This window comes from Micromonospora sp. A202, from assembly GCF_006715105.1.
In the GTDB taxonomy this organism is placed as follows: domain Bacteria; phylum Actinomycetota; class Actinomycetes; order Mycobacteriales; family Micromonosporaceae; genus Micromonospora; species Micromonospora zamorensis.
On the sequence record NZ_VFMP01000001.1, the window covers coordinates 2,382,553 to 2,438,991 of the forward strand.

Genomic DNA, 56,439 nt, shown 5'->3' on the forward strand with positions numbered 1-56,439 from the left:
GGCCTTGCCCTGGGCGACCGCCGCGTTCACCTCGTCGATGAACCAGTTGCCGGAGCCCTTGGCGGTCAGCGGCTTCATCTTGTTGACCAGGACGTCCATCGCCTCCTGGCCCGCAGCGTCGTTGAGGACGCCCTCGATCTTGCGGTTCTTGGGGTCCCAGAGGTTGCCGCCGTAGACGCCGTTGACCGTGTTGTAGGTGACGGCCGCGGCGTCGGAGCCGTTGGCCTGGTGGAAAGCCAGCCCGCTGACGCCAGGGTTGTCCGCCTGGCACTTCTCGGCGGCTGCGATCATCTGGTCCCAGGTCTGCGGTGGCTTGTCGCCGATCAGGTCCTTGCGGTAGATCATCGTCCAGGTGTCGCCGAGCAGCGGCAGTCCGTAGAGGCTGGCGTTCTCGTCGCGCTTGCCGGTCTCCGCCTGGGGGAACTGGCCGTACGCCGCCAGGAGGTACGGGTTGTAGGCCGTGACGTCGATGTTGTTCTTGACGAAGTCGGTGAGGTCGAGGATGTTGCCGTTCGTCACGGCCTCGCCGATGTGTTGCGAGTCCAGGATCGCGATGTCGAAGTCGGTCTTGCGCGCGGCGAACTGGGTGAACATCGCGTCGTGCCAGTTGGCGTTCGGCACGGTGTTGACCTTGATGGTCGCGTTCGGCCGCTCTTTCTTGTACTCCGCGTTCGCGAAGGCTTCCAGTGCCTGGGCGGGCGGCCAGTCGAACCAGATGAAGCTGAGGTTCAGCGGGTCCTTGGTGAGCTCCGGTATGGTCGCCGGCGCCTTCGGGGCGCTCGTCTTCCCGCCGTCGTCCTTGTCATCGCCGCAAGCCGTCACGGTCGTGGCCACCAGCAGCATGGCCGCCGTCGCCAGCCGCACCTTTCGACCGGGAGCGGACATTCTTCCTATTCGCTTGGGATAGCGCATTTTTATGCCTGCTTTCTGGGTGGGGACTTCTAGAACCTCGCTATGTGCTTCGCCGAGCAGTTGCTGGGTTGTGCAGGCGTGTTGCCGGGCTGTCGCGGGGGCCGACCCGCGGACCGGCGTCACGAGTGCGCCGCGATGTACTGGGTCGTCATGCTGTCGAACAGTCCTTCGGCCCACCTACGGCCCGGTGACGAACCGAGCAGGACGTCGAACATGCCTGGGGAGCTTCAGGTGATCGAAGTAGAGCAATGGCTGGCGGCCCCGCCATGGGTGCGGGATGGCGGGCATCCGACACCTTTCCTATACGATCCGAGTGGGGGCGTCAGCATCCCGCAGCGCTGCGATCGATGTCAACAGCTTCCCGAAGACGCAAGGAAGGACCTCACGTCACGATGGACGACGAAGCGATGACCGCGCGGGGCCGTAGGGCCGTGACGGGCGGAATGCCGCCGGGAAGATCTGGTGGCCGGCTCGCCGACGAGGTGTACGACACGCTGCTCGGACAGCTGATGTCGCTACGGATCGAGCCTGGCTCCCGCGTCACGATCGACGTCCTCGCGCGAGAGCTGGGAGTCTCGCAGACGCCGATCCGAGACGCTCTGAACCGCATGGAGGCCGAGGGCCTGGTCGTACGTGTTCCTCATGCCGGCTACCGCATTCCTCCCCAGATCACCCGTCACCGATTCGAGGACATGCTCGAGGTCCGCCTGCTCCTCGAACCGGCGGCGGCGCGCAGGTCCGCGGAACGCGCGTCCTCGGAGCAGGTGGCCGGTCTGCGACGAATGCTGGAGGAGATGGCGGAGCTGGAGGGGGGCAACGAGCCGATGGCCTATGGCGCCTTCGGGTTACGCGACGCCGCTTTTCACGATCTCGTCGCCCTGAGCGCGGAGAACCAGGTCATCCGTGAAGCGCTCGCTCGCCTGCACAGCCATGTGCACCTCTTCCGGCTTCACCACGACACCCAGGTCACTCATCTGGCCATGGCCGAGCATGAGGACATTGTGGCCGCGATCGCCGCGCGTGACCCGGACGCCGCCGCCTACGCGATGCGTCGGCACATCCTGCGGTCCGGCGAGCGTTTCCGACGATTGTTCGACGAGGTCGAGGGCGCGGAAGGAGTGGCGGTAGAGGCTTGACGGGCACGCTGGGCCGAGGAATGCTAACTCAATCCTGATCGGATCGGATTGGATCCACCTCACCCGCCCCCAGATGCGAGGAGAAGCAGGTGCCCAGAGCGCTGCTCCTGACCGGCGACGCCGCCGAGGAGCTCGACACCATGTACCCCTACTATCGCGTGCAGGAGGGCGGCTGGGACGTTGACGTCTCGTCCCGGACGATGCGTGACGTGCAACTGGTCATCCACGAGTTCGACCCCAACTCCGACGCCTACGTGGAGAAGAACGGCCGGAAGCTGCCGGTCGACCTGCCCTGGGCCGAGGTCGACGTCGAGCGCTATGACGCCCTGATCATCCCCGGGGGGCGTGCCCCCGAGTGGATCCGGGTCGACGCCGACGTCAGGCGCATCACCGAGCACTTCTTCGCGCGCAACCTCCCCATCGCGCTGGTGTGCCACGGCGCGCAGGTGCCAGCGGTGTACGGGCTGCTGAAGGGTCGAAAGACGGCGTGCTTCCCCCCGATCACCGGTGACATGGAAAACGCGGGCGCGACGGTCATCGACGCTCCTGACGTCGTGGACGGCAATCTCGTCTCCTGCCGGGGATGGCCCGACATGCCGCAATTCGGCAGGGCGATGATGGAGGTCTTCTCGAAGTCCGTCAGCCCCGCATCGGCATGAGCGCACCCGCCCTGCCTCGGTGACGGCACTTCGGACCGTCACAGTCGACGGCTCACCCGTCCACGTCCTGCAGAGCGGCACCGGGCCCGCGGTGCTGATGCTGCACGGCTCCGGACCCGGCACGACCGGGTCCGGCGCCTGGGCAACGACGGCGCAGACGCTGGGCACGTCCTGGCACCTGGTGGCTCCTGACCAGGCGGGCTTCGGCCGCACGCCTGTCCCGGCGGGCTCCAGGGGTGGGCTCCGGCTGTGGACGGAGCAGGCCGCGGGCCTGATGGATGCTCTCGGTTTCGAGCACTACTCGGTGGTGGGTCACTCCATGGGCGGCGCTGTGGCGCTGGCGTTGGCGGCCGCGCGCCCCCAGCAGGTCACCCGTGTCGTGGCGGTCTCGACGATGGGCGCCCCCGGGGCGCCGCTGTCCGCCGAGCTCGACGCGATCTGGGCCGCCCCCGCCGGCCCGGTCGGGGCACGAGACATGCTGAGTCGCCTCGTTTTCGACCAAGCGCTCGTGACCGATTCGGCCGTCGATGCCCGTGCAGCTGCGATGCGAGCGGGGGCGGCCGCATTCGCGTCGTTGTTCCCTCCACCCAGGGCGCGATGGGTAGACGAGCTCACCCTCTCGGCGCAAACGCTGGCAGCGGTGCGCGCACCCGTGCTGCTCGTCCACGGCGCCGAGGACCGAGTCACCCCGCTCGGGACGGCAGCCCAGCCCCTGCTCGAACACCTGGCCGATGTCCGCCTGCACGTGCTCGGCCGATGCGGGCACGTGCCGGCGATCGAGCACCCGCACGAGTTCAGGCAACTGCTGTCATGCTTCCTCGGCTAGGACCGAGATCACTAGTTGCTGCGGTAGGTCCGCGGCCGGGCTCAAGAGCATCAGGCGCACCGATCCGACGCCCAGGCCCGTCCCTGGCTTGCCGCCCGTCGTCGGCCCTCCGCTCAGACCACCATCACTGGGGTGGCAGTGGTGCGGCTGGGCGTACCGCCGTGAAGTCGGCGTGTTCGTACCGGGTGGCGGAGAGCAGCAACAACCACTCGTCACAGCCCTGCCATGGGTATAGGTCGGCGGCTCCACCGCGTACGGTCCGGGGCCCGTCACCGGTCCGTGGCAGCGCGTCTGCCGGCGCGCCGTCGAACCCGGGAGTCCACACGTCGGCGCAGAGCTCGTTCGCCGAGCCCAGCGCCGCCAGCCCGAACGCGCTCTCGCCGGCGGCCGTCCGCGCTTCGTCTCCGAAGTCGTCGAGGAGTTGGTCCTCGTCGGGTTTCCCGTCACCGCGGAAGGTGAGCGTGGTGGTGCCGGCCCGCGCCGCGTATTCCCACTGCGCCTCGCTGGGCAGTTGGAAGGGCAACAGCTTGAGCAGGTCCTCCAGATCGCCTTCGAGCCGGGCGGTGCCGGTGTCCGCCTCGGCGTAGTCGTCTTCGTACTCGGGCAGCCAGTGCCGGACCTGCGCCACGGTCAGTGGGTGCCGTGCGAGCAGGAACGGCTCGACCCGCACCTCGCGTACCGGCTGTGCGTCCTTAGCGTTGGCGAGGAACGGCTCGATCGTGTCCTCGACGCCGCCACTGCGCTCGATGGCGCGTACCGCGTCGAGCTCCGCCTCGGACAGGCCCATCCGGAAGGTGCCTCCCGGAACCTCCCGAAACACGACCCCCGACGGGACATCCCGCCATGCCGGTCGTCCGGCCACAATCTCCTCGGTCCACATGGCGGCGAAGGCTAGCAGGCAATCCGCCCAGCGGTCTGTCCCGACGAGCCCGCCGCTCGCGCACGCACCAACCGCCTGATCATGCCTCTGACCGATGGCTACCGACATCCCGAAAAGGCATGGCAGCGCTGGTCGACGACCAACTGACTGGGCAACTTGCGTCTTCGTTAGGAGCGAGCTGTTCTTCGCCGCGCCGGCCGCGGCCTCCCGTGCGTCACGGCCCGTGGTCGAAGCCGCGCCAGATACCACATTCGGTTCTGTCGATGAGGGTGTCGGCGCGACCTTCGCTGCCGGTTCGAGTTGCGCAGTGGACTCATGCTGATGCGGTTCTGTAGGTCGAAGCCTGAGTACCGATCTTTGCCAGGATGCCGGCGCCATTGGAGGGGGTCGTGCGGCTGCCCGGGAGACCAGGCCGTGCCGCCGCTGTGAGCAGGCTTACCGCTAGGTCCCGTCCGGGCTGTCGGCCGTTCTAGCACACGTGCGTCCTACAATCGTCGAATGTCATTGCCTGCTCGTCCGCCGTTGCCGCCCGACGTCGACCCCAATTTGTGGTTCGACACCGAGCGATGCGGACGGCACTACCTCCTCGACGGCAATCCGCACACGTTCGCCGGACGCATGTTCGCCTATTGCGCAGAGCGCGGCATCCGTACCCGGGTGTCAAAGGGGGAAATTGGCGACTGCTCCGAGCAGACCCGGTACTTCGTACGGGGGTTCCTGTCCGGCAATGAGCTGCCCCCGCCGGTGTCCGGCGGCGCCACCGAACCGGCCCATCTCGCCTGGCGCGAGGCGGCCTCTCATTTCCGCAACACCGGATACTGGCTCGACGTCGACGCCGCCGGTGACATCGATACCGCCCCGCCGGAGGACACCGAAGCGAATACCGATGGCGGCGTTGTGACCGAGGCCGAGGCTGAGGAGCTCCCCACCGAACTGCAGGCATTGATACGAGAACAAGCAACGGTACGCGTGGCGCTTGTGGTCGACGTGTCCGCCAGCGATGCGGACCGTGCCGTTGAGGTGGCCACAACACTCGCCCAACGGGTCGGCAGGCGGACCTGTGACGGCCCCGGACCTGTCGAGGTCGGTCCGCCGGTGTCGTTCACCCGGGTGTATGCGCTGGTCGGCGTCACCGGACACCGCCCATGGGTGGCGATGCAGACAGCGATTACAGCGCTGGGCCGCAGCGGCTGGGCTCCCCCGACCGCGGTCGAGGGCGAGCAGTACGTGACGGCGGAGTTCAGGGCGTACCGCGGGCTCAACCGAGGTCTCGACGCGCTAGGAGTGAGCGCGGTGGAGATTCATGCCGGCTATGGACTGGGCCACGACCCGTCGCGTACGCCGGGCAGTCGGTAGCAGGGCGAGTGACGACGGCAGCCAGCCCGGCTACCGCCCCGCCCTCGATCGGTCAAGGTCACCGTGCTTCGGATCGGTGCTGCGCTCACTCTTCTGCCGCCAACCGCGCGTCACCGACGGTTGCCGCCTGCCGCTGGTGCGGCCGGACGTGCCGAAGAGTGGATCCCGTGGGTCATGAAGCCAACCTCCCTGACGGCATAGCCCGTTGTTCGCGGTCAGCGTGACGAGTGGGGTGGCGGCCCCATGGCCGAATCATGAAGGGTTTGGTCATGAACGCCGCCTACGTTCTCGTGCACAGTCCATCGGTCGGGCCCCTCACCTGGGCATCGACAGCGCAGACACTCGAAGACTCGGGCGCGGTGGCCATCGTGCCGTCACTCCTGGGCGTCGCGGATGCGCGTCCGCCGTTCTGGCGGTCCGTCGCCGAAAAGGTCAGAGCCGCGATCGACCGGCTACCGCCGGGCCAACCCGTCGTCATCGTGGCGCACAGCAACGCTGGCCTCTTCGTGCCGGTCATCGTGGAAGCAACCTCCCGACGAATCGTCGGCTGCCTGTTCGTCGATGCGGCGCTGCCGTCACCCGCAGGACCGACGCCTGTCGCGCCACCTGAGCTGGTGGACTTTCTACGCCCGAAGGTGACCGACGGTCGGCTTCCGCAATGGACGGCGTGGTGGGACGAGTCCGACGTCGCGCCGATGTTCCTGAACGCGCAGACGCGCAGAGCTGTGTCGGCCGAACAGCCCCGGCTGCCGCTGAGCTACTACGAGGAACTCGTGCCCACCCCGGCCGGCTGGGACGACCGGCCGTGCGGCTACCTGCTGTTCGGTCCACCGTACGAGCCGGTCGCCACCGATGCGAGGCAGCGCGGCTGGGCCGTCGACCACGTTCCAGGCAGGCATCTGCACCAGTTGGTGGACCCGCGCGCTGTAACGGACCGCATCATGGCGATGACCCTTGACTGGCGATCCTCGACCTCCTGAGCCCCGACCTGATCCGACGCACTGATCTGCCGCTGACAGCGGGCCTCGACTGACGACGCCGCCGGGCCTACCCGAGCAGCGTCGCCGCCGCGGCCAGGGTGGCCAGCGACAGCGTCGTGGTCACCACCACCGCCCGGTTGGTCACGGTCTCGCCGACGCCGTACTCCTGGCTGTAGATGAATGTGTTCTGCGCTGTCGGCAGGCCCGCGCACACCACCACGGCGAGCAACTGCGGGGCGGACAGGTGCAGGGCCAGTCCGGCCGCGTACGCGATGACCGGCTGTGCGACGAGCTTCAGCGCGGTGATCATGGCCAGCTCGCCCGGCTTGGCCGGCTCGGCTCGGCTCGGTGACGTGCGGTGCAGCGACGCGCCGAGCGCGACCAGGGCGGTTGGAACCGCGGCGCCCGACAGTAGGGTGAGCGGCGCGCTGGCCGTCGACGGCAGGTGCAGGCCGGTGGCCGAGCACGCGACACCGAGCAGCGACGCCAGGATCACGGGGTTGCGTACCGGCAGGGAGGCGAGGCGGCGGGCCCGTACCCGCCCGGCCGGGTCGCTGTGCCGGTCCAGGGCGATCAGGATCACGGGCGTCACCACCAGCAGCTGCAGCAGCACCACCTGCGCCAGGAACGACACGTTGCCGAGAACCTGTGTTGCGATGGGGATGCCGAGGTTCGCCGAGTTTACGTACCCGGCGGCCATGCCCCAGATCGGCCGTTCGCCGGGCTTGCGACCGAACAGCCAGCTCGCGCCGACCCAGCCGAACCCGACGACCGCGGCCGTGCTCACCCCGAAGGCGAGCAGCGGGCGGCCGGCGAACCCGGAGAGTGGCATGTGGGACAGGGCTAGGAACAGGGCGGACGGCATCGCGAGTTGGAACACGAATCGGCCGAGCACCGCCGCCGCCGCCTCGCCCAGCAGGCCCCAACGACAGGCCGCGTAGCCGACCGCGGTAAGGATCCAGATCGGTACGAACGCCGACACCAAGCTCATCCGGGCGTCACCCGGCGGCGGGCGTCGCGCCGGCTCAGGGACTGGCGCCGCCGGGTTGTCTCCCTGTACGTCGATCGGGAAGCCACACGTTCAGCCTCGCATCCCGCCCGGATCGAACAAACATCCCGCTCATCCGCAACTTCACGGGATCATTCCAGGAGATGGTCGGACGGCTTGCGGCCGCCCGACCTCGTCCTGCGGTCAGGCAGTCAACTGCCGGCTCACATCGGCTGAGTCGTGCAGGTTGGTCATCTGCACGAAACGGCCATCGTTGACCTTGTAGATCGCGTACTCGATGATCTCGAACGACTTTCCGGTCGGAGCGACGCCGAGCCACTCCTTCACCGGGGTGCCGGTGTTGACCACACGCGCGGCGATGCGGTCGCGGTCGAACAGCAGTTCCTGAACCTCCCAGTGCATGTCCGGAACGGCGTTGACGATGGACCGCATGTCGGCGAGGACATCGTCCCTCGTCCCCGGCTCGCCGTTCAGCATGACCTCGTCGGCGATGAACTCGTCCATCCGGTCGAGCTCATGGGCGTTGAGTGTCGCGATGTACCGCAGATACCAGTCACGACTATCGCTGTCGGCCACTGCAGTCATTCCTTTCGTTCAGTAGGTGATCCGTCCCTGGCGGTTGTGGTATTCACCGGTGGGACCGTCGGGGCCGATCAGGGCCAGGGCGACAGTGGCGTCGGTGCCTTCGGTGACGGTCTGGTGCCCCTTGTGACTGTTGAGGTCGGTGGCGGTGTAGCCGGGGTCGGAGGCGTTGATCCGCATTCCGGGCAGGTTCTTGGCGTACTGAATGGTGAGCGCGAGCACCGCGGCCTTCGAGCTGGCGTACGGAATCATGTAGCCGTTGAAGGAGTCGTCCTCGGGGTCCAGCAGGGCGCGGGGGAAGCCGAGTCCGGAGGCGACGTTGACGATCACCGGCGCGGACGACTGCCGCAACAGGGGCAGGGCGGCCTGTGTGACCCGTACGACGCCGTAGACGTTGGTCTCGAAGGCCACGCGCATCGCGTCGACGTCCAGGTCGTCGAGGCCCCACGACGGTCCCACGACGGCCGCGTTGTTGATCAATACGTCGAGTGTTCGCAGCGACCCGATCGCCTTGTCGACGCTGTCCTGGTCGGTGACGTCGAGCTGAACCGCGACGGCTCCGAGGTCGCGGGCGGCATCGCCGGAGGCCAGGTCACGCATGCCGGCGTAGACGGTGTGGCCGGCGGCGATCAGGCGGCGGGTGGTCTCCAGACCGAGGCCCTTGTTGGCTCCGGTCACCAAAGTTGTGGTCATGCCACCCAATGTGCGCCGCCGCGGGACCGACCGGCAGGCCCTGTTCGACGGTGGGACCAGCAGTACCACCCACTGCGCAGGATGCCGGGCATCATGGATGACGTGGATGAGTTCGCGCAGGTCCTTCGAGCATGGCGGGACCGGGTACGCCCGGCGGATGTGGGCCTGCCCCCGGGCTTGGGCCGTCGCGCTCCCGGGCTGCGTCGTGAGGAGTTGGCTCTGCTCGCCGGGGTGAGCGTGGACTACATCGTCCGCCTGGAGCAGGGCCGGGCCCGTCACCCCTCGCCGCAGCTGCTGGCCTCGCTGGCCCGGGCGCTGCGCTTGAACGACCTGGAACGCGACCACCTGTTCCGGGTCGCGGGCGCGGCCGTACCGCCGGCGGGATTTGTGCCCCGACAGGTGACTCCGAGCGCGCAGCGGATGGTGGACCGGTTCCGCAACGCCCCGGTGGCTGTGGCGGTGCATACCGCGATCGGTGAACTGGTGCTGTGGAATCCACTCTGGGCGGCCCTGTTCGGTGACCCGTCCAGCCTGACCCGGCTGGAGCGCAATGTCACCTGGATGTACTTCGCGGGTTCCATCCCGGTGACGCACACCCCCGAGGACGACGAGGCGTACGCGCGAGACCTCGTCGGTCACCTGCGTACCGCGGCCGGCCGCTACCCAGACGATCCGGACATCCCCCAGCTGATCGATCGTCTGCTCAAGGCTTCCCCTGATTTCGCCCGGCGCTGGAAGGCCGGGACGGTCGGGGAACTACGCACCAGCCGCAAAACCCTGCACACGGAGCTGGTGGGGGACATCATCGTGGACTGCGACACGTTCACCGGCGGCCCCGGCGACCAGACGATAGTGATGATGACGGCGGTGCCGGACTCCGAGGACGAGCAGAAGCTCGACCTTCTTCGCGTCATCGGGCTCCAGCAGCTTCAGCGGCGGCCGGGTTAGGACCCACGTCGTGCCCGAGCCGATCTCGTGCGCAGATCGTCCCGGTGGTGCCGGCGTTCGCGTCGCGTCGCGACCGTTGGCGGCCTGCTGCTACAACGTCCTGTATGGGTGCGGAGCCGGACGTCACGGGGGCCCGGGACGGCCAGTCGATCCCCGGGCGGCGCGTCCTGGGGCAGCTCGGCGCGGTCTGGACGCTCGGGTCGGCGCTGCTGACCACTGCGATTCCCGCGTTGGCCCCGCTGCTCTTCGTCGGCTGGGGCGCGGTGCTGGTCGGGCTGCTGGTCGTGGTCGTCCTCGGCGTCGGGCTACTGCGCCTGATCGCCCGGTCCACGGCGTCCGTCACGGTCCTCGGCACCCGTCCCGGCCTCTGGGCGTTGCTGGTGCTCGTCGGTGGGCTGGCCCTGGCCCGGCTCGCCTGGCGCTGGACCGACGAGGTGGGGCTCGGCCTCAGCTCCGACGGGACGCTCACCCTGCTTCTGGGCGGCGTGCCGTACGTCCTCGTCGCCGGGCTGCTGCTGCGCGGGTGGCGACCGCGGCTCGCCGCCGGGCTCGCGCTGGTCGGCCTTCTGGGCCTTGGCCTGGTCGCGCTCGCCCGTTCCGGCCCGGACGAGGTCACCGAGCGGCTGCGGTACGCGACCCAGGACCACCGGACCGCGTACGTGGTCGAGGTTCCCGGATATCGCCCGGTCGATCCCGCCTACGGCGGCGCACTGGGTGGTGGGGAGTTCACGCCCGCCGATCTCGCCGCGGTGCCGCCGGCGCGCCACGTCAACGTGATCGCTGGCCCGATCGTCGGCGACGGGCTGGGGGAGTGTGGCCAGCCGCACCTCGACTCCGCCCCGACGGTCGAGAGTTGCGCCACCGAACCGGGTGGGGCGGTCTATCTTCGCGGGGTCGTCGAGCACGGATACCAGGTGACCCACGGCGACCGTGGCGTCGTCGTCCTCGGCTCGCTGGCCGTCGACCGCGACCTGCTGCGCCGCGCCACCCGCGCGCTACGCCCGGCGACCGCCGTCGATCTGCCCACCGAGGAACGGCCAGCCGACCTGTTCGTGGTCGACCTGCCGGGTTACCGGGCCCAGCCACTCGGCATCCCCCCGGGCGTGGGCTACGCCCCCGCCGACCACACCGGCGGTGCCGCCAGCGTGCGAGTGGCGCTGCACGTCACGTTCGCCGGGCAGGACCTGTGCTTCCAGGCCACCTGCACACCCGAGGGCCCCGGGCTCACGTACGTTCGGCGCGAGGACAGCCACGCGTACGTGCTCCGCCGGGGTGATGTGGACGTCGGTGTCACCGGCGGCGTCTCCGTCGACCGGTCGCTGCTGCGAGACGCGGCGCTGGCGGCCCGTCCCGCGAGTGAGGACGAACTGCTCCGAGCCCTGCCCCCGCCGCCCGACCGGGACCTGCTGGACCGGCTCCGGGCCTGGCTGCAGACCCGTACCTGACAACTGCGACCGCCCTGCGCCGATACCTGGCCGCGTACGCCGGCCCGTGCGCCAACCGGGTCCGTCGGCGGGGCGCGCCCTCGCCGACGGACCTCAGCGGACGACGGAGCCTACGGTTTGCGGGCGAGGAGCCCGACAAAGGTGTGATAGGTGTCGGTCTGCGCCGCAGCCGGTGCATCCGGCTCTGGGCGCCACTCGGCCAGCGGCACCAGCCCCGGCTCCAGCACGGTCAGCCCATCGGCGAACGAGAGGATCTCCTCGTCGGTGCGCCAGCGGCCGGTGCCCAGCGACTCGTTGAAGATCCGCTCGACCTCGCGGGCCTTGCGGGAGCCCTCCGGGTCTCGCTCGCCCGGGTCGCGGAAGTGCGAAATCGCCACGTAGCTGCCGGAGGGCAGTGCGTCGATCAACGCGGCGGCCACCGCTCGCGGGTCCTCGTCGTCACCGAGGTGGTGCAGGATCGCGAAGAGCAACAAACCGATCGGCCGGTCGAAGTCGAGGAACCGACGTACGTCCGGATGGTTGAGGATCGCCTCCGGCTCCCGGATGTCCGCCTGGATCACCGTCGCGGTGCCCTCCGCGGCGAGCAGGGCCCGTCCGTGTGTCAGGACGATCGGGTCATTGTCCACATACACCACCTGAGCCTTCGGGTTCTGCTCGGTGGCGACCTCGTGCACGTTGCCCTGGGTGGGCAGCCCCGATCCGATGTCGAGGAACTGGTCGATGCCCGCCTCGGCGACAAGGAAGCGGATCACCCGACGCAGGAAGGCCCTGTTCGCCTGGCCGGCTGCCGGCCCGTCCGGTGTGATCCGCAGGGCGTGCTCGGCGACCTTTCGGTCGACCTCGAAGTTGTCCTTGCCCCCCAGGAAGAAGTCATAGACCCGCGCCACGCTGGGAATGTTCGGGTCGATGCCGGGGGGTGACGCCTTGTCGCGGGTCACAGGAATCTCCATTCGATGGGGATGGCGCAGGCTGAGGTCTGCGGGCGGTGCCGGCGTTGCGGCGAGTGTAGCGATCGGGAGGGTTGAATTCCGCCCCGCCTGGTATCGCTCCCAGCGATCGTCCCCTCACCGGCGCACTCATCGAGCGACGCCGGGCAACCGCCTTCACAGCGGTACTCCGAGCAGATGGAACGCATGGCCAATCTGTGACCCCACGGCGAGCGGGAGGCCGACCTCCGGTCGGGCATCGCGAGTGCCTCCGGTATGGCCGAGGGTGTGCCGCTGACCATCGAACTGACGATCCGGGACCTCGCCAACGGCGGGAAGGCGTTCGCCGGCACCGCTGTCTACGTCTGGCACTGCGACCGCGCCGGCACTGCGTCTGGACGGTGAAGCCCTGCACGCCCGCCGGGTACGAGTCAACCGCGCAGCCGTACATGCTGGCGTTGTAGTACTGCATGTTCAGCCACCACAGCATCGTGGTGGCTGGGAAAGAAGCCAGGGATGTTCACCCTCTTTCCGGCCGCATGACGCTGGGCCTACCGGATCTTCCAAGATCTCTAGACTTGCCGCATGCCGGACACCACTGCGACCTGGCGCACCGTCGAAAATGATGTTGTGCGAGGGCGGCAACGCCTGATCTTCGTCCGTGAACGAGACCATTACGTTCTGACCACACTCTGCGTCTACGCGGACGGCGTCGTTGTCTGGCGGTGGAATCCGACCGACTTCGACGGCCTTCGTGCCGCATTTGAAGACGGCACCCTAACCTTGGCGCCGCCGGAGGACGCGAAGATCATCGTCACCGGCACCGCCGCCGGTCCGGCACAGCTGGCGTCCTGGCTGACACCGGAACTGGTTATCGGTGACCTCGTCGACGAGGTGGATCGGCTCAATGACCGGCCAGACTCTTCCGGACGCTGTTGGGACGCTCTGATCTCGTACGCTGCCGAGCCGAGCCCCGGCAACCTGGAAATCGTCCGTGAGCGGTACTTTGCGGTGCCCGAACACCGGCGGATCTACATGCTCGGCGACATGGACCAGAACGACGTGCCGGTGCGGATCCTGCTCGCCGCGTCGGGCGAGACGATCCCGGCCAGGCACCCGGACCATACGCTCTCCGTGACTCCTGAGATGCAGGAGCGGGCGCTGGAATACTTCCGCCGGAGCGAGCGTGCTGTCGCCGAGTCGCAGGAGCAGAACGCGGCGGATGGGCCGGAGACCGCGACCACGATTCCGCTGCGGCCTGGCGGCCACGTCTATCCGGACGGCTGGCCGGAACCGCCGGGTCTAGAGGTCCTGCAGATCGACTATCCGGCGCCAGTCGTGCACGGCGGCCAGGAGTATCCGACGGTCATGCACGCCTACTGGGCACTCTCGACCCACGATGCCGCTTGGCACGACCGTATCGCCTCCATTGAGCGCGGCCTTGACGCCCGGATCCTGGCCACCAACGCACCACGGCGGGACGACTGGCCTACGATCCGGCTCGGTGTGATGGCCGCGCTGCTTCGGGACAAGTTCGGCCGGCATCCGGCGATGGCGCAACAACTGGAGAAGACCGGCGATGCTCGGCTGCTCTACAACGATTGGGGATCGGGGTACTGGCACTCGGGCGGCGCCAACTGGTTGGGGCGGCTGCTGGAGCTGGTGCGATCAGAGCTGGCGGGCCGATAAGCGGATCAAGCCCGAATAGGGCCGAGGGCCTGTGAAGGTCCCGGGACGGCCGATAAACGAAATCACCGGCCCGGAAAGGTCTGGGCCGGCGATTCGGAGCGGAGTCGGTCAGCGGCCCTGCAGGCGCTTCACGTTGTCGCCGAAGGTCCACCCCTTCGACCCGTCCCAGTTCGCCGACCAGGTCATCAGGCCCTTGAGGCCGGGTACGGAGTTCCAGGCCTGCGTGACCAGCGACGTCGACATGTGGCCGCCGCCGGCCCCGATCTGTGCGGGCAGGCCAGGGACCTGCTTGTCGTACGGGACGCGGATGGTGGTGCCCTGGATGGTGAGGCCGTTGTTGAGGCACTGCGTCTGCACGGTGAAGCCCTGCACGGTGCCCGCCGGGTACGAGTCGCCGGCACAGCCGTACATGCTGCCGTTGTAGTACTGCATGTTCAGCCACCAGAGCCGGCCGTTGTCCACGTACTTTTTGATGATCGGCAGGTACGAGCCCCAGATCGAGCCGTAGACCACGCTGCCGCCGGTGACGTAGGCGGTCTCCGGTGCCATGGTCAGGCCGAAGTTCGACGGCATCCGTGCCAGCACGCCGTCGATGATCCGGATCAGGTTGGCCTGCGACGTCGACAGGGTGTTGATGTTGCCGCTGCCGGTCAGGCCGGTCTCGATGTCGATGTCGATGCCGTCGAAGTGGTAGGCGGTCAGGATCGGCACGATCGTCGCGATGAACCGGTCGGCGACCGCGCTGGAGCTCAGGTCGATGCCCGCGGCGGCACCGCCGATCGACATCAGGATGGTGGCGCCGGCCGCTTTGGCCTGGCACATCTCGGCCGGGGTGGCCACCTTGACGCCGGCGTCCATGCCGTTCTCCCAGAGGACCGTGCCGTCCGAGCGGATCACCGGGAAGGCCGCGTTGATCACGTTGTAGCCGTGCTGGTTGAGCCGGCTGTCGGTGATCGGGATCCAGCCGAGGCCAGGGTGTACGCCGTTGGAGGCGCCGTCCCAGTTCTCCCAGTAGCCCTGCAACACCTTGCCGGTGGGCCGCGACTTCACCGCGCAGGTCCCCCCGGTTGGCGGCGGCGTGGTGGGGGGAGGGGTGGTCGGTGGTGGGGTGGTGGGGGGAGGGGTCGTCGGTGGTGGCGTGGTGGGCGGCGGAGTGCTTCCCGAGCACGCGCCCAGGTCACGCCACAGCGAGGGGGTCGCGGCGGGGTTCCAGCCGGCGCCGGGGTGCGCGGTGTGGGTGACCAGCGCCTGGTAGAGCCGGCCGCCGTAGGTGACCTGGGCGCCCGCCTGGTAGGTGGTGCCCTCGGCCCAGGCCGGGGCGGTGCAGGCGACCATCGGGACGGCGGTGGCCGAGGACACGGCCGCCATGCTGCTGGGTACGAAGGCGACTGCGGCCGTGAGGGTCATCGCCGCCCCGGCTACCACTGCGAAAATCCGACGGCTTCTCATGGCTCACTCCCCAGGCTTCGTTGACCCGCGACCTCCACATATTGACGTTCGTGAAGTTTAATATCAAGGGTTGTTTACAGATCCCGGGAAGTTGGGGGAGTGCCGATCTGCTACGAAGAGGACGTGTCCGACCCGACGAGTTCTGCTGGTGCCACGTCCCTGGAGACTCCGCGACTGCTTCTGCGCCGCTGGCGAGGCGATGATCTGGACGCGCTCGCCGCGGTCAACGCGCAGCCCGAGGTGATGCGCTACATCCATGATGGGCACACGCTGGACCGGGCCGCGACCGCAAAGCGTCTGGCCAACTATCAGCGGCACTGGGACGAGCACGGCTTCGGCCTGTATGCGGTGGAGATCAAGGAGACCGGCGAGGTGGCCGGTTTCACCGGACTGGCGGTGCCGACCTTCCTACCCGAGATCATGCCGGCCGTGGAGATCGGCTGGCGGCTCGGCCGCGCGTACTGGGGCCGGGGTCTGGCCACCGAGGCGGCCCAGGCCGTTGTCGCCCACACTCGGGCCGAGCTGGACCTGCGGCGGCTGGTCAGCATCCACATCGTCGGCAACGAGTCGTCCGCCCGGGTGATGGTCAAGCTGGGCATGTCGCTGGAGCGCGAGACCGTGCAGCCGGACACCGGCCGCCAGGTCCGGGTGTACGCCATGGACCTGTAGGACGGAACGCGTCGGTGGTGTCGGGCCTGCCGACGCGGCGGTGCACCCCGGGTCGCCGGGCGGTGGAGCCGGTCGACCGTCGCCGAACCATGCTCGTCGACGGCCGACCAGTCCTTGCGAAACAGGGCCTAGCTTCGACCGCGGCTGGCGACTCGACGGAGGGCCAGATAGCCGATCCCTGCGGCCAGCACCCAGGGTGCGGCGACGAGGACCGGGTCGAGCAGTTGGTGTACGCGGTCGACCCGCTTGCCGCGCAGCCGTGACGGGAGACCGTGGTGGGTGAATTCACTCAGGACGCCGGTCTCGGTGACGGGGTTGTCGGGATGGCGGCTCAGGAACGAAGCGAAGGTGCTCTCGACCGCGTCCACCCGGTCGGCGGCGAGCAGGAGCAGCCAGTGGGCGGCGCGTCCCTCGCTGTAGGTGCGGTAGGAGTATCGGCGGATCAGCCCGGAGAGCCCCTTGGGTGGGCACGAGGTGCCGAAGACCGGGGTGAGGAACTTGTGTTCGATCGACCTCTCCCTCGGCCACTTCTCAGGCTGCCGTTCGGGGAACTCCCAGTGCGCACCGTTGAGAGTCGGGTCGAACCGCTCCTTCGGCACCGAAGGCCGGTCCTTCGGGTCGAGGTCGACGCCCCACCCGGGGATACGCGCACGCAGCTCGTCGCTGGATTCGGCCAGTTTCGGCTTGTCGGCTGTGTAGGGCATGGTCGGTCTCCCGGTCCGGTCAGGCGGCGTTCGGAACGATCAGCGGCTTGATGCAGCCGTCGAGCTTGGCGGAGAAGATGTGGTACGCCTCGGCGATGTGTTCCAGCGGGATCCGGTGGGTAACGATGTCACTGGGCTTGAGGTGGCCGTTGCGGATGTGCTCGAACAGGCGCGGCCACTGACGCTTCACCGGGCACTGGTTCATCCGCAGAGTCAGACCCTTGTTCAGCGCGTCGCCGAACTTCACGGCGCTGAACATCGGCCCGTACGCGCCCATCACCGAGATGTTGCCGCCCTTGCGGACCGAGTCGATCGCCCAGTTGAGGGCGACCGGGGAGCCACCCTGCAGCTTCAGCTTCGCGGCAGTGACGTGCTGCAGGAGGTTGCCGTCCGCCTCGGCTCCGACGGCGTCGATGGCCACGTCGGCGCCCAGGTGGCCGGTGATCTTCTTCAGGTGCACGACGATGTCGTCGTACTCGCCGAAGTTGTAGGTCTCGGCGTGGGCGAACGCCGCCGCCTTCTCCAGCCGATAGTCGAGGTGATCGATGACGATGACCCGGCCGGCACCCATCAGCCAGGCCGACTTCGCGGCGTACAGACCCACGGGTCCGGCACCGAAGACCACGACCACGTCACCCTCGACGATGTCGCCGAGCTGGGCCCCGAAGTAGCCGGTGGCGAGCGCGTCGGTGAGCAGGACGGCGTCGTCGTCGTCCATCCACTCGGGGATCACACTCGGGCCGACGTCGGCGAACGGCACCCGGACGTACTCCGCCTGACCGCCGTCGTAGCCGCCGCAGGTGTGCGAGTAACCGTAGATGCCGCCGACGGCGGTGGCGTTGGGGTTGACGTTGTGGCAGTTGCTGAACAGACCTCGGGCGCAGAAGAAGCACGACCCGCAGTAGACGTTGAAGGGCACCATGACCCTGTCACCCGGCCGGACGTTACGCACCGACGGACCGACCTCGTCGACCACGCCGACGAACTCGTGACCGAAGGTCATCCCGACCCGGGTGTCGGGCATCATTCCGTGGTAGAGGTGCAGGTCAGACCCACAGATAGCCGCACGCGTCACCTTGATGATCGCGTCGTTGGGATGCTCGATGGCGGGGCGGTCCTTCTCCTCCACGCGCAGGCGGTAGGGACCGCGGTAGACCATTGCTCGCATTGGCTGCCTCCTGGACCGAAGGGGTGGCGGATGTGTCGGCCCGGGTTCCGTCCGGAGCACTGCGAAATCGGTACCCCCGTCCTCTGCCCACAAACCGGCGCCGCGATGAGCTCAACGCCGCCGGCTCAGGCCGGGGCGACGACGACCGGTGGCAGAACTCCGCCAACCGTTCTAGGCTCTCCTGTGGGTCAAGCCACGTGCCCGACACGATCCCGGATTCCGGGAGGTCCGCACGTGACCGACGACCCAGCAACCGCAGCGGCCGCGAAGGCCCACCTGATGTCCATTGATGCAGGTGTGCGAGGGCTGACGCCCGTCCTGGTCCAGGCACTGTGCGGTCCCCACGCGGGGGGTCGCGACAACGCCCACCTCGGACAGCGGAGGAAGCCCATGATCACCACCTCGACGAGTCGGCCCGCGCCGACGTACAGCCTGGCTGACCGCTGCACCGCGCCTGAATCGCCAGCCAGTCACCTCCTCACCGTGATGATCGCGCTGCCGGCTGACCACCCGTCCAGGCCCGCCGCCCGGGCCCGCGCCATCGAGGCCTGGCTCCCGCTGGCCAATCACCTCGCCCGGCGTTACTGCGGCCGGGGCGAGCCGAGCGACGACCTGACCCAGACGGCGGCACTGGGGCTGATCAACGCGATCGACAGGTTCGACCCGTCGCGTGAGATCGAATTCGCCAACTACGCGATCCCCACGATCGTGGGGGAGATCAAGCGCCATTTCCGTGACCGCACCTGGGACGTCCGTGTTCCCCGGCGCCTGCAGGAGCGGCGCATGGCCATCGCCGAGGCCAACAACACCCTCTCCCAGTTGCTGGGCCGCTCGCCGACCGTCACCGACGTCGCGCGACATCTGGACCTCACGGAGGAGGAGATCCTCGAAGGGCTGGAAGGCGCCCGCGCCTACAACGCGGTCTCACTGTCCACTCCGATCGGCGATGGCACCACACACAGGGAGCTGGGCGACACCCTCGGTGGCGACGACAACGAGCTCGCCCTCGCCGAGCTGAGGGTGGCTCTCGGGTCGGCCCTCGCGCGCCTTGACGACCGGGAGCAGAAGGTCATCGCACTGCGCTTTCACGGCAACCTGACGCAGCAGGAGATCGCCGAGCAGGTCGGGGTGTCACAGATGCACGTCTCCCGGCTGCTGACCCGCGCGCTGACCAAGCTGAGGGTGCAGCTCGCTGCCACGCGTTAGGAGCGCCACTGCTCTGCGGCGGTCGGTGGAACTGGCCGCCGCAGGGCCGACGGCGCCCAGCCGGCACGGGACTAACAGGGCTGTTCGCCGCGTCAGTCGTCCCATCCGAGGCGTCGGGCAGCCGCCCGCCACGCCGCGGTGTCGCCGCGTGGCTCGTACCGCACGATCTGTTGGGTCTCGCGCAGCACGGACCGCAGTGACGCCAGGTCACCGCCGATCACGCCGAGGGCGCGGGCCTGCACCAGCGCGTTGCCCAGGGCGGTGGCCTCGACCGGCCCGGCGAGCACCGGCAGGCCGCAGGCGTCGGCGGTGAGCTGGCACAGCAGGTCGTTGCGGGCGCCACCGCCGACGACGTGTACGGCGTCGACGTGCCGACCCGAGAGCCGTTGCGCCTGCCAGACGGCGCGCCGGTGCGCCAGCGCGAGGCTGTCCAGGATGCACCGGACCGTGGCCGCCGGGCTGTCCGGCACGGGCTCACCGGTACGCGAACAGGCTCGGTTGATGCGTGCGGGCATGTCGCCGGGCGACAGGAAGGTGGGGTCGTCCGGGTCCACCACGGAGCGGAAGGCCGGCTCCTCGGCCGCCTGCCGGAGCAGGGCGGGCAGGTCCGTGGTGCCCCAGGTACGCAGCGACTCCTGCAACAGCCAGAGGCCCATCACGTTACGCAGGTAGCGGATCGTGCCGTCGACGCCGGATTCGTTGGTGAAGTTGGCCCGTCGGCTGGGCTCGCTGAGCACCGGGGCGTCCAGCTCGACCCCGACCAGGGACCAGGTGCCGCAGGAGATGTAGGCGAAGTGCCCATCGACCGCCGGCACGCCCACCACCGCGGAGGCCGTGTCGTGCGATCCCACCGCCATGACGTCGGGCGATCCGGGTAGGTCGAGCGCGGGCAGGACCGGGCCGATCCGGGTGCCCGGCTCGCGCAGCGGCGGGAACAGCTCGCTGCGGATCCCGGCGTCGGTCATCAGGTCGGTCGCCCAGGCGCGGCGACGCAGGTCGTACAGCTGGGTGGTGGAGGCGTTGGTGACTTCGGCGCCGACCTCACCGGTGAGCCAGTACGCGACGAGGTCCGGGATCAGCAGCAGGGTTTGCGCGGCCTCCAGCTGGGGTGTGCCGGCGGCGGCGGCGAGCTGGTAGAGGGTGTTGAAGGGCAGGTGTTGCAGCCCGGTCGTGGCATAGAGCCGCTCCGGTCCGAGCTGCTGCGCCACCCGGTCGTCGACGCCGTCGGTTCGTTCGTCGCGGTAGTGCACCGGGTTGCCGAGCAGAGCGCCGGTGGCGTCGAGCAGCCCGTAGTCGACCGCCCAGGTGTCGATGCCGATGCCGGCGACCGGGCCGGCAGCCCTGAGCCCTTCCAGCACACCCCGGTAGAGCGCCAGGATGTCCCAGTGCAGGGTGCCCGCGACCCGCACCGGTTCGTTGCGGAACCGGTGCGCCTCCACGAGCTCCAACCTCCCCGGCCCGACACGCGCGAGCATGACCCGACCGCTGGACGCGCCCACGTCCACGGCGGCCAGCCGCACGGCGGTCATCAGCGGAGGAAGGCCGCTGCGACACCGGCGTCCACCGGGACGTGCATGCCCGTGGTGTGCGACAGCTCGCCGCCGGTGAGCACGAAGACCGCGTTGGCGACGTGCTCGGGCAGCACCTCGCGCTTGAGCAGGGTGCGCTGGGCGTAGAACTCGCCCAGCTTCTCCTCCGGCACGCCGTAGACGGCCGCCCGCTGTGCACCCCATCCTCCGGCGAAGATCCCGGAGCCGCGGACCACCCCGTCCGGGTTGACACCGTTGACCCGGATGCCGTGGCCGCCCAGTTCGGCGGCGAGCAGCCGGACCTGGTGGGCCTGGTCGGCCTTCGCCGCACCGTAGGCCACGTTGTTCGGGCCGGCGAACAGGGAGTTCTTACTGGAGATGTAGACGATGTCGCCCCCCATCCCCTGCGCCAGCAGCACGCGTGCGGCCTCCCTGGAGACGAGGAACGAGCCCTTCGCCATCACGTCGTGCTGGATGTCCCAGTCGGCCTCGGTCGTCTCCAGCAACGACTTGGACAGCGACAGCCCGGCATTGTTGACGACCAGGTCCACCCCGCCGAAGGCCAGCACCGCCTCGCGCAGGGCAGCGGCCACGGCCTCACCGTCGCTGACGTCAGCCGCGACGGCAACTGCCACGTCGGTGGTGCCGATCTCCGCGGCGACGGTGGTGGCCGCCTGTGCGTCACGGTCGGCGACCACGACACAGGCGCCCTCCGCGGCGAGTCGGTGGGCGATCGCCCGGCCGATCCCGGAGCCACCGCCGGTGACGAACGCGACCCGCGTGGCGAGGGCCTTCGGCTTCGGCGTCCGCTGAAGTTTCGCCTCCTCCAGGGCCCAGTACTCGATCCGGAACTTCTCAGCCTCGTCGATGGGCGCGTAGCGCGACACGGCTTCCGCGCCACGCATCACGTTGATCGCGTTGACGTAGAACTCGCCAGCGACGCGGGCGGTCTGCTTGTTGGCGCCGAAGCTGAACATCCCCACACCGGGCACCAGGACCACGGCCGGATCGGCGCCCCGCATCGGCGGGCTGTCCGCGTCGGCGTGTCGCTCGTAGTAGGCGCGGTAGTCGTCGCGGTAGGCGCTGTGCAGCTCCCGAAGGCGGGCGATCACCTCCTCGACAGGCGCGGTGGGCGGCAGGTCGAGCACCATCGGGCGGACCTTGGTGCGCAGGAAGTGGTCCGGGCAGGAGGTGCCGAGGGCGGCGAGGGCGGGGTGCTTCTCCCGCGCCACGAAGTCGAGCACCACGTCACTGTCGGTGAAGTGGCCGACCTGCGGCCGGTCGGTGGACGCCAGGCCCCGCAGCACCGGGAACAGCGCCGCCGCTCGACGTCGGCGTTCGTCGGTAGGCAGCGGCTCGTAGCCGGCGATGACCGACCCGAGGGGCTCGGCGCGACCCCGCTCGTCGAGGTAAGCCTGCGCGGACCGGATGATCTCCAGCGAGTTGTGCTCGCACTCGTCGCTGGTCGCGCCCCAGGCGGTGATGCCGTGACCGCCGAGGATCACGCCGATCGCCTGCGGGTTGGCCCGAGCCACCGCGGCGATGTCCAGGCCGAGCTGGAAGCCGGGCCGCCGCCAGGGCACCCACAGCACCCGGTCACCGAAGATCTCCTTGGTCAGCTCCGGCCCGTCGGCGGCGGCAGCGATCGCGATACCGGCATCGGGGTGCAGGTGGTCGACGTGCGCGGCGTCGACGAGCCCGTGCATGGCGGTGTCGATGGACGGCGCGGCTCCGCCCCGGCCGTGCAGGCAGTAGTCGAACGCGGCGACCATCTCGTCCTCCCGCTCGATGCCGGGATAGACGTCGACGAGCGCGCGGAGCCGGTCCATCCGCAGAGCGGCCAGCCCGGACGGGGTGAGGGTGCCGAGGTCACCGCCGGAGCCCTTCACCCAGAGCAGCTCGACCGGGCCACCGGTGACCGGGTCGGTGGCCGCGCCCCTGGCGGAGGTGTTGCCCCCGGCGTAGTTCGTCGTGGTCGGGTCGGCGCCGAGCCGGTTGCTGCGCGCGATCAGCGCCTGAACCTCGGATTGCATGTCCTCACGTCCCCAGTCTGCGTTTCTCAAGCGTGGTCAGGCGCCCCAGCCGGCCTGCTGCCCGCCGGCGCGTTCGGCGCGGATCCTGTCGAAGTAGCCGGAGCGGGCGTACGCGGCCATCGGGTCCGGATCGAGCCCCAGATCCGTACGGAGTTCGGCGAGCAGCGGTCGGACGTCGGTGTTGTACGCGTCCATCAGCACGGCGTTGGCGGCGAGCACGTCACTGCTGCGCTGCGCGGCGGCCAGCGCGTCCGCGTCGACGAGCAACGCCTTCGCCGTCGCCTCCTGCACGTTGAGCACCGAGCGGATGATGGCCGGGATCTTCGCCTCGATGTTGTGGCACTGGTCGAGCATGAACGCGATGCCGGCCTCCGGCGCCAACGCGTCGCCCCGGACGATCTCGTACATGATCCGGAACAGCTGGAACGGGTCCGCGGAGCCGACCATCAGGTCGTCGTCGGCGTAGAAGCGCGAGTTGAAGTCGAACGCTCCGAGCTTCCCGGCGCGCAGCAGGAACGCCACAATGAACTCGATGTTCGTGCCCGGTGCGTGGTGCCCGGTGTCGATGACCACCTGGGCCTTCGGGCCGAGCTCCAGGCAGTGCGCGTACGCGGTGCCCCAGTCCGGCACGTCGGTGGCGTAGAAGGCCGGCTCGAACAGCTTGTACTCCAGCAGCAGCCGTTGGTCGTCGCCGAGCCGGTAGTAGGTTTCGCGTAGCGCCGTCGCGAGCCGGTCCTGCCGGGCGCGGATGTCGTCCTGCCCGGGGTAGTTGGTGCCGTCGGAGAACCATAGCTTCAGGTCGCGGGAACCGGTGCGGTCCATGATGTCGACACACTCGAGCAGGTGGTCGATGGCCTTGCGGCGCACCCCCGGATCCGGGTTGGTGACGCTGCCCAGCTTGTAGTCGTTGTCCTGGAAGACGTTGGCGTTGATCGCGCCCAGACCGACGCCGTGATCCCCGGCGAACGCGGCCAGGTCGGCGTAGTCGTCGACACGGTCCCACGGGATGTGCAACGCCACAGTGGGTGCGACGCCGGTGAGCTGGTGGACGATCCCCGCGTCCGCGACCTTCTCGTACGGGTTGCGCGGCACCCCCTCCTGCGGAAAGACCTTGAAGCGGGTCCCGGAGTTGGCGTACGCCCAGGATGGCGTCTCGATGCGCTGCGAGCGCAGAGCCAGCTTGACCCGTTCGAGGGTCCGCGCGTCGGGCTGCGTCATGATGTCTCTCCCGTCGGCTCCCCCGGTCGGTGCACGACGTGCCTGCACCGACCGGGAGGGCGATCAGAACTGGAACTGGTCGATGTTGTTCTTGTCGAAGACCGTGGGCGGGCCGAGGATGACCACACCCTCCTTGCCGACGGTGAACTCGCCGAGCTTGCCGGCCTTGAACTTGTCGCCCTCGGCGCCGGTGATCTGACCGGAGGCCAGTGCCGCGCCGGCGTACGCGGCGAGGTAGCCGAGGTCGGCCGGGCTCCACAGGGCGAACGCGTCGACGGTGCCGTCCTTGACGTACTGGCGCATCTGGTTCGGGGTGCCCAGACCGGTCAGCTTGACCTTGCCCTTGTACTGCGACCCGCTGAGGTAACGGCCGGCCGCCGCGACACCGACAGTGGTCGGCGAGATGATGCCCTTGAGGTTGGGGTACGACTGGAGCAGACCCTGGGTCTCCTGGAAGGACTTCTGGTCGTCGTCGTTGCCGTACGCCACGGTGACCAGCTTGATCTTGCTGTACTCGGGCTTCGCCAGCTCGGTCTTCATCAGCGCGATCCAGGCGTTCTGGTTGGTCGCGTTGGCGGTGGCGGAGAGGATGGCGATCTCACCCTCGCCGCCGATCTGCTGCGAGATGAGCTTGACCTGGTTCTCGGCGATGCCCTCGGCGGTCACCTGGTTGACGAAGATCTGGCGGCATTCCGGCTTGGTGTCGGAGTCGAAGGTGACGATCTTCGCGCCGGCCGCCTTCGCCTGGTTGAGCGCCCCGCAGATCGCGTTCGGGTCGTTGGCCGAGGTGACGATCACGTCCATGCCCTGCTGGGACAGGGTGTTGATGTAGCTGACCTGGGAGGAGGCGCTGGCCTCGGAGGGGCCGACCTCCTTGAACTCGCCCTTGAACTCGGTGACGGCGTCCTTGCCACCGTTGTCCGAGACGGTGAAGTAGGGGTTGTTCAGGGCCTTCGGCAGGAAGGCGATCTTCAACCCTGCCTTGATGGCGGCGTCCGGGTTGGCGGCGCCGCTCGCCTGGTTGCCGGCGCCGGCGTCGTCGTTGGAGTTGTCCCGGGTGGTGCCGCCACAGGCGGTGCTGAGCAGCAGTGCGGCGAGGGCGAGGCTGGTGGCCCCGACCCGGAGGCCTCTGCGGTATGCGGACATCGTCGACCTTTCCGGGGGTGGGTGGTGGGTGTGCGGGGGGGCGTCACGAAGCGACGGGGTGCCGCTGTCGTCGGCGGTGCAACCGGGCGCGGACGTCCGCGACGGCGTTGGGCAGCACGACGGATGCGATGAGCAGGCTGCCGGTGACGATCGTCAGCGCGTTGGCGTCGACGTCGGCGAGTTGCAGCGCGTTGCGCAGGACGCCGAGGAGCAGCACACCGGCCACCACACCGAGCAGAGCACCCCGGCCGCCGAAGATCGAGACACCGCCGAGCAGCACGGCGGTCACCACTGTCAGCTCCAGGCCGGTGGCGTTGTCGCCGCGGGCGCTGGCGTACCGCAGCGTCCAGAAGATGCCGACCAGCCCGCACACCGCACCGGAGACCACGAAGAGCCAGAACTTCGTCCGGGCCACCGAGACGCCGGTGAACGTGGCGGCCTGGTCGTTGTTCCCCATGGCGTAGAGCGCGCGACCGGCGGCGGTGGCGTGCAGCACGATGCCGAAGACCACGGCGAGCAGCAGCAGCGGGACCACCACGACCGGGATCGACGTGCCGGGGATGGCGCGCACCGCGGCAGCGGTCCAGTCGGCCGGGAAGTCCGCGACCGCCTGGTCGCCGAGCACCACGAAGGACAACCCGCGGTAGAGGGCGAGCGTGCCGATGGTCACCGCCAGCGACGGTAGACTGAAGCCGGTGACGAAGAGACCGTTCACCGCGCCGAGCACGGCGCCCAGCAGCACCACGAGGACACAGATCAACTCCAGGGACAGCCCGCTGGAGAGCCAGAGCTGCCCCATCAGCGTGCTGCACAGCCCGACCATGCTGGCCACCGAGAGGTCGATCTCACCGGTGATCACGATCAGGGTCATCGGCAGCGCGATGAGCGCCAGCGGCATCAGGTCCAGCAGCAGGAACTGGGCGTTGCGCCCGGTGGCGAAGTTCTCCACGGTCAGGCTGGCGACCAGCACGGCCACCACGAGGGCGGCGACGATCACCGCGTCCCAGGAGCCGAACAGCCCGCGCAGGCCGGCGAGGCGGTCCGCTCCGGGCTCGGCCTCGGCGGTGGTCGGTGCGGCGTACAGGCTGTCATGCGCCATGCGCGCTTCTCCCTCGGAGCCGGGCCGCCACCCGCAGGGCCAGGAGCCGGTCCAGCCCGATGGCGGCGAGGATGAGTGCGCCGACCACGGCCTGCTGCCAGAACGGGTCGATGCGCAGGACGGCGAGCGAGCTGCCGATCGTGGTCAGCAGCACGGCACCGAGTGCCGCGCCGTAGGCGCTGCCGCTGCCTCCGAAGATCGCCACCCCGCCGACCACGGCGGCGGCGACGACCTGGAGTTCCAGGCCACTGCCGGCGGCCGCGTCGAGGGTGCCGAACCGGGCCGCGTACAGCACGCCGGCGAGCCCGGCGAGGGCTCCGCTGGCCACGAAGACGGTGAACACCCGCCGCCCCACCGGGATGCCGGAGAGCCGGGCGGCGGCCGGTTCGGAGCCGATCGCGTACAGCTCCCGGCCGCTGCGGTAGGAACGCAGGTAGAAGCCGACGGCGGCGACGACGACCAGCGCGACGAGGAACAGCACGGGTACGCCGAGCACCGTCTGGTTGCCCAGCCGCAGGAACGACTGGGGCATGTCGGCGGCGTTGATCTGCCGGCCGGACGCCCAGTAGTAGTCGACGCCGCGGAAGGCGTAGAGGGTGCCGAGCGTGATGACCAGGGCGGGCACGCGGGCCACCGCGATCAGGCCGCCGTTGACCGCGCCGCACAGCGCGCCCAGTGCGACACCCACGACGAGCGCCACGGGCCACGGCGTACCGGGTGCGGAGAGGAACAGCGAGCCGGTGGCGAAGGCGACGAGGCCCAGGATCGAGCCGACGGAGAGGTCGACGTTGCGGGTGACGATGACCAGGGTCTGGCCGACCGCCAGGATCACCAGGATCGCGCAGCCCAGCAGCAGGTCCTTGATGCTCTGGCCGCTCAGGAACCTGTCGTTGCGAACTGTGGTCACCAGGACCAGCAGGCCGAGCGCGATCAACAGGCTCAGCTCGCGTACGGCGAACAGCCGTTCGGTGAGGCTGCGGCGCTGCCGACCGGGGTGGGTCGGGGCGTTCCCGGCGGCCCGTTCGGGCGCACCGGCGTCGGTGAGGCTCATGCGGTCGCTCCTTGCCCGGTGGCGGCGAACATGATGGAGGCTTCGTCCGCCTCGGCCCGGGGCAGCTCGCGGACCAGTCGTCCCTCGTGCATGACGAGAACCCGGTCGGCCATGCCGAGCACCTCGGGCAGCTCGCTGCTGATCATGAGGATGGCCAGGCCCTCGCCGGCCAGCTCGGAGAGCAGTCGGTGCACCTCGGACTTGGTGCCGACGTCGATGCCGCGGGTCGGCTCGTCGATGATCAGGACACGTGGTTCGGTGGCCAGCCACTTGGCGAGCACGACCTTCTGCTGGTTGCCCCCGGAGAGGGTCGCCACGGGCGTGCCGAGCCGGGAGGCCTTCACCTGTAACCGCCGCGTCCAGCGGCGGGCCTCGGCGCGTTCCGCGCCGCCGAGCAGGAGGCCCAGCCGGCTCAGCGCCCGGCGGCGGGCAAGCGTGGCGTTGCGCTCCACCGACAGCTCCATGACCAGGCCCTGCTGCCGTCGGTCCTCGGGGACCAACGCCATGCCGGCCGCGATCGCCCGGCCCGGGTTCCCAGCCGGGACGGCGCGACCGGCCACCAGCACCTCGCCCGTGTCGTACCGGTCGACACCGAAGACGGCGCGGGCGACCTCGCTGCGCCCGGCGCCGACCAGCCCGGCGAGCGCGACGATCTCCCCACCCCGGACGGAGAACGACACATCGGTGAAGACGCCGGCCCGGGTCAACCCACGGACCTCGAGCAGGGTGTCGCGCAGCTCGGCGGCCTGCTTCGGGTAGAGCGCGGAGACGTCCCGGCCGACCATGCGCCGCACCACCTCGTCGACGGTCAGGTCGGCGGCGTCGTCGCTGGAGACCCAGGCGCCGTCGCGCAGCACTGTGACGCGGTGGCACAGGTCGAACACCTCGTTGAACCGGTGCGAGATGAACAGCACTGCCGCCCCACCCTCGCAGAGCGACCGGGCGACCGCGAAGAGCCGTTCGACCTCCACACCGGAGAGCGCGGCGGTGGGCTCGTCCATGACCAGGACGCGGGCGTCGAACGAGATCGCCTTGGCGATCTCGACGAGCTGCTGGTCGGCGATGGAGAGGCCACGCGCGGGCCGGGTCGGGTCGATGCGCACACCCAGCCGCTGGAACAGCCGCTCGGCGGCGCGGTTCATCGCGGCGGTGTCGATGCGACGCAGACCGCGCAGCGGTTGCCGACCCATGAAGATGTTCTCCGCCACGGAGAGGTCCGGGAAGAGCGTCGGTTCCTGGTAGATGACCGCGATGCCGGCGGCCCGGGCGTCGGCGGGACCGCGCAGCCGCAGCGGCTGCCCGTCCAGAGTCATCGAGCCGGAGTCCGGCGCGTGTGCGCCGGCCAGAACCTTCACCAGAGTGGACTTGCCCGCCCCGTTCTCGCCGACCAGGGCGTGCGCCTCACCGGGGTGCAGCGCCAGGTGCACTCCGCGCAGCGCGGCGACGGCCCCAAAGGACTTCGTCACGCCGTCGAGGACCAGCAGCGGAGCCGGGGTGGCCGGTGCGTCGGCGGTCATCCTAACCCCTCCTGAATCGTTTCATGCGTCGTTTGCATGGACGGTAGGGGCAGGTCTCCGAAAGCGTCAAGAGTTTCGATGCTATTTCTTCGCCGTTGCTGACGCGGGCTCCGGGCCAGCTCGCAGCGCTGCTGGTGCGCTCGATGAAACGTTTTAGGCGCTATACACTGCCGAGCGACCCGGTCGGCGCGGGCCGCGACCACCGTAGGGAGCATCTGGGGAGTCATGGCAACGGCGAACATCAAGGAGGTCGCCCGGCACGCCGGGGTTTCCCTCGGCACCGTGAGCAACGTGCTCAACCGACCCGACACGGTCGCCCCCGCCACCCGTCAACGGGTGCTGGACGCCATTTCCACGCTCGGCTACGTCCGCAACGACTCGGCTCGTCAACTGCGCGCCGGGCGCAGTCGCACCGTCGCCATCGTCGTCCTGGACGTGGCCAACCCGTTCTTCACCGACGTGGTCCGGGGGGCCGAACAGGCGATCGAGGAAGCTGGCGCCATGCTCGTCGTCTGCAACAGCGGCGAGGACAGCGCCCGGGAGCGTCGCCACCTGGAGCTGCTGGAGGAGCAGCGGGTCCGTGGTGTGCTCATCACCCCGGTCGGCCATGGCCCGCAGCCCATCCTGGACAGGCTCATCGAGCGGGGCATCCCGGTGGTGCTGGTGGACCGGGGAACGGGCCGGGCGAACCTGTGCTCGGTGGCGGTCGACGACGTGCTCGGCGGCCGACTCGCCATGGACCACCTGTTGGACCAGGGCCACCAACGCATCGCCTACCTCGGTGGCCCGCTCACCATCGCCCAGGTTGCCGACCGGCACTCCGGGGCCGAAGCAGCTCTGCGCGACCGTGGCAGCACCGCTGACCTCCGGGTGGCGGTGACCCCCAGCCTGACCGTCGCCGCTGGCCGGCGTGCCGCCGAGGAGCTGCTCGCGTTGCCGGTCCGCAAGCGCCCGACCGCCGTGTTCTGCGCCAACGACCTGATCGCGCTCGGTGTGCTTCAGGAGCTGACCGCGCGCGGCGTGCGGGTGCCGATCGACGTGGCCATCGTCGGCTACGACGACATCGAGTTCGCCGGCGCCGCGGCGGTGCCACTGTCGTCGGTGCGCCAGCCCCGCGACCAGCTCGGCCGCGCCGCAGCCGAACTGTTGCTCGAAGAGGCCGAGTCCGGCGACACCCACCGGCACCGACACGTGGTGTTCCAGCCCGAGCTGGTCGTACGCCGATCCAGCGACCAACCCCGACGCACCCGGCGCTGACCGGCCTCACCGACGACAGAGGAGCCGGGCGGATGCCCGCCCGGCTCCTCTCCGCAACACCCAGCCCGGTCAGGCCGCAGGCATCGCCCAGACGTCGGCGATCGACGGGTCGTACCCGGTGCCGGTGTCCTGATACCGCACCCGCACCACTCCGTCGCGGGTCGCATCGGGCAGGTTGACGACGAACTGGTAGCTGACCGTGCCCGGCCCGCCAGCGGTGCGCTGCCACGAGCGGGTGTTCGCCACCACCCCGTCCACGATCACCTGGTAGTCCTTGAGCTGCGGCCCGTCGTACGTCTCCACCGAGCGCAGCGCGAACGGCTCACCCGGTTTGACCGTGAGGTCGAACTCGAACCAACCGCCGGGGCGGGTCACGTCGGTGTACCGGCGGGTCAACCCGGCCTCGGTGCTGGTGGCCGAGTAGGTGGAGGCGGCGAGTCGGTGCGCCTGCTCGGACGCCGCGACGCCGAGGTCGACGTGGTCGTAGGCGCCCGTCGGTGGGACGACCCCGAAGGAGTAGGAGCCGGACCCGATCTCGTACACGGCGACCGCGCCGTCCATCCGGACGAACCGCACCCCGGCAGCCTGCTCCGCCGGCCGGCCGCCCTCGGTGACCGCCTCACGCCCGGGCGTCGGGAAACGCACTGTCGCTTTGGTGTTGGGCGGCACTGTGAGACGCAGCCGCATGTCGCCGCGTGCGTCGAGGTCCCAGTCACTGCCGATCGTTCCGTACGCCGAGCGGTACGACGCCTTGGCCGAGGTGAGCCCACCTCCCGGCTGAGGGGCGAACGTGACGTGCTCGTACCCGGGGTTGGCGGCGTCGGGCTGGATGCCCGCGACCGTCCGGTACATCCAGTCGCCCACCGCGCCGTACGCGTAGTGGTTGAAGGAGTTCATCCCCACGTCACCGAAGCTGCCGTCGGGTTTGATCGAGTCCCAGCGCTCCCAGATCGTGGTCGCGCCCTTGCCGATCTCGTAGCCCCACGACGGGTAGGTGTCGTTGAGCAACAGCCGGTAGGCGACATCCAGGTGCCCGGTGGCGGTCAGCGCCGGCAGCAGATCCGGGGTGCCGAGGAAGCCGGTGGAGAGGTGCCAGTCGTGCCGTTGCACGTTGGCGACCAGCCGGTCGGCGGCCCTGGCCCGCAGCGGATCGGTCAGCAGGCCCATGCCGATGGCCAGCACGTACCCGGTCTGGCTGTCGCCCTGCACCGTGCCGTCGGCCGCGACGTAGGCGTTGACGAACGCCTGGGTGATGGTCCTGGACAGCGCCGCGTAGCGGGTCGCGTCGGCGTCGCGCCCGATGGCGGCGGCCAACTCTCCCAGCAGCCGGATGCTGTACGCGTAGTAGGCGGTGCCGACCACGCCGGCCGGCGTCGGGTCCTCAAGGTTGAGCCAGTCGAGGTACGGGCCGGCGTTGGTACGCAGGTTGCCCGAACTGGTGCTCTCCAACCAGGACGCGTACCGCACCATCGACGCGTAGTGCTCCTCGACGACCCGGGTGTCGCCGTAGCGCTGCCACAGCGCGTACGGGACGGTGATCCCGGCGTCGGCCCAGCCGGTCGCGCCGTCCCCGCAGCAGGCGCGCGGCGCGACGTCGGGGTACGCGCCGTTGGCCGACTGCGCGTCGCGCAGGTCCTGCAACCACTTGCTGAGGAACGTCAGGCTGTCCATGTTGAACGTCGCGGTGTTGGCGAAGACGTTGATGTCACCGGTCCAGCCGAGCCGCTCGTCGCGCGCCGGCGTGTCGGTCGGGATGGAGAGGAAGTTGCCGCGCTGCCCCCAGGTGATGTTGCTCTGCAGTTGGTTCACCATGGCGTTGGAGGTCTGGAACTCGCTGGTGAGGTCCCCGTCGGTGTGCATCACCAGCCCGGTGACCGAGGACAGGTCGGGGGTACCCGGATAGCCGGTCAGCTCGACGTAACGGAAGCCGTGGAAGGTGAACGTCGGCTGGTAGACCTCGGCCCCGCCACCTCGCAGCGTGTACTGGTCGGTGGCCCGCGCCGAGCGCAGGTTGGCGGTGTAGGCGGTGCCGTTCGGGTTGAGCACCTCGGCGTGCCGGATGCGCACCGTCGTGCCGGCCGGGCCGTTGAGCTTCAGCCGTACCTTGCCCACCATGTTCTGGCCGAGGTCGAAGATCCAGGTGCCGGGGGTGGGTTGGGTCAGCGTCCGGGCCGGCAGCTCCTGCGTGACCCGCACCGGCGGGTCCACCTGAGCGACGATCTTGTCGGTGGCGTCGACGTCGTCGACTGTGGCGGGCTTCCAGCCGGCGTCGTTGAACCCGGGCCGGTCCCAGCCGGCCGGCAACCGCCGCGCGTCGTAGGTCTCGCCGTGAATGAGGTCGCTCTGCAGGAACGGCCCGCCCGTGACGCGCCACGAGCCGTCGGTGCCGACCGTCGCGCTGCGTCCGTCGGTGTAGTCGATGACCAGTTGGGCGCTCAGGTGCGGCCGGGAGCCGTAGTTGTCGGTGCCGAACCAGGCGATGCTGCCGGCGTACCACCCGTCGCCGAGCAGGGCGCCGAGGGCGTTGTCGCCCGGTTGGAGCTGACGGGTCACGTCGTACGTCTGGTACTGCACCCGCTTGTGGTAGTCGGTCCAGCCGGGCGCCAACTCGTGGTCGCCGACCCGCTGGCCGTTGAGGGAGAGCTGGTAGACCCCGAGCGCGGTGGCGTAGACCCGGGCCCGCGCGACAGTGCCGTCGACGCGGAAGCCCCGGCGCAGCAGCGGGTTCGCGTCCAGCGCGGTGAGCATGGCCTCGGTGTCCCCGCCGACCCGCAGGCCGGCCGAGGTGGGAGTGCCCGCCCCGAACGGGTTCACCCCGTCGGTGAGCGGGGCCGCGAAGAGCGTCTGGCCGCCGCTGGTCACCGAGAAGTTGGAGAAGACCCCGGACTCCAGCCCGTTCGTACGCAGGCCGACCGAGCCGGCCTGGTGCGCGGTGCTGGTGGTGACGTCCACCTGGGTGCCGTCAACCCAGGTGGTGATGGTGTTCCCGGCTGCGGTGATGCGAAGGGTGTGCGGCGTGGTCAGCCTGTCGGCCGGGACGACTCCACCGAGCGACACCTCCTTGAGCACGGTCCAGGCGCCGTTGACCCGGACGTGCGGGCGCAGTTTGGCACTGCCGTTGGTGATGGAGAACTGCCACATGTACGCGTTCGCCGCGCCCCGGGCACGGAGGTAGATCCCTGCCGCGTCGCGTTCCAGCCGTACCGTCGTCTGCACTGTGTAGTCGGTCCAGGCCTCGGTCACCGACGGCATGCCGATCCAGTCGGCCTGCCAGCCCGCGCCATCGCGTACGCCGGTCTCCCAGGACGCGGGTGTGCTCCAGCCGGAGGCGTTGCCGGCGGTGTCCCAGACCTGGACCTGCCAGGCGTACCGGGTGCGGGGTCGCAGTTGCGGGCCGGCATACGGGACGAGGACGCTCTGCCGCGACCGGACCCGGCCGCTGTCCCAGACATCGGGGGCGTTGAGGCGCTCCGCGCTGGTGGCGACGCGCACCTGGTACGACTCCTGGAGCACGCCCCGGGCGGTGGCGTCGATCCGCCAGCCGAGTCGGGGCTGCGCCACGTCCAGGCCGATCGGTTCGGTGGCGCGTTCGGTGGTCAGGTCGGTCGCGGTCAGCGTCGCGGCTGCCGGCGCTGCGGTGGCCGGGCCGGGAGCCGCCAACGGCGTCAGGCCGAGCAGCAGCACGAGAAGCGCGGAGGGTGCGGCGCGACGGCGCGTTCTGCGCATCATTCCAGGGCCTCATCCTTCTGGGCGGCGGTCTCCCGGCACGGGCGCAGGCGGGTGGTTGGCCCGGAACGGGGGAGGGGCGGTGGGCTGGGATGAATCGTTTCAGTATGTGTTTCACGAAGATTACGCGCTCACGTTGGTCAAGTGAAGACGTTTACGGCAATCAATATGAGCTGCCTCGAATCGACGTCGGCGGGCGGCGAAACGTCGGCATTGGCAGCTGGTGCACGAGAACTATCCCGAAGGCTCGTCCTGTGCCGATCATTGTCGAGATCGACGTGAGTCTTTCTCGCCTCCGGGTAGGACGCCCGGGCACGGATGGCGACAGGTCGGCAGCGGCAGCCGGGCGTACCCGAACGGCCCGACTCCGCGTCCCCGGAGGACCGTCATGCCCAGACCCGCCCTGCGCGCCCGCCTCGCGGCGCTCACCACCGCCGTCCTGACTGCGAGCGTCCTGACGGCCATCCCGCCGTCACCGGCGCTCGCCGCCACCTTCACCCCCGACGACTACTGCCTCGGCCAGTGCGCGGACATCCTGCCCCCCGGGCAGAACGGCAACGCCACGCTGGCCGCCATCCTGGCCCACCAGGCGCTCGACACCCGCCCGGCGCATTCCAGCGACCAGCTCGACGAGTACGCGAACCTGGTCTACAACTACGCCGGGCTGACCGACGAGCAGATCGCCCACTTCTACAACGACGCCTCGTTCGGCGTCCCCGCCGGGCAGGTCGAGAGCACCGTCTCACCGCGCGCGGACGTGACCATCGTGCGGGACAAGGCCACCGGCGTCCCGCACGTCACCGGCACCACCCGCGCCGGCACCATGTTCGGCGCCGGCTACGCCGGAGCACAGGACCGGCTCTGGGTGATGGACCTGCTGCGGCACGCCGGTCGCGGCACACTCACCTCGTTCGCCGGCGGCGCACCGGGCAACCGTGAGCTGGAGCAGAGCATCTGGGCCAACTCGCCCTACTCGGAGACGGACCTCCAGGCACAGGTGGACGCGCTGCGCTTCAAGGGCGCCCGCGGCCAGCAGCTCTACACCGACGTGGTCGACTACATCGCCGGCATCAACGCCTACATCGACAAGTCGATCGCCGACGACAACTACCCCGGCGAGTACGTGCTGACCGGTGCCGGCAAGCCGACGCACTTCACCATGACCGACCTGATCGCCACCGCCGGTGTGGTCGGCGGGCTCTTCGGCGGAGGCGGTGGCAGCGAGGTCCAGTCCGCGCTGGTCCGGGTGGCCGCCCGGGCCAGGTACGGCGCCACCGAGGGCGACCGGGTCTGGCAGGCGTTCCGTTCGCAGAACGACCCGGAGACGGTGCTGACGCTGCACGACGGGCAGGGCTTCCCGTACGGCGCGACACCGCCCGGCGCGACCAGCGCGGTGCTCCCCGACGCCGGCACGGTCGTCGCCGAGCCCCTCGCCTACGACGCCAGCGGCGGGGCCGCCGCCCGCGCCGGTGCCAGCACCGCCACCGACGGGCTGCTCGGCGGCCTGTCCAACCTGCGCGCGCACGGCATGTCCAACGCGGTGGTGGTCTCCGGTCGGCACACCACCACCGGCAACCCGGTCGCCGTGTTCGGCCCGCAGACCGGCTACTTCGCCCCGCAGCTGCTCATGCTCCAGGAACTCCAGGGGCCCGGGATCAGCGCGCGCGGCGCCGCGTTCGCCGGACTGAACCTCTACGTGCTGCTCGGTCGTGGTCAGGACTACGCCTGGAGCGCCACCTCCGCCTCCCAGGACCTGACCGACACGTACGCCGTGCCGCTGTGCACCACCGACGGCAGCACCCCGACACTGCGCTCCAACCGCTACCTCTACCGGGGCCAGTGCCTGGCGATGGAGGCACTGGAGCGGCGCAACTCCTGGTCGCCGACGCTCGCCGACTCCACCCCGGCCGGCTCGTACACGCTGCGGGCACTGCGCACGAAGTACGGGCTGGTGTCCTACCGGGGGCTGGTCGACGGGCAGCCGACCGCGTTCACCAAGCTGCGCTCCACCTACCGGCACGAGGCCGACTCGGCGATCGGCTTTCAGGCGTACAACGACCCGGCGGCGATGGGCAGCGCGGCGGCGTTCCAGGCGTCCGCCGCGAACGTCGGGTACGCGTTCAACTGGTTCTACGTCAACTCGACCGAGGCGGCGTACTTCAACTCCGGCTCGAACCCCGTGCGGCCCTCCACCGCCGACCCGAACCTGCCCACGAAGGCCGAACCGGCCTACGAGTGGGTGGGCTGGAACCCGGACACCAACGACGCGACCTACACCCCGGCAGCGGCCCACCCGCAGTCGGTCGACCAGGACTACTATGTGAGCTGGAACAACAAGCAGGCGCGTGACTTCGGTGCGGCCGACGGCAACTTCAGCTACGGCGCGGTGCACAGGGCTCAACTGCTGGACGGTCCGGTGCGCGCCGCCATCGCCCAGCGCAAGCTCGGCCGCGCCGACGTCGCGAAGATCACCGCAGACGCGGCGGTGACCGATCTGCGCGGCCAGCAGGTCCTCGGCGAGCTGCTGCGGGTGCTCGACAGCACGCCGGTCACCGATCCGGCGCTGACCGCCGCCGTGAGCAAACTGCGGGCCTGGCAGCAGGCCGGCACCCGCCGGGTGGAGACGGCACCCGGCTCCAAGGTCTACCAGCACGCCGAGGCCATCCGGATCTTCGACGCGTGGTGGCCGCTGCTGGCCGCAGCCCAGTTCCGCCCCGGCCTCGGGCCCGACCTGTACGCCGCCCTGGTCGACGCGATCGAGGTGAACGAGGCGCCGTCCGGTGGCCAGAACGGCGGGCGTGACGGCGCCGTGAGCTGGGCGCCGCAGGGGCAGGCGCACAAGGGCTCGTCGTTCCAGTACGGCTGGTGGGGCTACGTCGACAAGGACCTGCGCACCGTGCTCGGCGACCCCGTCGCCGGCGGGCCGGGGCGTGCGTACTGCGGCAACGGCAACCTCGGCGCGTGCCGGCAGGCCCTGCTCGACGCGCTCGGCCAGGCCGCCGCGGTGCCGGCCGCGACGGTCTACCCGGGTGACGCGTCCTGCGGAGCCGGCGACCAGTGGTGCGCCGACTCCATCGCCCAGTCCGGGCTGGGCGGCATCACCCAGCCGCTGATCGCCTGGCAGAACCGCCCCACCTACCAGCAGGTCGTCTCGTTCCCGGCGCGACGTGGCGACAACCTCACGAACCTGGCGCAGGGCCGTCCGGCCACCGCGTCGAGCACCCAGTTCCTGACCGGCAACACCCCCAACAAGGCGGTCGACGGCAGCCTCGGCAGCCGGTGGTCCAGCAGCTACAACGACAACCAGTGGCTCCGGGTGGACCTCGGCTCGACGCGGACCGTCAGTCGGGCGGTGCTGCGCTGGGAGGCCGCGTACGGCAGCGAGTACCGGATCGAGGTCTCCAGCGACGGCACCTCCTGGCAACCGGTGTTCAGCACCACTTCCGGCAACGGCGGCGTCGACAACGCCACCTTCGCCCCGGTCAATGCCCGTTACGTGCGGGTGTACGGAGTCAAGCGGGCCACCTCGTACGGGTTCTCGCTCTACGAATTCGAGCTCTACGGACGGTGACCACAGCCGGAGGGGCCGGCGGAAACCACCCGCCGGCCCTTTCGGGGCGTGCGCAGCGCCATGGAGTGCGACCGTGTCCGACCACCACCTCGATCACCTCACCTACGAGGATGCCGACAAGTCGATCGTCGACATCGGCACCTGCTCCACCTGACGAAAGAGCAGCCTCCGGACGGGCGCGGTTAGAAGTCTCCCGAGGTCCGCGCGTACACCCTATTTCTGCTCGGCTCATTCGTCGGGAGCTGTCGCCCGCGGCGGCGTGGAGGGCCAGCAGTCGGTAGTAGTCGAAACGGGGCTTGCCGGGGGTGATCACGACGAGGAAGTCGGCATCCTGGCCGTCGGCGGGGGCGAAGGCGTGCGGAATGTTCGGCGGGACGAAGAGCGCGTCTCCCTTGTGCAGAGTGTGCACCTCGATGCCGGTGTGGCGGCGCGCACCGTCGGTGCCGTGCTTGAGCAGGGTGCGGTTGCTGGTCAGGGCGGAGGAGCTGTTCCAGTGCGACCAGATCCTCAGCAAGGGGCCGGGCGAGCACGCGGGCGTCGACTATCGACGGTCCTGGGCGTTCACCCAGGCCATGCGAGGTGCCGACCTGGCGTGACGGCGGGAACTGGCCGGAAGGACCGTGGCTGACGTCCGGGTCAACCGTCGAGCACGGGCACCCCGAAGCGCCGGCCAACACCCGAGCCCAAGTCGCGGAACTGCGCTAGGTCTCCTGACCAGGGACGTTGAGGGCGACGAAGGATATCGCTCTACCGCTGTCCACGCGACCAGTCACACCTGCCTCGGCTCGGCCGCCGGCAGCCTCACCAACCGCTGCGGCTCAACGGGTCCGGTAGCGCGCGTAGATAAGTCCGCTGTCAAAGGCACGCTCCTCGACCAGTTCGAGGTCGAGGCGCACGCCGTCGGGGAAGAACCGCTTGCCGCCACCTACCACGCTCGTGGTGATGAACAGGTGGTACTCGTCCACCAGGCCGGCCGCGATCGCCTGGGCCGCGAGGTTCGGACCGTCGACGGTGAGGTCGTGATCAGCCTCGGCCTTGAGCTTGCGCACCGCGTCCGGGTCGAAGGTCCGCTCGATCCTGGTCTTCGCGCTGGACACCGACTCCAGCGTCGTGGAGTACACGACCTTCTCGGCGGCCTGCCAGTCGCGGGCATACTGCAGGATGTGCGGCGGCTGGTCGGGCTCGGTGTGCGCGGTCTCCCAGTAGACCATCGTCTCGTAGATCCGTCGGCCGTAGAGGTACGTGCCGACGGGGCGGAAGAGGTCGTTGACGAAGGTGTGCACCTCCTGATCGTCGGCGCCGGTGCCGAGGTCGCCCTCCGCCGCCTCGGCGTAGCCATCGAGGGAGGTGATCATCGAGTAGATGAGCTTTGCCATGCGTCTCCTTCGGGTACGAACGCGTCAGTCTGCCAACGGTTCTGCAGGTTGTGACCGCCGCACGACCCGAAACTCATTGATCGGCCGGCGGGCTGGTTGCGGCGCAGGACGCGGACCATGGCGCGCATCTCAGGGAAGCGCACGGGAGGGCTCGGCCTCGATGACACGGAGCGCCTCGACGGCGGCGCCTGGCTGGCTCGCCGAGGCGGCGATGCCGGCCTGGGCGCGGATCGCCATCGCCGACGCGTGGTGGGCAACGGTGTCGTGCAGGTCGCGGGCGAGCCGCTCACCACGAAGAACGAACCGATCACGGCATCCCGGCCGGAGCCCCAGCGGAACAGCGCGGAGACCAGGAGGACCAGGAAGCTCGCCGTGAACATCTGACAGGCATCGCCGGGCCGCACGAATGGGCCGACCGTCGTGAGGCCGAACGCTATCGCCACCATCGCGAGCGGCTTCGTACGCCGCGAAGGAGCGTCGGCAGCAGCGCGAGCGCGACGACGACGCAGCCCACCCGCCACGGCAGATCGGGCCGGAGTATTCCCTTCCAACATGATCGCCGGCGCGATGACTGCGATCAACGCCCAGTCGCGCCACACATGGGACCGAACGTGTGGGACGCGCGGCTCGCCAACACAGTGCGTCACCTGATGATTGGTGCACCGGGCGGCGCGCGCTGGCGGAAACCTCCGGCGATCAGATCGCTACACGTAGACATCTTTCAAGACCATCGATGATCCGCTATATTTTGCGCATCGTTGATCTCTTCGGTTTCCCTTGAGAGGTGCACATGTTCGACGACTTGGCGCTGCGGCGGCGTACCCTCCTGGCGGCCCTCGCTGGTGCTGCGGCCGTCCCCATTCTCGGAAGCCCCGCGCGGGCCGCGTCGCCCAAGGTCTACATCGACCCCGGCCACGGCGGCACCGACTCTGGGGCGGTCGGCAACGGGTTGCAGGAGAAGGCCCTGACGCTCGACATCTCCCTGCAACTGCGCAGTATTCTGCTGGCCAACTGGAACGTCGACGTCCGCATGTCCCGAACGACCGACATCACTCGCAGCCTGGCCTACCGCACCGATGACGCCAATGCCTGGGGCGCTGACCTCTTCGTCAGTGTGCACATCAACTCCGGGGGCGGCACCGGCTTCGAGAGCTACCGGTACCTGACGGCGGACGCCGCCACCACCAACCTGCACAACGCGTTGCATCCGAGAGTGATCGCCGGTATGCGGTCGGTCGGTGCAGTCACCGACCGAGGGCTGAAGAGCGCCAACTTCCATGTGCTGCGCGAGACGACCATGCCCGCGGTGCTCACCGAGAACCTCTTCATCGACACCGTGGCGGACGCGAACCTGCTCAAACGGGCCGACTTCATCACTGCCACCGCCCGCGCGCACGCCCAGGGCATCGCCAGCTATCTGGGACTGGGCAGTACCACCCCGCCCACCTTCAGCGTCATCGTGGACAACGCCACCGCAGGACGGTTCACGGCGAGCGCCAACTGGGGGAGCTCGGCCTACTCCAGCCAGCGCTACGGCGCTGACTACCGCTTCGTCAGCCCCACCCCCGCCAGCGACGCCGCCTGGTTCAAGGTCGACATCCCGGCGGCCGGGAACTATCGGATCGAGGTACGGCACCCGGCCGACCCGGGTTACAACAGCACCACCCCGCACGTCATCGTCACCGCCTCCGGCAACCAGACACTCAACGTGGACCAGCGCTCCAACGGTGGCGTCTGGCGTTCGCTCGGCACCTTTGCGCTCGCTGCCGGTGACCGCAACCTGGTTGCGGTGAGTCGGTGGACCAGCGCAGCCGGCTACGTCGTGGCCGACGCCGTCCGGGTTGCCCGAGTCTGAGGCGTGTTTCGTAAGTCAGGCCGGCAGCGTCGAGGTCACGGCGTGGCAGTGATCGATAACAGAAGATGTCTCCGGTATTTGTTCTGCGACCAAGCAGGAACTTCGCACTCGAGTCGATATCCCCGCGTCTGAGCGCCGCCCGTGTGGGAGGCTCGTCGCCGTGGGGCAGTTGATCAATGTGCGGGACGGGTCCGTCTGGGCCGAAGACACCGGGGGCGGCCTGCCGCCGGTCGTGCTCCTGCACCCAGGGCGAGGGCGATTCTCGCATCTGGGACCCCGTCTGGGAGCGACTCGCCGGGCAGCACCGGCTGATCCGGTACGAGGTGCGGGGCTTCGGCCGCTCCGCGCCGCCGTCCGGGCCATTCTCCCGGTTGGACGATCTGCGTCGGGTGCTTGACCGGCTCGGCGTCGGGCCGGCATTGTTCGTCGGTTGCAGCATGGGCGGCGGCACCGCGCTCGACCTCGCCCTCGCCGAGCCGGATCGAGTTCGCGGGATGGTGCTGGCGTGCCCCGGCATTTCCGGTGCCCCGCCCGCCCACGATCCCGACGACGAGCCGGACAGCGTCGACCCAGATCGATGATTGACGATAGGGGGTCGGGGCGCGCACCACGACCGATGCTCGCCGACCCAGGCTCAGCCGTCGCCGGGTCGGACCAGCCCGCTCTCGTACGCGATGACCACGAGCTGGGCGCGGTCGCGGGCGTTCAGCTTGTGCAGCAGGCGACTCACGTACGTGCGGGCGGTGTCCGGGCTGAGATGCAGGGCCGCCCCGATCTCCACATTCGACCGTCCGGTGCCGACCTGTGCCAGGACGTCGCGTTCCCGCCCGGTGAGCCCGGTCAGCCGGGCTGGATCCGCGACGGGGGAGCGGGCCGCCGCGGCGATCACCCGCCGGGTCACCGCCGGTGACAGCAGCGCGTCCCCGCCGGCCACCACACGGACAGCGTCCCGCAGGGCGTCGGGCGGGGTGTCCTTGAGCAGGAAGCCAGCGGCGCCGGCGCGGATGGCCTCGAAGAGGTACTCGTCGTCGTCGAAGGTGGTCAGCATGACCACCCGGACGTCAGCCAGCGTCGGGTCGGTGAGGATGCGACGGGTTGCCTCGATGCCGTCGCCACCAGGCATCCGGACATCCATCAGGACGACGTCGGGCCGCTGTTCCCGGGCGACTGCCACGGCGGCCCGGCCGTCGCCGGCTTCGCCGACCACTGTGATGTCCGGAGCGCGTTCCAGCAACGCGCGGAGTCCGGTGCGCACCAGGTGCTGATCGTCGACGAGGACGACGCGTACGTCGCTCATGCGGCGATCCCGGCCAGCGGTAGGTGGACCGAGACCCGGAAACCGCCGTCAGCGGCCTCGCCGGCATCGAGGGTGCCGCCGAGCAGGGCAACCCGCTCCGACATGCCGCGCAGCCCCTGACCCGTCTCACCTGCCGTGCCGCCGGTGGATCCCCGGCCGTCGTCGACGACCTCCACCGACAACCCGGACGGGGTCGCCCGGATCGTCACCGTGGCGCGGGTGGCGTGGGCGTGGCGCAGCACATTGGTCAGTGCCTCCTGCACGATCCGGTAGACGGTGCTGCCGACCACCGTGGGCAGGGCGTCGACCGAGCCGTCGAGGCGCAGCTCGACAGGCAGCCCGCCTCGGCGGACGCCCTCGACGAGCGTACGCAGCTGGGTGAAACCGGGCGCAGGCTCGCGCGGTCCGGGCTCGCGACGCAGGGTGCCCAACGTGGCGCGCAGCTCGGCCATGGCGCTGCCGCTCACCGAGTGGATCGCGGCCAGGGCGGCCTCGGCCTGCCCGGGCTCGGCATTGGCAAGTGCCTCCCGCGCCACAGCCGACTGGAGGGTGATCACCGAGATGGTGTGTCCGAGCGTGTCGTGCACCTCCCGGGCGATGCGCAGCCGCTCGGCCTCGACCTGCCGGGCGGCCTCCCGGCGGCGTTCCTCGGCAGCGAAGGCGGCCTGCCGGGCCAGCGCGGCCCGGAGCGAACGCCGGTTGCGGACGGCGTCACCCAGAGCGATGACGGCGAGTATCAGTGCCGCCTCGGAGCCCAGAGCGGCACCGATCACGACAGAGATGTCGTCTCTCTCGATGAGCCGGGCAGCCACCGAGACGATCAGCAGAGTCCCGCCGACGGCGGCGGCCGGGACCACCCGGCCCCGCTGCGCGGCCACGTAGAGGATGGCGGCGGCCGGGGCGGCCACGCCGACCGGCGGCAGCTCCAGCGCGTAGTAGCCGAGGATGCCGGCGGCCGTCGCCAGCAGCGCGGGGACCGTCCAACGCCGGGCCACCAGCAGCAGTACGGCCAGTCCGACCCCGAATCCGCCCGCCAACGCCGCCTGGGAGGTTGACGCGCCCTCGGTCACGACCGCCGCCGTGACCAGGCCCAGGATGGCCACGGCGAGCAGCGCCTCGGTTCGGGTGGGTGAGGTGGCCTGCACGTTCGTGAGCCTAAGTCGGTGCGCGCCCGCGCCGCTGCCGTCCGCAGGCATCATCCCCGCCCCGGCACGTACGTCGAGAAGCGATGTCAGCTCGCGCGTCGGCGCGGCAGACGGTCCCGAGTTGGCGACCTAGCGTCGACGACGACATCACAGATCGTGCCCGCAGGGGCCCGAAAACCAGGGAGAAGTGCTGCTGTGTCCCGTATCAAGCTGACCTGGATCGTGCTCATCGTGCTCGTCTGGGCGGCGATGATGTCATTTGGTGGGGTCGCGGCCGAGACCGTGATGCTCTACCCGAATGTCTTCGGGGATGCCCCCGCCTCGCTGGACCGGGCCCGTGAGTTCCTGGTCGCAGGCGGCCCGAGCGACTACTTCCCACCGCTGGGCGCCTCGGTCGTCCTGACGAGCCTCGCCGCGACCGCCCTCACGTGGCGCAATCGGCGACTGCGCTGGTACGTCGCCGCCGCCGCGGTGGTCTTCATCGCCTGCGAGTTCCTGTTCTCGGTGGTGTTCTTCTGGCCGCGCAACGAGATCATGTTCGTCGACCCGGTCGGCACGCACTCCCCGGAGTATCTGCGCCAGGTCGCCGAGGAGTTCGTCGCCGGTCACTGGGTACGCCTCGCCGGCGGAGCGGTGACGTCCGCGCTGGCATTCACCGCCCTGCTGCGCTTCGCCCGGGAGACCGCGCCGGTACGGGTCGAGCGATGAGCGCTGGACGTCGTACTCTCGGGTTCTCCTGGCCGGCGCTGGTCGGTCAGAGCATCTCGGTGCGGTAGTCGGGTGCCAGATCGGTTGCGCGTTGCCGGCGCTCCGCCATCTCGTCGTCGGTGAGCTGCGGCGGCGGTGCGTCCTTGCCGGCGACCTGGTCGCCGACGCGGAGGAAGTATTCGTCCTGGCCTGCCGGGGTGCAGACGCACAGCATGCGGGCAGGTGCGCCGGAGGTGTTGCGGAAATTGTGCGGCGCGTTGGCCGGGATGTTGACTGTGGAACCGGCTCGGACGAGGTGCTTCTCCCCGCGGAAGGTGAACTCGATCTCGCCTTCGAGAATGGTGAACATTTCCTCGAAGTCGTGCCGGTGTGGCGGCGGTCCTCCGCCGTCGGGGATGCGCATGTCGATGAGGCAGTACTGACCGTTGGTCTGCTCACCGGTGATCAGCATGGCGTAGGTGCCACCGGCGAGAGAGATGTAGGTGGTTGCGGGGTCGTCGGGGTTGGCCACGGTCAGGGTTCGGCTGGGATCGTCGTCCGGGATGGCCGGGGTGGCGCGCTCGCGGTCGGTCATGCCGCTGTCCTTCCTGCCGTGGTTCTTCCGAGTAGGCGCGCAGCCGTCGCCCCGAGGTGATCCTTGGTCTCCGGGCTGCGCGGCCCTGCCCGAATCCTAGAATCACCGCCACCTCTGAGGTGAGCGGACAGCGACGGCCGCGCCGAATTCCGACGGGCGAGAGGATGTTGGCAGCGGTGTTACCGCTGGAGATGGACCCCGGCGGCGATGCGGTCCACCGCCTGCTTCGCCTCGACCAGGCTCGCGCCGGTCTGCTGGCGGTACACGCGTACAGCCTGGATCACCCGGCCGCTCTCCAGGTGCCGGACCACTTCCGACTCCACGGGCGCGACGATGCCGAGGTGATCCATAACCAGGTCGAGCTTGCGCTGCACGGCCGCGAGCTGGGTCGCCGAGCTGCGCTTGTCCTGGAACCAGGCTCCGACCGCTGCCCCGACCGACCCGATCGTGGCGATGAGAGCAATGTTGCTTCCCACGGACCCATCAGCACATCTAATCAGCGGTGCGCAACCGAGACGCGCCGCGCCCCTGGCGGCACAGCGGCCGCGCGCCGCCCGGGACATGACCCGGGCGGCGCGTCTCCACCATGGGGGACGTCTAGCGATGCGGCACTAGTTGCGCGTGCTCCACTGCTGGTTGGTGCCGCCGTGGCAGGCCCAGAGGTGTAGTTGCGTCCCATTGGCCGTGCCGGAACCGACGGCGTCGAGGCAGAGCCCTGACTGGACGCCGGTGATGGTGCCGTTGGAGTTCACGTTCCACTGCTGGTTCGGTTGGCCGTTGCAGTCCCAGATGAGGACAGCGGTGCCGTTGCTGCTGCCTGCCCCGCTCGCATCCAGGCACTTGTTGCCGTAGACGGTCAGGGTGCGGTTGGCGGTATGGGTCCAGCGCTGGTTGGTGCCACCGTGACAGTCCCAGAGTTGCGGGCGGGCGCCGTTGCTGGTGCTGGAGTTGGGGATGTCGATGCACCGGCCGGACTGGCTACCCGCGATCAGCACGTTCTGCTGGCCCGGCGGCGGGGTCGATGGTGGCGGAGTGGTGGGCGGCACGCTGGAGCCGAACTGGGTGAAGAACCGCCACACCTCCTGCTTGACCCAGCTCCGCGCGCCGCTCTCGCAGCCGGCGCACCCGTCCACCGGACCTTGCTGGTGGCCGCCGTCGAACGCGGCCCAGACCACCGGGTATCCGGCCTGGCAGGAGTAGGCGGTGGTGATGTGGGTCCGGCTGCCCGCCGCTGGTTCGGGTGGGTTCTGCGCGGCACAACCGTTGTTGCGGACGAACCTGTCGCGCAGTGACCGCCCGCTAGGGATGTTGTCGTTGATGCCGTGAATCCCCAGGTACGCCACCGGCTGGGTGCCGCCGCTGCATCCGCTGATCGCCCCCGGGGCCGCGATTGCCGCGACCGCGCGGAACACCGTTGGTCGGGAACACGCCAACGAGTAGCTCATCGCGCCGCCGTAGCTGAACCCGACCGAGAAACGTTGTGTGGTGTCGACGCAGAGAGCGTTCTCGATGACGCGGATCATGTCGTCGGTGAAGGTCACGTCCTCGCCATTGGAGTTGCCCCAGCCGTTGTTGAGGCCCTGCGGGGCGACGAAGATGGTGCTGTTGTTCGCCTGGGAGAGCATGCCGTAGTAGGCCCAGGCGGCTCCGTCGGTTCCACCCGACGCGACCTGGTTGGCGGTGCCGCCAAGCCAGTGGAACCCGAAGGCCAGCCGGTGGGCATAGGTGTTGTTGTAGCTGTCGGGCAGCCGAAGGATGAAGCTGCGGCTCTTTCCGCTGCTCTGGATGGTGTGGGTGCCGCTGTTCAGTCCGGGCGTCTTGCCGCACCCGGCGGTCGCTGCGGCGGCTGCGACGTTCGCGGCGGACGCAGTGGTGCTCAAGCCACCGGCCAGCGCCGCCGCGCCCACGGTCACGACGACTGCCGCCGTCGCGAGAAAACCAAGGATGGGTCTGCGTCTTGTCATGATGGGGCTCCCGCCACTCGGCACGAAATGGTTGGACGAGGTCCGCGGCACCCGGCCGGCTCATGGACACAGGTCCCCGCCACTGGTCCCGCCGCCCACGCAGGACCAGTCCGTCGTCGAATCGATGTGGCCCACGCCGTGCGCGCCCGAGCACCATGTGACCGGATCATCTGCGGTGCCGCAGCACCTGGCTGGACGTCGAATCGATTCGCTCCGACGCTAGATTGCACAGTGAAAGATGTCAATGCCCTGTCCGGCAGGTTGCGGCCTGATCAGGTGCTCGTGAGGTCGGCCGCGCCGAAGGAGACCGCGAACCGCTTGCACCAGATGGAGACGCTGCGGAAGTCGCGCGGGTCGACCGAGGCTGGTAGCTCGTACACCTGGTTGCCCTTGTTGCCTTTGAGCTTTGCCAGCTCGACCCATTCGCCGTCGTCGAACACCCGCCAGCCGGCCGTGCCTCGGGTGACCGGTTGATCGGTCAGCCACACCCGCAGGTCCGGTCCGTTCGACGTCTTCAGGTCCTTCACGACCAGCTGGTGGCGACCGTTGGCGAGCCGGACGATCTCGGCGCTGCCGGTCGTCTCGTGCTCATGGGTGACGAACTCGCCCGCGGCCAGGATCTCGTTGACCGCAGGGATGGTGGCCGATGCCGTGGGGGACTGGTGCGTGGACATCGGCGTCGTGGCGGCCGGTGTCACCCCGGCGGGAGGAAGCGCTTCGTCGACGTACGTGTCGGTGAACAGCTTCCACGGCTGGAACCAGTAGGCGGCCAGAACCGCCACGACGACAACGGTGGCGAGACCAGCCAACGCCACCGGTGACCGGAAGATCGATGCCCTCATTCCCGGAGCGTACGACCGCCGCGACCGTCGAACTGGCCGCGAACCCTTTCGGATCTCTTACGACTCCTCACGGTTGAGGGTGCAGTCGTCGTCTGAACCCGCCCAGGAGGTTCGCATGCCAGTCGGTTGCTCATGCGGTCTCCGCCTGAAGGGCGGGGCCGAGGAGGAGGCCACCGTCGATGACGTACTCCGAACCGGTGATGAACGAGGCGTCCGATGACGTGAGGAACAGGAGAAGCCGGGTGACGTCGGCCGGTTCCCCAAGCCGGGGGATGGCGAACGGGTCGGGTGAGTAGAAGTCGGCGATTGCCATGGTGGCGCCAGCTGCTGGTTCCTGGATGAAGGGGGTCGCGATCACGCCGGGGTGGATGGTGTTCACACGGATGTGGTCGCGGCCGAGCTCGAGCGCCGCCGTTCGTGTGAGACCACGCACGGCCCATTTGCTGGCGACGTACGGCGCGTAGTGCGCCGTGCCGCCCAGGCCCATCGTCGAGGCGATGTTGACGATGGTTCCCCCTGCCGCTCGGCGCAGAGCGGGGGCGGCGACCTTGATGCCGAGGAAGGTCCCTGTGAGGTTGATGTCGAGGATGCGCGACCACGTGGCCTGGTCCGTGTTCTCGATCAGCGCCGGCGGGTTCTGGACGCCCGCGTTGTTGACGAGCACGTTCAGGGCGCCGAAGGTGCTTTCGGCGGCCTGCACAGCGGCCGACCACGAGCTTTCGTCGGTGACGTCGAGGCGGGTGAAGCGAGCACGGGTCCCGAGCTCGTCGGCGAGAGCGGCGCCGCGTTCGGCGTCGATGCCGCCGATCACCACGTTCGCTCCCTCCGCGTGAAAGGCCCGTACGTGGCTGGAGCCCTGGCCGCCGGTCCCACCGGTCACGAGCACGGTCTGGTTGTCGAAGCGGTTCATCAGATGTTCCTTCGGTACAGGGGCGACCGACCGGGAACGCCGGTCGATGGTGAGTCGAGCGACTCACCACTGCTCTGACACTAGGTCGGCGGCAGTGGTGAGTCAAGCCACTCACCTCGTATGCTCGGTCCATGAGCAGGGTCGTGACGACGTATCACCAGCGTGTGGCCCAGGAGAAACGCGCGCTGATCGTGACCGCCGCGACGGCACTGTTCCTCGAGTTGGGCTACGACCGGACGTCGCTGGCGCAGATCGCAGAGCGCTCGGGCGTTTCGCGGGCCACCTTGTTCAAGCAGTTTCCGAGCAAGGCTGCCCTGTTCGACGCCATCGTCACCGAGTCCTGGGCAACAGCTGACGAAGAGGAGCCTCCGCCGGCGGGCAACCTCGTCGACGGGCTCAGGACCATCGGTCGCCGCTACGCCGAGCTGTTGAGCCAGCCCCGGATGACCGACCTGTTCCGAATCGTCATCGCCGAGCTGCCGCGATTCCCCGAACTGGCCCACGCGCAGTTCTCACACGGGAAGATGCCCTACTTCGAGTCCGTACGCGGCTACCTCCTGGCCGAGCACGAGGCGGGAACGGCGCGGGTCGAGGACGTGGAGCTCGCAGCCACCCAGTTCCTGGGCATGATCTCCAACTACGTCTTCTGGCCGACACTCCTCGTGCCGGGCTGGGAGGTGAGCGCCGAACGCGTCGCTCAGGTGGTCGACGAGGCCGTCCGCACCATCGCCGCCCGGTATGCCGCGACTGGACCAGACACGTCCACCACCGACTGACCCCGCCAACCGCAGGCCCAGGCCCGCGACCACACCCTCGTCTGTGAAGAGCCCGACTACCGCGTGATTATCAGCTGCCCGAGTTCCTGGGTGCATCGGGTGAGCGCGACGTAGAGCCCGTTCCAGCCGCGCGGTTCGGCGGCGATGCCCTGAGGGTCGACCAGTAGCGTCGCGTCCCATTCCAGTCCCTTGGACTGGGTCGCGGTGAGCACTGGCACATCACTCAGCACGGCCCGGAGTTCGGCGACGCGGGCGGCGGGGGCGATGACGCCGACCATGCCGCCCTGCCATCGTTGCTGGAGCTGCCGCACTGCCTGGGGAGCGGCGCCGGCAAGCTCGGCGGGGGTGATCGTGAGCTCCCAGGGGGCGATGCCGGAGGATCGCACCGCCCGTGGCGGCGTGTTGTGGCTGCCAGCCTTCTTCAAGACCGGTTTGGTGAGGTCCATGACCTCACGCGGGGTCCGGTAGCAGATGGTCAGTGCCGCGGCGGTCCAGCGGTCTCCGAAAGCAGCCTGCACCGCCTGCGCCCAGCTGGTGTGCCGGTGCGCTGCCTCGGCCTGGTCGATGTCGCCCACGGCCGTGATGGAGCGACTGGGGCAGCGCCGCAGGACCATCTGCCACTGCATCTCGGACAACTCCTGCGCCTCGTCGACGACGACGTGGCCGTACACCCAGCCGCGCTGCCGGCGAGCGTGGTCGGCGACGAACTCGCCCTGTGGTTGCGGGGCGTCGACGTCGCCGAGCAGGTCGGCGAGGGCGTCGAGCAGGGGAATGTCGCTCGATGCCCATGGGGCCGGCTCGGCCGCGACGGCGGTGAGCTCCTCCGGCGACAGTTGCGGGGCGGTCCGGGCCAGCAGGGCGCGGTCGCTCAGGAGGTCACCCAGCAGGGTTTCGGCGTCGAGGGTGGGCCACAATGCCTCGACGAACCGGGCGATGGTGGCGTTCTCGGCGATACGGGTATGCAGGTGTTCGATCTCTTCCTCGGAGAGCAGCCCGTCGACGTCGCTGCCGGTGGACGTCCGGGCGGGACGGTGGTCATGTTCCATCCCCTTGTCGACGCGGGCGAGGATGTCCTCGAAGCCCTCCTCCATCTCGTTCATCAACGTCTCGCGCTGCTCGGCGACGGCGTCGGCGAGGAGGTGGTGCAACTGCTCGGCGAACGCCGCGCGGGCCCGGTGGTAGGGGCGTCCCTGCACCGCCGAGGCGAGCGCCTGCGCCACCGTTGCGGCGTCGATGACGTAGAAATCGCCCTCCCAGCGCAGCTTCAGCTCACGGGGTCGGGGGAGCAGCGACGCGACGTAGCTCTCGAGCGCGGGCTGCCAGAGGGCGCGGCCCTTGATCTCGGCGAGAAGCCGATTCTCGTCGCGGCCCACGCGGATGTCGGCCAGCAGGGTGTCGCAGGTCGCCGAGACGACGGCGGTCTCACCGAGGGCGGGTAGCACCTGGCCGATGTACTGGAGGAAACGCGGCGAGGGGCCGAGGACCAGGACCGCCTGCTCGGCCATCTTTCGGTAGGTGAACAGCAGGTAGGCGACGCGGTGCAGCGCAACCACGGTCTTGCCGGTGCCGGGACCGCCCTGGACGACCAGCGGGCCGGTCGCCCTGGCCCGGACGATGTCGTCCTGTTCGCGTTGCAGCGTGGAGATCGCCGTCGACATGACACCGGTGCGCCGCTGGTCGAGGGCGGCCAGGAGGGCGCCCTCACCGACGAGTTCGGCCGTCATGCTCCCGTCCAGCGGCTCGTCGTCCACCCCGACGACGGTCGACCCGTTCGTGCGTACGTGACGCCGTCGTGCCTGACCCTGGGGGTCGACGGCCGTCGCGGTGTAGAACGGCCGGGCTGCGGGAGCGCGCCAATCCACCAGCAGTGGCTCACTGTCCTCGACGTCGTCGCGGAGACCGACACGGCCTACGTGTCGCACGGTGCCATCAAGGCCGTCGAGGCGACCGAAGACCAGCCCCTCCCGAGCTCGCTGCAGCTCTTCGTACTGCTGACGGAGCATGCGCTGCCGGGCATGTTCCAACGCGTCCAGGGCCTCCGACGAGAGCTCGACCTCCAGGTGCTCGGTCAGCCTGTCGCGCCGGGCCGTGGCCAGGTCGAGGAACGCCTGTTCCTCGGCGATGGCGGATTGGCGCGTGCCGCCCGGTGTTACTCCGCTGGCATCAGCAGTGCCGTTGTTCAGGGCAGAATCCCGGCGCATTCGCAAATCCTCGTGGGGTTCCCCTCGGCCCCGGATGAGCCGCAGTGCATTCCGCGGGCAAGCATAGGGACCGTTTCTCTCGTCGGCCAGGAACTCCGCCGACCGAGATGGGAGTCTCAATGCCTTGCAGTTCCAGGTCGCTTGTGGCCTCACGCAATCGTGATTTGCTCATTGACGGTTCGGTCGCAATCTGATCTGCGGCTGCATTTCGACCACAGGGCGAAGGCCGTGGCGCCGTTGCCGGCCGTCTCGCTGGCTACGAAGCGGGGTTCTGGCCCTTGTTTGGGGAAGCCGAGACGGTCCCACCGCAGAGCAGGGAAAGCTCGGCCAGGCAAGCGCCGAGCGTCATGATCGATCGCACAGTGTTTTGTTATAGGTTAACCACTAATGGAGACGGTAGGTTTCGATCATGACCGACACGATCGAGATCCGTACCCCCGCCCAGCACGCTGCGGCCGAGCACCTGCGGTTGCTGACAGCCGCCGACCTGGACGCCTGGGCTGCTCTCTTCGCCACCGACGCCACCTTCACCTTCCCCTTCGCCCCGCCCGGCATGGTCACCGAGTTGCACGGGCGCGAAGCCTTGCACGCGCACATGCGTGGCTTCACCGAAACCTTCGATGCACGGCTCGTGGACCTGACCTTCATCGCGACGGCCAGTTCGCAGGTCGCCGTGGCGCGGGGAAAGCTCGACGGGACCGCCCGGCCCACCGGCAAGCGGTTCCAGCAGGACTTCATCGTGGTCGTGCACACCGGCGCCGACGGACTGGTCACCCGGTTCGACGACTACTGGAATCCGCTGGCCGCCGTCGAGGCTCTGACACCGGCCGACGCCTGAGGTCGATCATGGCGGATAGGCTGGTCACATGCCTGCTGCCGGGACAACAGTCAAGAGTGACCAGCGCCGCCAAGGCGTAGTCGACGCCGCGGTGAGCTGCTTCGCACGCAAGGGCTTCTACGGGACGACCACCCATGAGATCGCCGAATGGGCCGGCATCTCTCAGCCGTACCTCTATCGCCTCTTCGCCAACAAGCAGACCATCTTCATCGCCGCCGTCGAGCATGTCGGCGATCTCCTGACGGAGGCCCTGAACGCGGCCGATACGACGGAGCAGGCTCTGCGAGACGCCTACGGCATGATCATTGAGGACGGCGATGTCCTGCGCTTCCTCATGCAAGCCAACTGTGCCACCGACGAGCCGCTCATCCGCGACGCCGTCCGCGCCTGCTACGCCCGACAAGTCGCGGTCGTGTACAAGCTGCTCGACGGTGACGAGGAAGCCGTCCGGCGCTGGTTCGCCGTCGGCATGCTCGCCAACGTCACGACCATGCTGGGTCTTGGCGAAATCGACGAGCCCTGGGCCAGGACACTCGCCAGTACCTGAGTGTGGTCTTCCTCGCCGGGTCTGCGGCCGACCGGAGCGTGCACCCGCTAGCGGCGACGCCGGGCGTTGGCCTCGGCGTCGAGCAGATCGTTGAGTGTCAGCGCTGAGTTGATCAAAGAAAGATGGCTGAACGCCTGAGGATAGTTGCCGATCTGCTCCCCGGTCGCGGCGATCTCCTCGGCATAGAGACCGAGGTGGTTGCTGAAAGTGAACATCTTTTCGAACGTGAGGCGGGCGTCGTCCAGGCGGCCGGAACGGGCCAACGCCTCCACGTACCAGAAGGTGCACATGTTGAAGGTGCCCTCGTGGCCGGGGAGGCCGTCGGGGGAGTGGACCGGGTCGTACCGGTGCACCAGGCTGTCGGAGACCAGTTCGCGCTCGATCGCGTGCAGGGTCGACTGCCACAGCGGGTCGCTCGGCGTGACGAAACCGACTGACGGCATGGCGAGCAGCGCCGCGTCCAGCACGGACTCGTCGTACGCCTGCACGAAGGTGCCGCGCTCCCGGTTGTATCCGCGGGCCATGACCTGGTCGTAGATGCGGTTGCGTTGCTCCGTCCAGCAGGTCATGTCTCCCGGGCGGCCGGTGCGGGTGGCCAGCCGGATGGCCCGGTCCAGCGCGACCCAGGACATCACCCGACCGAAGGTGTAGTTGCGGGGGTGGTGGCGGCTTTCCCAGATGCCGGCGTCGGGCTGGTCCCAGTTGTGGCAGAGCCAGTCGACGAGCCGGACGGTGCTCTTCCACACCTGGTGCGAGACGCGGATGCCCTGCTCGTCAGCGAGGTGCATGGCGTAGAGCGCCTCGCCGTGGATGTCGAGCTGGATCTGGTCGGCGGCGCCGTTGCCGATCCGCACCGGCCGCGAGCCGCGGTAGCCCTCCAGATGGTCGAGCACCTCCTCGTGCAGGTCGGAGGAGCCGTCCACCCGGTACATGATCTTCAGGGGATCCTGGTGCTCGCCGGCCTCGCGGATCCGCTCGTCCAGCCAGTTCATGTACCGGCTGACCTCCTCGGTGAAGCCGAGGCCGAGCAACGCGTGCACCGAGAACGACGTGTCACGTACCCAGGTGTAGCGGTAGTCCCAGTTGCGGGTTCCGCCGACCAACTCGGGCAGCGCGGCGGTGGGGGCGGCGATCATCGCGCCGGTCGGCGCGTACGTCATGAGTTTCAGCGTGATGGCGGAGCGCTCGACCATCTCCCGCCAGCGGCCGGTGTAGCTGGAGCGCTCAAGCCAGCGCCGCCAGTAGTCCCGGGTCCACTCGAACATGCCCTGGACCTCTTCCGGCGAGAAGATGCGCGGCTCGGTGCCGGCCGTCTCCAGGACTACGCCGCCGGTGTCACCCTCGTTGAGCGTGCCGTACGCGATCAGATCGCCGCCCTCGAGGCGGACGTCGCCGTGTTCGGCGAGCAGCCGCCGCACCGGGTCGACCGGGTTGAACGTCATCGTCGCCGACCGGCTGCGGAAGACATAGCCGTTGCGATGGCGTTCCAGCTGATGCTCTTCGCGGGCGTAGTCGAACCGCGGCCGGCACTCCACCCGGAAGCGCATGCTCCCCCGGACCATGTTGACGATGCGGACCAGGCGGTGGGCGTCGGTGGCCCGCTCGCCGGTGACCGGCATGAAGTCCATCACCTCGGCCACCCCGTCGGCGCTGATGAACCGCGTGATCAGGATGGGTGTGCCGGGCAGATAGAGCTGCTTGGTCACGTACCGCGTGTCGTGCGGCGCGATCTGGAAGTAGCCGCCCTTCTCCTTGTCCAGCAGCCCCGCGAAGATGCTGGGCGAGTCGAAGCGCGGCGCGCAGAACCAGTCGACCGTCCCGTCGCACGTCACCAGCGCGGCGGTCTGCAGGTCGCCGATGAGTCCGTGATCCTCGATCGCCGGATAGCTGTCCACGTCTCTCCCCGGTTCGGCTGCGTCCTGCGCATCGAATCTAGGGGGAGAATTGCCGAGTTAGGTGGGATTCGCGTTCAGCCACCCTGTCGCGTACCCCGAGGTGCCTCGACCCCCCGGCCGGCACCTCGCCCAGCCCACCCGGTCGCGTGGATTGCCGGCATCACCGCCAGCCGAGCTCGCGCCCGCCGTCGGACAACCTTCTGAAGGCGGAGGCCCCGCCGTACCCCCCAAGGTCAACGTCGACCTGGCTGGTGCGGAACGATGGCACCGTGTCCATGGAACGCGTAGAAGCTCCAGCCACCCTGTTGACCTGGCTCGCAGACCGTCCCAAGTGGGAGGCGGCAACCGGCTACCACCCGGCTGGTTGGGAATCCTCGACCTGGATTCTCCATGCGATGTACGAGAACCCGCGCTTCGCGGGTCTGGGTACCCACGACGAGCTGCATCGACACGGGCTCGAATCTGGCGACCTCGCGCCGCTGATCGTCGGAGACATCAACCTCGACGAGGGAACCACAGAAACCGGCATACCCCTGGGCTTCGTCGTCCGACCGGGGAACCCCTGGCGGCGGGTGCTCTGGTCGCAGCATCTGACCGGGGAGCGGGGGCAGGCACCAGATCGACGCCACCCTCCATGCCACCGCTGGTTTCCCCATAACAGTTGGCCCGTTGCCGTCCAGCCGCCGCCCGAAGGTTCCCTCGACGAGGAGAGCCTGGATGCCTTGCTGGATGCCCTGTGCCGACACTCGGCCGCCGGCCCGAGCACTGACTGCGTCGCTTTCTACGCCTCCTTGCCGGCCAACGACTTCGACAACCTCCACGTGTGGCGCGGCCCGTTGTCAGCAGTCCCCGGACTGCTCGAAGAACGCGGAGGGCCCTACCCGTTCTCACCGACGAATCTGTGGCCCACGGATCGGTCCTGGTTCATCTGGACCGACTACGACCTGCAGGGCACCAGGATCAGCGGATCCAGGTCCCTGATCGAGGCGGTCAGGAGCCACCCCGCTCTCGAGACGGTGGACTGGTCAGGCCAACTCGGCTGATTCTCTGCGACCCCCGGGCACTGTCAGTTGAAAGGCAGATCTGGCGAAAGGGATCGATACCAGAGACAGGGGGCACAGCAGAGGAGTACGACGAGTGCCATGATGGCGATCAGAGCAATCCCGCTGAGGCTGCCGATGGCGAACAGGCGCCCGAGCAATCGACTCCCGCCGCCCGCTTCGTCCGTGTCTGCGGCCATGACGCTCCCATGATCAGCAGTGCTGGCGGATCAATCTACCTTTCGAGGCAGACGGTGACCTTCTGGCGGCTGCACCGTCCGAGTCTCGAGGCGACGGTTCATCACTTCGCCCCTGCGGTGGAGATCGTCGACCTCGGCTGAAGGCTCTGGCGTACGCGCCTGACGACTCGGTTCGATCGGGCTTTAGACGCCACGTTCAGGTCGGCCCGGCCGCGGTCGGTAGCACCGCGATCAGGTCGAGCACCTGGGCGGCCTGGGTTGGCCCGAAGGCGTCGGTGAGGATGGCCGTGAATGCCTCGTCACCGAGCCCGGCCCGCAGTTCACGCAGCGCGTTCAGGTCGAGCGCCGCGTTGCTCGACCCGATCTGCCGGTCGATGGCCAGTGCCTCGACGATCAGGGGGATGCCCTCCGCGGGGTGGCCCTGCTTGACGCGCAGCTGTCCGATCGCTACCTGGTCCAGCGCCACTTCCTCCCAGTTGCCCTGCTCGCGGTCGATCCGCAGGCAGGTCCGGTAGCACCGCTCGGCCAGGGCCTGGTCGCCGCGCAGGCCGGCCACCCGGCCGAGGTGGAAGGTGCTGTTGGACACGCCCGACTGGTTCCCCAGCCGTTTTTTGATCGCGATGGAGTGGCGGTAGAACCTGTCCGCGCCGGCGAAGTCCTCCTGCTCCTCGCAGACCCGGCCGAGCTGGTGCAGGACGATGGCCTGGTTGGGCTCGTGGCGCAGCGCGCGGTAGACCTCCAGCGCCTGCTCGTAGCGGGACCGGGCCTCGGCCAGCTGGCGGGTTTCCAGTGCCACCATGCCGAGGTCCTCGTGGCATTTGGCAATCCCCGCCCGGTAGCCGGCGGCGGCGCAGATCGGCAATGCTCGGAGAAGGCACATCCGGGCG

General features: G+C 69.3%; 50 protein-coding genes and 1 pseudogene (2 of these 51 cut by a window edge). 21 read left to right on the plus strand and 30 right to left on the minus strand.

What is annotated here, in order from left to right; genetic code table 11:
• Positions 1–864 carry the 5' portion of an extracellular solute-binding protein gene (locus tag FBZ33_RS11000; protein WP_255508805.1) on the minus strand. 522 nt of this gene lie to the left of the window's left edge, so 864 of the gene's 1,386 nt are visible here — the first part of the coding sequence; its start codon is at positions 862–864; its stop codon lies off the left edge, out of view.
• Positions 865–1,304: 440 nt separating this feature from the next.
• Between FBZ33_RS11000 and FBZ33_RS11005 the strand changes: the two genes are divergently transcribed.
• From FBZ33_RS11005 to FBZ33_RS11015, 3 genes are all read left to right on the plus strand, one after another.
• On the plus strand, positions 1,305–2,048 hold the full coding sequence (locus tag FBZ33_RS11005; RefSeq protein WP_088947638.1) for a GntR family transcriptional regulator: 744 nt from the start codon (positions 1,305–1,307) through the stop codon (positions 2,046–2,048).
• Between the two features lie 89 nt (positions 2,049–2,137).
• A complete protein-coding gene (locus tag FBZ33_RS11010) occupies positions 2,138–2,707 on the plus strand; it encodes a DJ-1/PfpI family protein (RefSeq protein ID WP_141908944.1) in 570 nt (189 codons plus the stop codon).
• Positions 2,708–2,804: 97 nt separating this feature from the next.
• Positions 2,805–3,533 (plus strand): alpha/beta fold hydrolase, encoded by a 729-nt coding sequence (locus FBZ33_RS11015; RefSeq protein WP_255509119.1) that lies wholly within the window; start codon positions 2,805–2,807, stop codon positions 3,531–3,533.
• Between the two features lie 124 nt (positions 3,534–3,657).
• On the opposite strand, the gene FBZ33_RS11020 is transcribed toward FBZ33_RS11015, so the two are convergent.
• Positions 3,658–4,413: an SUMF1/EgtB/PvdO family nonheme iron enzyme gene (locus FBZ33_RS11020; RefSeq protein WP_141908946.1), complete on the minus strand. Its 756-nt coding sequence runs from the start codon at positions 4,411–4,413 to the stop codon at positions 3,658–3,660.
• 498 nt (positions 4,414–4,911) lie between these two features.
• Here FBZ33_RS11020 and FBZ33_RS11025 point away from each other — a divergent pair, with 498 nt between their 5' ends.
• Both FBZ33_RS11025 and FBZ33_RS11030 read left to right on the plus strand, forming a co-directional pair.
• On the plus strand, positions 4,912–5,769 hold the full coding sequence (locus FBZ33_RS11025; protein WP_141908947.1) for a hypothetical protein: 858 nt from the start codon (positions 4,912–4,914) through the stop codon (positions 5,767–5,769).
• Between the two features lie 269 nt (positions 5,770–6,038).
• Positions 6,039–6,749, plus strand: coding sequence for an alpha/beta hydrolase (locus FBZ33_RS11030; RefSeq protein WP_141908948.1), 711 nt, complete (start codon positions 6,039–6,041; stop codon positions 6,747–6,749).
• A 67-nt stretch (positions 6,750–6,816) separates the two neighbouring features.
• Here FBZ33_RS11030 and FBZ33_RS11035 read toward each other — a convergent pair whose 3' ends face one another.
• The 3 genes from FBZ33_RS11035 to FBZ33_RS11045 all read right to left on the minus strand — a co-directional run bounded on the left by FBZ33_RS11035 (position 6,817) and on the right by FBZ33_RS11045 (position 9,033).
• A complete protein-coding gene (locus FBZ33_RS11035) occupies positions 6,817–7,740 on the minus strand; it encodes an AEC family transporter (protein ID WP_141908949.1) in 924 nt (307 codons plus the stop codon).
• 201 nt (positions 7,741–7,941) lie between these two features.
• On the minus strand, positions 7,942–8,334 hold the full coding sequence (locus FBZ33_RS11040; protein WP_141908950.1) for an ester cyclase: 393 nt from the start codon (positions 8,332–8,334) through the stop codon (positions 7,942–7,944).
• An 18-nt stretch (positions 8,335–8,352) separates the two neighbouring features.
• The gene (locus tag FBZ33_RS11045) at positions 8,353–9,033 is read right to left on the minus strand and encodes an SDR family NAD(P)-dependent oxidoreductase (RefSeq protein ID WP_099852380.1); all 681 of its coding nucleotides are present in this window, start codon (positions 9,031–9,033) and stop codon (positions 8,353–8,355) included.
• 93 nt (positions 9,034–9,126) lie between these two features.
• Here FBZ33_RS11045 and FBZ33_RS11050 point away from each other — a divergent pair, with 93 nt between their 5' ends.
• Together FBZ33_RS11050 and FBZ33_RS11055 are read left to right on the plus strand one after the other, a co-directional pair.
• Entirely contained in the window at positions 9,127–9,981 is an 855-nt protein-coding gene (locus tag FBZ33_RS11050) for a helix-turn-helix transcriptional regulator (protein ID WP_141908951.1), read from the plus strand.
• A 104-nt stretch (positions 9,982–10,085) separates the two neighbouring features.
• Positions 10,086–11,426 carry a hypothetical protein gene (locus FBZ33_RS11055; protein ID WP_141908952.1) on the plus strand — a complete coding sequence of 447 codons (1,341 nt, stop codon included), beginning with the start codon at positions 10,086–10,088 and terminating at the stop codon, positions 11,424–11,426.
• 110 nt (positions 11,427–11,536) lie between these two features.
• On the opposite strand, the gene FBZ33_RS11060 is transcribed toward FBZ33_RS11055, so the two are convergent.
• Positions 11,537–12,376 (minus strand): SAM-dependent methyltransferase, encoded by an 840-nt coding sequence (locus FBZ33_RS11060; RefSeq protein WP_255508807.1) that lies wholly within the window; start codon positions 12,374–12,376, stop codon positions 11,537–11,539.
• Positions 12,377–12,628: 252 nt separating this feature from the next.
• On the opposite strand from FBZ33_RS11060, the gene FBZ33_RS33345 reads away from it, so the two are divergent.
• Positions 12,629–12,757 carry a hypothetical protein gene (locus tag FBZ33_RS33345; RefSeq protein ID WP_255508808.1) on the plus strand — a complete coding sequence of 43 codons (129 nt, stop codon included), beginning with the start codon at positions 12,629–12,631 and terminating at the stop codon, positions 12,755–12,757.
• Here FBZ33_RS33345 and FBZ33_RS33725 read toward each other — a convergent pair.
• Positions 12,738–12,839 (minus strand): annotated as a pseudogene (locus FBZ33_RS33725) (chitinase); the annotation flags it as partial. The gene FBZ33_RS33345 and the pseudogene FBZ33_RS33725 sit on opposite strands and share 20 nt — an antisense overlap.
• A gap of 98 nt (positions 12,840–12,937) precedes the next feature.
• Here FBZ33_RS33725 and FBZ33_RS11070 point away from each other — a divergent pair.
• On the plus strand, positions 12,938–14,041 hold the full coding sequence (locus tag FBZ33_RS11070; RefSeq protein ID WP_141908954.1) for an NADAR family protein: 1,104 nt from the start codon (positions 12,938–12,940) through the stop codon (positions 14,039–14,041).
• Positions 14,042–14,149: 108 nt separating this feature from the next.
• Here the strand turns inward: FBZ33_RS11070 and FBZ33_RS11075 are convergent, their stop codons facing one another.
• Entirely contained in the window at positions 14,150–15,490 is a 1,341-nt protein-coding gene (locus FBZ33_RS11075) for a glycosyl hydrolase family 18 protein (RefSeq protein WP_141908955.1), read from the minus strand.
• Between the two features lie 123 nt (positions 15,491–15,613).
• Here FBZ33_RS11075 and FBZ33_RS11080 point away from each other — a divergent pair, with 123 nt between their 5' ends.
• Positions 15,614–16,159, plus strand: a complete 546-nt coding sequence (locus tag FBZ33_RS11080) for a GNAT family N-acetyltransferase (protein WP_255508809.1) — start codon at positions 15,614–15,616, stop codon at positions 16,157–16,159.
• 128 nt (positions 16,160–16,287) lie between these two features.
• Here the strand turns inward: FBZ33_RS11080 and FBZ33_RS11085 are convergent, their stop codons facing one another.
• Both FBZ33_RS11085 and FBZ33_RS11090 read right to left on the minus strand, forming a co-directional pair.
• A complete protein-coding gene (locus FBZ33_RS11085; RefSeq protein WP_141908956.1) occupies positions 16,288–16,863 on the minus strand; it encodes a hypothetical protein in 576 nt (191 codons plus the stop codon).
• 19 nt (positions 16,864–16,882) lie between these two features.
• Complete coding sequence (locus FBZ33_RS11090) at positions 16,883–18,031, minus strand: zinc-dependent alcohol dehydrogenase (protein WP_141908957.1); 1,149 nt, start codon at positions 18,029–18,031, stop codon at positions 16,883–16,885.
• 390 nt (positions 18,032–18,421) lie between these two features.
• On the opposite strand from FBZ33_RS11090, the gene FBZ33_RS11095 reads away from it, so the two are divergent.
• Positions 18,422–19,237, plus strand: a complete 816-nt coding sequence (locus FBZ33_RS11095; protein ID WP_141908958.1) for a SigB/SigF/SigG family RNA polymerase sigma factor — start codon at positions 18,422–18,424, stop codon at positions 19,235–19,237.
• 92 nt (positions 19,238–19,329) lie between these two features.
• On the opposite strand, the gene FBZ33_RS11100 is transcribed toward FBZ33_RS11095, so the two are convergent.
• From FBZ33_RS11100 to FBZ33_RS11130, 7 genes are all read right to left on the minus strand, one after another.
• Complete coding sequence (locus tag FBZ33_RS11100) at positions 19,330–20,766, minus strand: rhamnulokinase family protein (protein WP_141908959.1); 1,437 nt, start codon at positions 20,764–20,766, stop codon at positions 19,330–19,332.
• Positions 20,766–22,799 (minus strand): bifunctional aldolase/short-chain dehydrogenase, encoded by a 2,034-nt coding sequence (locus FBZ33_RS11105; protein WP_141908960.1) that lies wholly within the window; start codon positions 22,797–22,799, stop codon positions 20,766–20,768. The genes FBZ33_RS11100 and FBZ33_RS11105 overlap by 1 nt, the downstream gene beginning before the upstream one ends.
• A 36-nt stretch (positions 22,800–22,835) precedes the next feature.
• Entirely contained in the window at positions 22,836–24,017 is a 1,182-nt protein-coding gene (gene rhaI / locus FBZ33_RS11110) for an L-rhamnose isomerase (RefSeq protein ID WP_141908961.1), read from the minus strand.
• A gap of 63 nt (positions 24,018–24,080) precedes the next feature.
• Positions 24,081–25,163, minus strand: a complete 1,083-nt coding sequence (rhaS, locus tag FBZ33_RS11115) for a rhamnose ABC transporter substrate-binding protein (protein ID WP_099852400.1) — start codon at positions 25,161–25,163, stop codon at positions 24,081–24,083.
• Between the two features lie 43 nt (positions 25,164–25,206).
• Entirely contained in the window at positions 25,207–26,262 is a 1,056-nt protein-coding gene (locus FBZ33_RS11120) for an ABC transporter permease (protein WP_141908962.1), read from the minus strand.
• A complete protein-coding gene (locus tag FBZ33_RS11125) occupies positions 26,252–27,313 on the minus strand; it encodes an ABC transporter permease (RefSeq protein ID WP_099852403.1) in 1,062 nt (353 codons plus the stop codon). Before FBZ33_RS11125 ends, FBZ33_RS11120 begins: the two co-directional genes overlap by 11 nt.
• Positions 27,310–28,830, minus strand: a complete 1,521-nt coding sequence (locus tag FBZ33_RS11130) for a sugar ABC transporter ATP-binding protein (RefSeq protein ID WP_141908963.1) — start codon at positions 28,828–28,830, stop codon at positions 27,310–27,312. Before FBZ33_RS11130 ends, FBZ33_RS11125 begins: the two co-directional genes overlap by 4 nt.
• A gap of 225 nt (positions 28,831–29,055) precedes the next feature.
• Between FBZ33_RS11130 and FBZ33_RS11135 the strand changes: the two genes are divergently transcribed.
• Complete coding sequence (locus tag FBZ33_RS11135; protein WP_141908964.1) at positions 29,056–30,087, plus strand: LacI family DNA-binding transcriptional regulator; 1,032 nt, start codon at positions 29,056–29,058, stop codon at positions 30,085–30,087.
• Between the two features lie 69 nt (positions 30,088–30,156).
• Here the strand turns inward: FBZ33_RS11135 and FBZ33_RS11140 are convergent, their stop codons facing one another.
• A complete protein-coding gene (locus FBZ33_RS11140) occupies positions 30,157–33,816 on the minus strand; it encodes a family 78 glycoside hydrolase catalytic domain (protein ID WP_221629451.1) in 3,660 nt (1,219 codons plus the stop codon).
• Between the two features lie 385 nt (positions 33,817–34,201).
• Between FBZ33_RS11140 and FBZ33_RS11145 the strand changes: the two genes are divergently transcribed.
• Positions 34,202–37,384 carry a penicillin acylase family protein gene (locus FBZ33_RS11145; protein WP_141908965.1) on the plus strand — a complete coding sequence of 1,061 codons (3,183 nt, stop codon included), beginning with the start codon at positions 34,202–34,204 and terminating at the stop codon, positions 37,382–37,384.
• 449 nt (positions 37,385–37,833) lie between these two features.
• A complete protein-coding gene (locus FBZ33_RS32720) occupies positions 37,834–37,980 on the plus strand; it encodes a hypothetical protein (RefSeq protein ID WP_185755270.1) in 147 nt (48 codons plus the stop codon).
• A gap of 222 nt (positions 37,981–38,202) precedes the next feature.
• On the opposite strand, the gene FBZ33_RS11165 is transcribed toward FBZ33_RS32720, so the two are convergent.
• Together FBZ33_RS11165 and FBZ33_RS33730 are read right to left on the minus strand one after the other, a co-directional pair.
• Positions 38,203–38,760, minus strand: a complete 558-nt coding sequence (locus tag FBZ33_RS11165) for a dihydrofolate reductase family protein (RefSeq protein ID WP_141908966.1) — start codon at positions 38,758–38,760, stop codon at positions 38,203–38,205.
• A 129-nt stretch (positions 38,761–38,889) separates the two neighbouring features.
• On the minus strand, positions 38,890–38,997 hold the full coding sequence (locus tag FBZ33_RS33730) for a hypothetical protein (RefSeq protein WP_357969564.1): 108 nt from the start codon (positions 38,995–38,997) through the stop codon (positions 38,890–38,892).
• A 553-nt stretch (positions 38,998–39,550) separates the two neighbouring features.
• Here FBZ33_RS33730 and FBZ33_RS11175 point away from each other — a divergent pair.
• Both FBZ33_RS11175 and FBZ33_RS11180 read left to right on the plus strand, forming a co-directional pair.
• Positions 39,551–40,615, plus strand: coding sequence for an N-acetylmuramoyl-L-alanine amidase (locus tag FBZ33_RS11175; protein WP_141908967.1), 1,065 nt, complete (start codon positions 39,551–39,553; stop codon positions 40,613–40,615).
• A 176-nt stretch (positions 40,616–40,791) separates the two neighbouring features.
• Positions 40,792–41,196, plus strand: a complete 405-nt coding sequence (locus FBZ33_RS11180) for an alpha/beta fold hydrolase (protein WP_210792694.1) — start codon at positions 40,792–40,794, stop codon at positions 41,194–41,196.
• A gap of 53 nt (positions 41,197–41,249) precedes the next feature.
• Here FBZ33_RS11180 and FBZ33_RS11185 read toward each other — a convergent pair whose 3' ends face one another.
• Positions 41,250–41,912, minus strand: coding sequence for a response regulator transcription factor (locus FBZ33_RS11185; protein WP_141908968.1), 663 nt, complete (start codon positions 41,910–41,912; stop codon positions 41,250–41,252).
• Positions 41,909–43,057, minus strand: coding sequence for a sensor histidine kinase (locus tag FBZ33_RS11190; RefSeq protein ID WP_141908969.1), 1,149 nt, complete (start codon positions 43,055–43,057; stop codon positions 41,909–41,911). Before FBZ33_RS11190 ends, FBZ33_RS11185 begins: the two co-directional genes overlap by 4 nt.
• A 195-nt stretch (positions 43,058–43,252) precedes the next feature.
• On the opposite strand from FBZ33_RS11190, the gene FBZ33_RS11195 reads away from it, so the two are divergent.
• Entirely contained in the window at positions 43,253–43,765 is a 513-nt protein-coding gene (locus FBZ33_RS11195) for a DUF1772 domain-containing protein (protein WP_255508811.1), read from the plus strand.
• A 46-nt stretch (positions 43,766–43,811) separates the two neighbouring features.
• Here the strand turns inward: FBZ33_RS11195 and FBZ33_RS11200 are convergent, their stop codons facing one another.
• From FBZ33_RS11200 to FBZ33_RS11220, 5 genes are all read right to left on the minus strand, one after another.
• Positions 43,812–44,339 (minus strand): cupin domain-containing protein, encoded by a 528-nt coding sequence (locus FBZ33_RS11200; protein ID WP_141908970.1) that lies wholly within the window; start codon positions 44,337–44,339, stop codon positions 43,812–43,814.
• A gap of 179 nt (positions 44,340–44,518) precedes the next feature.
• On the minus strand, positions 44,519–44,815 hold the full coding sequence (locus tag FBZ33_RS11205) for a hypothetical protein (protein WP_221629453.1): 297 nt from the start codon (positions 44,813–44,815) through the stop codon (positions 44,519–44,521).
• A gap of 135 nt (positions 44,816–44,950) precedes the next feature.
• Positions 44,951–46,303, minus strand: coding sequence for a ricin-type beta-trefoil lectin domain protein (locus FBZ33_RS11210; protein WP_141908971.1), 1,353 nt, complete (start codon positions 46,301–46,303; stop codon positions 44,951–44,953).
• A gap of 272 nt (positions 46,304–46,575) precedes the next feature.
• Positions 46,576–47,145, minus strand: a complete 570-nt coding sequence (locus tag FBZ33_RS11215; RefSeq protein WP_141908972.1) for a DM13 domain-containing protein — start codon at positions 47,143–47,145, stop codon at positions 46,576–46,578.
• 130 nt (positions 47,146–47,275) lie between these two features.
• Positions 47,276–48,055 carry a glucose 1-dehydrogenase gene (locus FBZ33_RS11220; protein WP_141908973.1) on the minus strand — a complete coding sequence of 260 codons (780 nt, stop codon included), beginning with the start codon at positions 48,053–48,055 and terminating at the stop codon, positions 47,276–47,278.
• Between the two features lie 131 nt (positions 48,056–48,186).
• Here FBZ33_RS11220 and FBZ33_RS11225 point away from each other — a divergent pair, with 131 nt between their 5' ends.
• Positions 48,187–48,831: a TetR/AcrR family transcriptional regulator gene (locus FBZ33_RS11225; protein ID WP_088947668.1), complete on the plus strand. Its 645-nt coding sequence runs from the start codon at positions 48,187–48,189 to the stop codon at positions 48,829–48,831.
• A 56-nt stretch (positions 48,832–48,887) separates the two neighbouring features.
• On the opposite strand, the gene FBZ33_RS11230 is transcribed toward FBZ33_RS11225, so the two are convergent.
• Positions 48,888–51,032, minus strand: coding sequence for a UvrD-helicase domain-containing protein (locus FBZ33_RS11230; RefSeq protein WP_141908974.1), 2,145 nt, complete (start codon positions 51,030–51,032; stop codon positions 48,888–48,890).
• 409 nt (positions 51,033–51,441) lie between these two features.
• Between FBZ33_RS11230 and FBZ33_RS11235 the strand changes: the two genes are divergently transcribed.
• Complete coding sequence (locus FBZ33_RS11235) at positions 51,442–51,870, plus strand: nuclear transport factor 2 family protein (protein WP_099852420.1); 429 nt, start codon at positions 51,442–51,444, stop codon at positions 51,868–51,870.
• Positions 51,871–51,898: 28 nt separating this feature from the next.
• On the plus strand, positions 51,899–52,417 hold the full coding sequence (locus FBZ33_RS11240; RefSeq protein WP_141908975.1) for a TetR/AcrR family transcriptional regulator: 519 nt from the start codon (positions 51,899–51,901) through the stop codon (positions 52,415–52,417).
• A gap of 47 nt (positions 52,418–52,464) precedes the next feature.
• Here FBZ33_RS11240 and FBZ33_RS11245 read toward each other — a convergent pair whose 3' ends face one another.
• A complete protein-coding gene (locus tag FBZ33_RS11245; protein ID WP_141908976.1) occupies positions 52,465–54,312 on the minus strand; it encodes a glycoside hydrolase family 15 protein in 1,848 nt (615 codons plus the stop codon).
• Positions 54,313–54,581: 269 nt separating this feature from the next.
• Here FBZ33_RS11245 and FBZ33_RS11250 point away from each other — a divergent pair, with 269 nt between their 5' ends.
• Entirely contained in the window at positions 54,582–55,355 is a 774-nt protein-coding gene (locus FBZ33_RS11250) for a hypothetical protein (protein WP_141908977.1), read from the plus strand.
• Positions 55,356–55,748: 393 nt separating this feature from the next.
• Here the strand turns inward: FBZ33_RS11250 and FBZ33_RS11255 are convergent, their stop codons facing one another.
• On the minus strand, positions 55,749–56,439 hold the final stretch of the coding sequence (locus FBZ33_RS11255; protein ID WP_141908978.1) for a tetratricopeptide repeat protein. Its footprint extends 3,398 nt past the window's final position; the window shows 691 of its 4,089 coding nt (coding positions 3,399–4,089); its start codon lies beyond the right edge, outside the window; it ends in the stop codon at positions 55,749–55,751.

Excerpts from the sequence above, each read along its gene's own strand:
- FBZ33_RS11140 (WP_221629451.1), bottom strand. The coding sequence starts at position 33,816 with ATGATGCGCAGAACGCGCCGTCGCGCCGCACCCTCCGCGCTTCTCGTG.
- FBZ33_RS11085 (WP_141908956.1), bottom strand. The coding sequence starts at position 16,863 with ATGCCCTACACAGCCGACAAGCCGAAACTGGCCGAATCCAGCGACGAG.
- FBZ33_RS11135 (WP_141908964.1), top strand. The coding sequence starts at position 29,056 with ATGGCAACGGCGAACATCAAGGAGGTCGCCCGGCACGCCGGGGTTTCC.
- FBZ33_RS11060 (WP_255508807.1), bottom strand. The coding sequence starts at position 12,376 with ATGGAGATTCCTGTGACCCGCGACAAGGCGTCACCCCCCGGCATCGAC.
- FBZ33_RS11200 (WP_141908970.1), bottom strand. The coding sequence starts at position 44,339 with ATGACCGACCGCGAGCGCGCCACCCCGGCCATCCCGGACGACGATCCC.
- FBZ33_RS11220 (WP_141908973.1), bottom strand. The coding sequence starts at position 48,055 with ATGAACCGCTTCGACAACCAGACCGTGCTCGTGACCGGTGGGACCGGC.
- FBZ33_RS11075 (WP_141908955.1), bottom strand. The coding sequence starts at position 15,490 with ATGAGAAGCCGTCGGATTTTCGCAGTGGTAGCCGGGGCGGCGATGACC.
- FBZ33_RS11050 (WP_141908951.1), top strand. The coding sequence starts at position 9,127 with ATGGATGACGTGGATGAGTTCGCGCAGGTCCTTCGAGCATGGCGGGAC.
- FBZ33_RS11035 (WP_141908949.1), bottom strand. The coding sequence starts at position 7,740 with ATGAGCTTGGTGTCGGCGTTCGTACCGATCTGGATCCTTACCGCGGTC.
- FBZ33_RS11055 (WP_141908952.1), top strand. The coding sequence starts at position 10,086 with ATGGGTGCGGAGCCGGACGTCACGGGGGCCCGGGACGGCCAGTCGATC.
- FBZ33_RS33345 (WP_255508808.1), top strand. The coding sequence starts at position 12,629 with ATGGCCGAGGGTGTGCCGCTGACCATCGAACTGACGATCCGGGACCTC.
- rhaS (WP_099852400.1), bottom strand. The coding sequence starts at position 25,163 with ATGTCCGCATACCGCAGAGGCCTCCGGGTCGGGGCCACCAGCCTCGCC.
- FBZ33_RS11025 (WP_141908947.1), top strand. The coding sequence starts at position 4,912 with ATGTCATTGCCTGCTCGTCCGCCGTTGCCGCCCGACGTCGACCCCAAT.
- FBZ33_RS11130 (WP_141908963.1), bottom strand. The coding sequence starts at position 28,830 with ATGACCGCCGACGCACCGGCCACCCCGGCTCCGCTGCTGGTCCTCGAC.
- FBZ33_RS11240 (WP_141908975.1), top strand. The coding sequence starts at position 51,899 with ATGCCTGCTGCCGGGACAACAGTCAAGAGTGACCAGCGCCGCCAAGGC.
- FBZ33_RS11005 (WP_088947638.1), top strand. The coding sequence starts at position 1,305 with ATGGACGACGAAGCGATGACCGCGCGGGGCCGTAGGGCCGTGACGGGC.
- FBZ33_RS11165 (WP_141908966.1), bottom strand. The coding sequence starts at position 38,760 with ATGGCAAAGCTCATCTACTCGATGATCACCTCCCTCGATGGCTACGCC.
- FBZ33_RS11095 (WP_141908958.1), top strand. The coding sequence starts at position 18,422 with ATGATCACCACCTCGACGAGTCGGCCCGCGCCGACGTACAGCCTGGCT.
- FBZ33_RS11090 (WP_141908957.1), bottom strand. The coding sequence starts at position 18,031 with ATGCGAGCAATGGTCTACCGCGGTCCCTACCGCCTGCGCGTGGAGGAG.
- FBZ33_RS11210 (WP_141908971.1), bottom strand. The coding sequence starts at position 46,303 with ATGACAAGACGCAGACCCATCCTTGGTTTTCTCGCGACGGCGGCAGTC.
- FBZ33_RS11070 (WP_141908954.1), top strand. The coding sequence starts at position 12,938 with ATGCCGGACACCACTGCGACCTGGCGCACCGTCGAAAATGATGTTGTG.
- FBZ33_RS11225 (WP_088947668.1), top strand. The coding sequence starts at position 48,187 with ATGAGCAGGGTCGTGACGACGTATCACCAGCGTGTGGCCCAGGAGAAA.
- FBZ33_RS11180 (WP_210792694.1), top strand. The coding sequence starts at position 40,792 with ATGTGCGGGACGGGTCCGTCTGGGCCGAAGACACCGGGGGCGGCCTGC.
- FBZ33_RS11235 (WP_099852420.1), top strand. The coding sequence starts at position 51,442 with ATGACCGACACGATCGAGATCCGTACCCCCGCCCAGCACGCTGCGGCC.
- FBZ33_RS11020 (WP_141908946.1), bottom strand. The coding sequence starts at position 4,413 with ATGTGGACCGAGGAGATTGTGGCCGGACGACCGGCATGGCGGGATGTC.
- FBZ33_RS11125 (WP_099852403.1), bottom strand. The coding sequence starts at position 27,313 with ATGAGCCTCACCGACGCCGGTGCGCCCGAACGGGCCGCCGGGAACGCC.
- FBZ33_RS11215 (WP_141908972.1), bottom strand. The coding sequence starts at position 47,145 with ATGAGGGCATCGATCTTCCGGTCACCGGTGGCGTTGGCTGGTCTCGCC.
- rhaI (WP_141908961.1), bottom strand. The coding sequence starts at position 24,017 with ATGACGCAGCCCGACGCGCGGACCCTCGAACGGGTCAAGCTGGCTCTG.
- FBZ33_RS11030 (WP_141908948.1), top strand. The coding sequence starts at position 6,039 with ATGAACGCCGCCTACGTTCTCGTGCACAGTCCATCGGTCGGGCCCCTC.
- FBZ33_RS11015 (WP_255509119.1), top strand. The coding sequence starts at position 2,805 with ATGCTGCACGGCTCCGGACCCGGCACGACCGGGTCCGGCGCCTGGGCA.
- FBZ33_RS11145 (WP_141908965.1), top strand. The coding sequence starts at position 34,202 with ATGCCCAGACCCGCCCTGCGCGCCCGCCTCGCGGCGCTCACCACCGCC.
- FBZ33_RS11120 (WP_141908962.1), bottom strand. The coding sequence starts at position 26,262 with ATGGCGCATGACAGCCTGTACGCCGCACCGACCACCGCCGAGGCCGAG.
- FBZ33_RS11175 (WP_141908967.1), top strand. The coding sequence starts at position 39,551 with ATGTTCGACGACTTGGCGCTGCGGCGGCGTACCCTCCTGGCGGCCCTC.
- FBZ33_RS11045 (WP_099852380.1), bottom strand. The coding sequence starts at position 9,033 with ATGACCACAACTTTGGTGACCGGAGCCAACAAGGGCCTCGGTCTGGAG.
- FBZ33_RS11105 (WP_141908960.1), bottom strand. The coding sequence starts at position 22,799 with ATGCAATCCGAGGTTCAGGCGCTGATCGCGCGCAGCAACCGGCTCGGC.
- FBZ33_RS33730 (WP_357969564.1), bottom strand. The coding sequence starts at position 38,997 with ATGGCGATCCGCGCCCAGGCCGGCATCGCCGCCTCGGCGAGCCAGCCA.
- FBZ33_RS11100 (WP_141908959.1), bottom strand. The coding sequence starts at position 20,766 with ATGACCGCCGTGCGGCTGGCCGCCGTGGACGTGGGCGCGTCCAGCGGT.
- FBZ33_RS11185 (WP_141908968.1), bottom strand. The coding sequence starts at position 41,912 with ATGAGCGACGTACGCGTCGTCCTCGTCGACGATCAGCACCTGGTGCGC.
- FBZ33_RS11230 (WP_141908974.1), bottom strand. The coding sequence starts at position 51,032 with ATGCGCCGGGATTCTGCCCTGAACAACGGCACTGCTGATGCCAGCGGA.